The following is a 56,444-nucleotide window of genomic DNA, read 5'->3' as shown; positions in this document are numbered from 1 at the left end:
CACCGCGGGGCTCTGCGCCACGCCCGAGCAGCTTGCCGATGCCGACAAGCCGCTGAAGGAACTGCTGCCCTCCTAGACCGGGGGCAGCGCCGGATCGGCCGGTTCATCGCCGAGCGCGCGTTTGAGCGTCGACTTGATGTTGCGCAGGAGCCGGCGGAGCGCGATGATCACGATCACCGCGGCAATCAGCAACAGGATCGCGATCACGATCGCCAGCGGCGGATAGGCGATCGCCAGCGCAAGCAGGCCGCCCGTCGCGACATCCTCGCCCGTCGAGACCGCGACGTTGCTGAAGGGCTCCGGACTGACGTTGACGACCGCGCGGGTCGTCGCTTTCGCGCCATGGCTGAGCAACGCGCCGCCGCCACCGAGCAGGAAGGCGACGACCTGCCAGGTCGGGTCCGAGCTGTCGACGAGCGCGAGCGCGAGTAGCGCGCCGCCGAGCGGGCGGATGATGCTGTGGATCGTGTCCCAGATCGAATCGATCCACGCGACCTTGTCGGCGAAGAACTCGGCGAGCGTACCGGTCGCGGCGACCCCGAGCACCCACGGATTGGCGAGCACCTGCAGCGCCTTCAGATGTTCGGGAAGCGGCAGCCAGCCGAAATGCATCGCGATGCCGGTCGCCAATATGGTGAGGTAAAGCCGCCATCCCGCAAGCAGGCTGAGGCTGCCGGCGACGCCCAGAATCTCCAATATTCCCATGGCCCTGCTCCCCACATCGGCCCTGTCCAAGGGGGACATGTTGCACCCGCCGCGCCGGGTTCGCAATGGCCTGTTGCCCTCGCCGGATGACAAGGCGGCAAAGCGCGTTTATCGATTCGGCATGACCGACACGATCCAGACCTCCGATCCCGTGCTGCCCGAAGGCGCCATTCCCGCCGCAACGCTTGTCATCATGCGCACGGCGGCGGGGGGCGGGCCCGACGAGATACTGATGGTGAAGCGATCGACGAACATGGCGTTCGCGGCTGGCGCGGTGGTCTTTCCCGGAGGGCGCGTCGACCCCGACGATTATCTCGTCGCGCGCCGTCACGGCTTTGCCGACGAGGCGGAAGGCGCGGCCCGCGTCGCGGCGCTGCGCGAAACGCTGGAGGAAACTGGGCTGGCGGTCGGCTGGCCGGGGTTGGGCGAGGCCGAGCTTGCCGAGGTCCGCCAGGCGCTGCTCGCCGGAACCCTGTTGTCCGACATCCTCGAATCCCGCGGAGAGCGAATCGCACTGGATTCGCTCGTTCCTTTCGCCCGCTGGTGTCCGAATTTCAAAGAGGCGCGAACTTTCGATACCCGCTTTTATGCCGTCATGGCGCCACCGCACGGACATGAGCTGACCGTCGAGGAGGCCGAGCACAGCCATATTTTCTGGTCGTCGGCGCACGATACGCTGGCGATGGCCGATCGCGGCGACGTGTCGGTGATTTTCCCGACCCGGCGCAACCTCGAACGGCTGGCCGGGCAGAGCGATTTTCCCAGTTTTTCCGGGCATGCGAAGCAATTCCCGGTCGAGCTGATCACCCCCTGGATCGAGGACCGTGACGGACAGTCGCACCTCTGCATTCCGGGGCACCTTGGCTACCCCGTTACCAGCGAGCCTTTCGACCGCGTCCGGCGCGGTTAATTTAACACCAATTCGACTGGATTTCTTAGATTTAGCAATTTCATAACAATTGCGGGGCTAGGCAAATCACCGTTGCAATTGATCGCGACACTGCCTACACAGGCTCTGCAGATTCACGTTCGGCGGTGGAAATCGTCGGCGTGATTCGAGAAGACTAGTTTTTCCAGTGGACGGAGAAAATGATGAACCTCTTTAAGAAAGCTGCTGTCTCCCTCGCAGCAGTGTCGATGGTTGCGGCTCCGGTCGTCGCTTCGGCTCAGACCCGTGCGACCTCGGACGTTGCCGGTGAAAGCGAACTCGAAGGCAGCACCAGCTGGATCATCGCGATCGTCGCGCTCGCTGCCATCGTCGGCGGCATCATCCTCGCGACCGACAACAACAGCGACACCCCGACCAGCCCGTAATTCGCGGCTGTTTCGTGAAATAGCGAAGGGCTCCGAACGCAAGTTCGGGGCCCTTTTTGCGTCCGGGCCGCTTTGCTCCCGGATCATCCGGTTGCGTGATGCCCGGCCCGCCGGACAGGGGTGAAGTCAGAGATCGAGGTTACGGACCGCACGCGATCGCGCGAGCGGGATTGCCCGCCGCGCCTGCTGCATCGCGGCGGGGTCGATCGGTGCGAGCACGAGGTCGTAACCCGCATCGCCCGCATCGTTGCGGGCAATCGCTTCGGCCAGCGGAACGCCCCAGGGATCGACCACAATACTGTGCCCGTACGTCGCCCGGCCATCGGCATGCGTTCCCGACTGGGCCGCCGCGACGACATGGCAGCCCGTCTCGATCGCGCGGGCGCGTTGCAGGACGTGCCAATGCGCCTCGCCGGTGGATACGGTGAAAGCGGCGGGGATGGTGACCAGTTCGGCGCCGCGGTCGACAAGCGCCCGGTACAGCTCGGGAAAGCGCAGGTCGTAACAGATGCTGAGGCCGAGCCGGCCGAGCGGCGTGTCGACGACCGCCAGCGTATCGCCGCCGGCGTAGGCGGCGCTTTCGGTCCAGTTTTCGCCCGACGGCAGGGTCACGTCGAACATGTGTATCTTGTCGTAGCGCGCGACGATGGTGCCGTCGGCGGCGATCACATGGCTGCGGTTCACGCGCCGGGCACCGTCATCGGCCAGCAGCGGCATCGACCCCGAATGGAGCCAGATCGCATGCCGCCGTGCAATCTCCTGCAGGGCGGCGGGCCACGGGCTGTCGGCCTCGCGCGCGAGATGCGCGGCCGACCGCTCGCGGTCGCGGTCGAGAAGCAGCGACATTTCGGGAAGGAAGGCCATCGCCGCGCCAAGCGCCGCGGCTTCGCCGAGGGCGCGGTCGATCGCGGCGAGATTGGCGGCGGGATCGATACCGCTCGTCATCTGGACGAGCGCGGCGAGCGGCGGGGGCGTTTCCATGGCATCTGGCTAGGCCGGTCGGTGGACGGGAGCAAGGCGTCCGTCGAAGTTCAGTGGCCAGCAAGGTTCGAAGGCGATAAGGTCGGCCGATGTCCTATTCTCCCGCGCCGGCCTCGCGTCGCTCCGCCCGATTCCTTCTGTCCGCCTGCACCGCCGCCGCAGCCCTGTTGCTGATACCCGCCGCGACGGCGCAGAATGCTCCTGCGACCGCGGCGGCGTCGGCCGAAGCGAAAAGCGACTGGCTGTACGCCGGCAGCGACATCCCGCGCGACACCGCGTGGCAGTTCGGGGTCCTTCCCAACGGTGTGCGCTATGCGGTGCGCAACAACGGCGTGCCGCCGGGGCAGGTGTCGATCCGCGTCCGCATGGACGTCGGTTCGATGTTCGAGACCGACAAGGAGCGCGGCTTTGCGCACCTGCTCGAGCATCTGACCTTTCGCGGTTCGGAGCATATCCCCGACGGCGAGGCGAAGCGCATCTGGCAACGGTTCGGGGTGACCTTCGGCAGCGATTCCAACGCGCAGACGACCCCGACGCAGACGGTGTATCAACTCGACCTGCCGAGCGTGACGCCCGCGAACCTCGACGAGAGCATGAAGCTGCTCGCGGGCATGGTGCGCGAGCCGCTGATTTCCGAAACCGCGGTCACCGCCGAACGCGGCGTCGTGATGTCCGAGCTTCGCGAATCCGACGGCCCGCAAAAGCGGATCGCCGACCAGACGACCGCGCATCTTTTCGCGGGCCAGTTGCTCGGCGACCGGTCGCCGATCGGAACGGTCGAATCGCTCGCTTCGGCGCAGGCCGGAGCGGTGCGTGCCTTTCACGACCGCTGGTACCGACCCGACCGCGCGGTGGTCGTCATCGTCGGCGACGGCGACCCGGCCGAGTTCGCGCGGCTGATCGCGAAATATTACGGCGACTGGAAGGGCGACGGCCCGGCACCGAAGCAGCCCGATTTCGGCAAGCCCGACGTGAAGGCGCCAGTCGCCAAGGCGATCGTCGAAGCGAACCAGCCGCTCGCGCTGACGCTGGCGATGGTCCGCCCGTGGCAGAAGCGGATCGACACGATCGAGAATACGCGGCGCCTGTACCTCGAATATATCGCGCAGGCGCTGGTCAACCGGCGGCTCGAAAATCGCGCCCGCAGCGGCGGCAGCTATCTGGTCGCGACGGTCGAGCAGCAATATGTCAGCCGCAGCGCCGACGTCACCATGGCGCAGATCGTACCGCTGTCGGACTGGCAATCGGCGCTGGCCGATGTGCGCGGGGTCATCGCCGACGCGGTGACGACGCCGCCGTCGCAGGCCGATATCGACCGCGAGGCGAACGAGATCGAGGCGTTCCTGCAGAAGGAACTGGAGAACGCCCGTAACGAGCCCGGCGCGCGGCTTGCCGACGATATGGTGCGCGCGGTCGACATCAACGAGACGGTGACGAGCCCGCAGGGGCAGGTCGACCTGTTCCGCGACATCCGCGCCGGGGCGACGCCGAAGGTGATGCTCGGCATCAGCAAGGCGGTTTTCAACGCGCCGGTCACGCGCGTCGTGCTGACCACCCCGACCCCCGTTGCGGGCGGCGACAATGCGTTGCTGGCGGCGCTGGCCGCGCCGGCGAAGGTGCGCGATGACCGGCTCACGGCGCTGAAGGCCGACTGGAGCCAGCTGCCGGCCTTCGGAACCCCGGGGACGGTGGTGTCAACGACGCGGCTTGCCGGCCTGCGTGCGGAACGGATCGAATTTGCCAACGGCGTCACCGCGCTCGTCTCCGACAACAAGGTCGAGCCGGGCAAGGTGCGCGTCAACGTCCGCTTCGGCACCGGCAACCGCAGCGTGGCCGCCGATGCGCCGAACCTGCTGTGGACCGGCGACTATGCGCTGACCGCGAGCGGGATCGGCCCGTGGGGGCAGAATGAACTCGACCAGCTCACCAACGGGCGGCAGATCCAGATGAATTTCTCGGTCGAGGACGATGCGTTCGAGATCGGCGCGGAAAGCAAGCCCGCAGATCTCGCCGACCAGATGAAGCTGATTGCGGGCAAGCTTGCCTTGCCGCGCTGGGATGCCGCGCCTGTCGAGCGGCTTCGTGTCGGCTATCTGACCGGTTACGAGCTCAACGACGCGACGCCCAATGCGGTGCTCGACCGCAATCTGAAGGGCTGGCTGACCGATAACGACGCGCGCTATGCCCCGCCCGACAAGGCCGAGATTTCGGCGCTGACGCCTGCTGCGTTCCGTGCCTTCTGGGAACCGCGCCTCGCCGCGGGGCCGATCGAGGTGCAATTGTTCGGCGATCTGTCGTCGGTCGATTACCGGAAGATCCTTGCCGAAACGCTGGGCGCGCTCCCCGCGCGCAAGCCGCTGGCGCCGCCGACGGGCCAGACGGTGGCGTTCGCGAAGCACACGGCCAGCCCGGCGATCGCCTATCACAATGGCGACAAGGGGCAGGCGGCGGCGATGACCGCGTGGCCGACCGGCGCCGGGCTTGCCAGCCCGCGCGACGCGCGCGCGATGGAGGTGCTTGCGGCGATCTTCAACGACCGCCTGTTTGACCGTCTGCGCGCCGAGCAGGGGGCAAGCTATGGCCCCGTCGTCGACAGCCACTGGCCGACGGGTTTCGACAACAGCGGCGGATATCTGCTGGTCGGCAGCCTGCTCGCGCCGAAGGATATCGACCGTTTCTATGGCATCGCAAAGGACATCGCCGCCGATCTCGCCGCCAATCCGGTGAGCGCCGACGAGCTCGCGCGCAACGCTGTGCCGATCCGCGAACAGGTCGCACGGGCCTCCACCGGCAACGTCTACTGGATGTTCCTGCTCGAAGGCGCGACCCGCGATTCGCGCGTGACGCAGGCGGCGCTGTCGATCGAGGACGATATCAACGGCGTAACGCCTGCCGACCTGCAGCGGCTCGCGCGGCAATATCTGTTGCCCGCACGGCAATGGTCGCTGGCGATCCTGCCCAAGGGGATGACGCTGGCCGACGCCTCGGCGCTGAACGCGCCGGCGGCGACGGCGGGCGGGCGCTAGGCGGTCCCGCCGGGTTCGGGGCGCCGCGTCCGGCGGATGCGGGGTTCGCGCTCGAGCTCGCCCTTGGTCATGATGTCGTGGCGCATCTTCGCGCGCACATCGTGGATCGAGGCGATCACCGGCCCCATCGCGACGCCGAGGTCGATCAGCACCGCCTCGGCAAGCTGCAGCGAGCTTTCGAGCGTTTCGGGCACCGCATCGTTCGCCCCCGCCTTGTAGAGCGCGGCGGCATGGTCGGCATCGCGCGCGCGGCTGATCACCGGAAGGTCGGGATATTTGACCTTGAGCTGGCGCGTCATGCGCAGCTGCTGCACCGGATCGTCCATGGTCAGCACGATTGCGTTGGCGGTCTCGATCCCCAGCTTGTCGAGCGCGCCCGGCCGTGCGACGTCGGCGAAGCGGACGCTGAACCCGTCGCGGCGCGCCGCGGCGACGGTGTCGATATCGGCGTCGACCGCGACATAAGGGCGGCCATGTTCGCGGAGCAGCTCGGCGACGGTGTGCCCGACGCGGCCGAAGCCGACGATCACGGTGCGGCCCTCGGGCGTGTCATCGGGTTGCGCCTCGCCGGTGCGCATCTCGATCCGCCGCGCGATGTCGTGGCCGACGCGCGCAAGCAGTGGCGTGATCGTCAGGCCGATCGCCGTGACGAGCTGCCAGAATTCGGCGGTATCGCGGCTGATGAGCTGCGCCTGCAGCGCGGTGGTGAGGACGATCAGGGTGGTTTCGGAAGGGCTGGCCATCAGGAGCCCGACCTCGGCCGCGGTGCCGCGGCGGACTGCGCCCGAGAAGCGGAGCAGCGCGGCGGTGACGATCGCCTTGACCAGCACGACGCCGACGACGGCCATGACGAGCGACGGCCATTGTCCGGCGATCGTCTTGAGGTTGAGTCCCATGCCGACGCTGATCAGGAACACTCCAAGCGCGAGCCCCTTGAACGGCGCGGTAATCGCTTCGACCTCTTCATGATACTCGGTCTCGGCGATCATCAGGCCGGCGAGCAGCGCGCCGACGATCGGCGACAGCCCGACCGCGGCGGTGGCGAGCGCGGCGACGATGACGACGAGCAGGCTTGCGGCAAGAAACAGCTCGGGATCCTTGGCGCGCGCCGCCTGCGCGAAGATCTTCGGGAGCAGGAACCAGCCGCCGATTGCCAAGGCGGCGACGACGAGGACGCCCTGCCACAGGGTGGTGAGCAACAGTTCGGCGCTGTCGCCCGATGCGGCGGGGGAGAGCGCGGCGAGGATGAAGATGATCGGGACGAGCGCCAGATCCTCGAACAGCAGCATCGAGAAGGACGCGCGGCCTACCGCCGATTTCGTGCCTGCGATCGGCAGCACGAGTGCGGTCGAGGAAAGGGCGAGGGCGATGCCGAGGCCATAGGCGGCGGCGGTCGAATGCTCGCCGAACAGGAACAGGGCGGTGCCGAGGATCGCGCCCGCCGACAGCAGTTCGGCGGCGCCGATCCCGAACACAAGCTTGCGAAGCTGCCACAGGCGCCGGAACGACAGCTCGAGCCCGATCGAGAACAGCAGCAGGATGATGCCGAACTCGCCGAAGAGTGCGATATCCTCGGTCGAGGCGATCGTCACATGCTTCAGCCAGGGATAGTCGGCGGCAAGCGCACCGAGCCCCGACGGTCCGACGAGCAGCCCGACGAGGATGAAGCCGATGACGGGCGAGATCCGGAAGCGTGCGAAAGCCGGGATGACGACGCCCGCGGCGCCGAGAACCACCAGCGCGTTGCCGATGGCCGAGGTTTCGGTTTCAGATACCATAGGGGCCGACCTTATGCAGGCCGGCCCCGATTGGCTAGACGTCTATCTCAAGCTTTTTGCTTGTTTATGCGCCCATCTTGGCTTCGAGATTCTCGACGATCGCTTCGAAGAAGCCCTCGGTCGTCAGCCAGTTCTGGTCGGGACCGATCAGCAGTGCGAGATCCTTGGTCATCTTGCCGCTCTCGACCGTCGCGACACAGACCTTTTCGAGGTCGTCGGCGAACTTGATGAGCGCAGCATTGTCGTCGAGCTTGCCGCGGTGCTTGAGGCCACCGGTCCACGCAAAGATCGACGCGATCGGGTTGGTCGAGGTCGCCTTGCCCTGCTGGTGCATGCGGTAGTGGCGGGTGACGGTGCCGTGCGCGGCTTCCGATTCGACCGTTTTGCCGTCGGGGGTCATCAGCACGCTGGTCATCAGACCGAGCGAGCCGAAGCCCTGCGCGACGGTGTCCGACTGGACGTCGCCGTCGTAATTCTTGCAGGCCCAGACGAACTTGCCGCTCCACTTGAGCGCCGAGGCGACCATGTCGTCGATCAGGCGGTGCTCGTAGACGATACCGAGGGCATCAAACTTCGCCTTGAATTCGGCCTGGAACACTTCCTCGAACAGGTCCTTGAAGCGGCCGTCATAGGCCTTGAGGATCGTGTTCTTGGTCGAGAGGTACACCGGCCATTCGCGGGCGAGGCCATAGTTCAGGCTGGCACGCGCGAAATCGCGGATCGAATCGTCGAGATTGTACATGCCCATCGCGACGCCCGACGACGGGAACTGGAAGACTTCCTCGTCGATCAGCGTGCCGTCCTCGCCCTCGAACACCAGGCGCAGCTTGCCCGGGCCGGGGACGCGGAAATCGGTCGCCTTGTACTGGTCGCCGAACGCGTGACGGCCGACGACGATCGGGTCGGTCCAGCCGGGGACGAGGCGGGGGACGTTGCGCATCACGATCGGTTCGCGGAAGACGACGCCGCCGAGGATGTTCCGGATCGTGCCGTTCGGCGACTTCCACATCTTCTTGAGGCCGAATTCCTCGACGCGCGCTTCGTCGGGGGTGATCGTCGCGCACTTCACGCCGACGCCATGCTTCTTGATCGCGTTGGCGGCCTCGACGGTGATCTTGTCGTCGGTGCGGTCGCGTTCCTCGATCCCGAGGTCGTAGTAATGAAGGTCGACATCCAGATAGGGAAGGATCAGCCGTTCGCGGATCCACTGCCAGATGATCCGGGTCATTTCGTCGCCGTCGAGTTCGACGACCGGGTTGGCTACCTTGATCTTGCCCATGCTGTACGCCTTTTTCCTTGGGGAGTCGGAGTTGCAGCGGGCCTTAAGCAAAGCGGGGCGATTGATCAATGGCTGCGTCGCTACCGGCGTGGCACCGATGTCAGCGCTTATGCATTGTCTATATGAAAGCTGCCCCCTAGAAGAATTGCCATGTCCACAATCATATCCTCGAACCGCCCGGGCGGCGGCATCAAATGGCGCTGGCCCTCGGTGCACCCCGAAGGCCGCAAGTTCCTGCTGATCGCCGGCGTCATCACCCTTTGCCTCTGGATTCTTCCCATCTGGGCCATATTCGGCTGGCTGATGCTTGGCATCACGATCTGGGTCGCGGCCTTTTTCCGCGATCCGGTACGCGTTACCCCGACGGCCAGCGACGTCATCGTCGCGCCTGCCGACGGACTGGTGACGCAGATTGCGGAGGTGCCCCCGCCGCCCGAGATTGCCGGGCCCGACGGATTGAACGATGCGACCATGCTGCGCGTTTCGATCTTCATGAGCGTGTTCGACGTCCACATCAACCGCACGCCGGTCGCCGGTACGTTGCGCAAGCTGGTCTATCTGCCCGGCAAGTTCCTGAACGCCGATCTCGACAAGGCGAGCGAAGAGAATGAGCGCCAGCATTTCGTCGTCGAACGCGCCGATGGCGTGCGCATCGGCTTTACCCAGATCGCGGGGCTCGTGGCCCGGCGCATCCTGCCCTTCGTCAGCATGGGGACCGAACTCTCGACCGGCCAGCGCGTCGGTCTGATCCGGTTCGGCAGCCGGGTCGACGTCTATCTGCCCGCTGGTACGACGCCGCAAATCCTGCTGGGTCAGCGCGCGCTTGCAGGCGAGACGGTGATCGCACGGATCGGCAAGGCCGAGATCCTCGACGGCGTGGGCCAGTAATGGCCGACGAAGCGCAGACGGACCGGGGCGCGGGGCAGCGCCGCGTCGGGGGTATCCCGTTGCGCGCGTTCGCGCCCAACGCCATCACGCTTCTTGCGCTCTGTTCGGGGCTGACGGGGGTCCGCTTCGCGATCGGCGAGGAATGGGCCGCGGCGATAACGATGATCATCGTTGCCGGCGTGCTCGACGGAATGGACGGGCGCATCGCGCGCCTGCTTCGCGCGCAGAGCAAGTTCGGCGCCGAACTCGATTCGCTGTCGGACGTCATCGCGTTCGGCGTGGCGCCGGCGATGATCCTGTTCCTGTGGTCGCTTCAATATGCGCCCAAGTTCGGCTGGACCGCCGCGCTCGCGCTCGCGGTCTGCTGTGCGCTGCGGCTCGCGCGGTTCAATTCGAGGCTGGATGCAGAGGTTCAGCCGCACAAGTCCGCAGGCTTCATGACCGGCATTCCCGCGCCGGCGGGGGCAGGCCTGTCGTTCGTCCCGGCTTATCTGTGGCTGGTGACCGGCAACGACCTGTTCCGTGAATGGTATGTCGTGATGCCTTGGGCTCTTGCGATCGCCATGCTGATGATCTCGGCAATTCCGACCTACAGCTGGTCGTCGTTCCGGCTGCGTCGTTCGTGGCGGCTGTTCGCCCTTGCGGGTGTGGGGTTGTTCGGCGCGGCCTTGGTGACCGCGCCCTGGCACACGCTGCTCGCGGTGTGCATCATCTATGTGGCGCTGCTTCCCTTCGGCCTGCTGAGCTATGCGAAGGTCAGGCGGCGTGGCTGAGCTGCGGACGGGCAGTGATCGCGCGCGAGATGTGGCGGCGGGGTGCCGACGGGCGCAGCTTGATCACATTTGCCGGGCCGGGTTGCGGCGCGGCATCGGCAGGGAAGGCGCCTTCGCCGGCAAGTGCCGACAGGATGGCATCGCCATTGGATTTGAGCATCGCGAGAATCACCGTCAGGCCGAGCCCGGCGGCGAGTGCGAAGAGGAGAGCGGCAGCGACCTGAACCATCTTGTGTCCTTTCGGCATCGTTTCCCGCGAAACCGCCGATTGTTACGGTCCCGTTAAGCCTTTTGTTCCATGTTCCTGTTTTGTTCTCAACAGAAATGCGACGAGTTGAGTCACTTTATCGCCGAGGCGAGTTTTCGGCGTTGCGGTGAAGGGCGGCCTGAATCGTTGTCGGGTCTTGCTTTTCGCGGGAAGGCCAGCTAACGGGCCGCCCATTCCACATGGAAGGCGCACATCACCGGTGCCGGGATGATCCCCAGCGGATCGCTCGGTTCTTGCCTTTCAGAGGACTAACCGGAAGGAGAAAGACTATGGCGGCACCTGTCGTCACGATGCAGAATCTTATCGAAGCTGGCGCCCACTTCGGCCACCAGACCCACCGTTGGAACCCGCGCATGAAGCCGTACATCTTCGGCGCGCGCAACGGCATCCACATCCTCGACCTGTCGCAGACCGTGCCGCTTTTCGCGCGCGCGCTCGACTTCATCGCCTCGACCTCGGCCGCCGGCGGCAAGGTGCTGTTCGTCGGCACCAAGCGCCAGGCGCAGGGCCCGATCGCCGATGCGGCCCGCGCGTCGGGTCAGCACTTCGTCAACCACCGCTGGCTGGGCGGCATGCTCACCAACTGGAAGACGATCTCGAACTCGATCAAGCGCCTCAAGGCGCTCGAGGAACAGCTTTCGGGCGACACCTCGGGCCTGACCAAGAAGGAAGTGCTCAACAAGACCCGCGAACGCGACAAGCTCGAGCTCAGCCTCGGCGGCATCCGCGACATGGGCGGCATTCCCGACGTGATGTTCGTGATCGACGCGAACAAGGAAGAGCTGGCGATCAAGGAAGCCAACGTCCTTGGCATCCCCGTCGTCGCGGTCCTCGATTCGAACGTCTCGCCCGACGGCATCGCGTTCCCGGTTCCGGCGAACGATGACGCCGCGCGCGCCATCCGTCTCTATTGCGACGCGGTTGCCCAGGCGGCGACCCGTGGCGGCCAGCAGGCCCGCGCCGATCGCGGCGAAGACCTGGGTGCGGCCGTCGAGCCGACCGCCGAGCCGGTCCTCGTCGAAGAGACCGTGACCGAAGACGAACAGGTTCCCGCCGAAGCGGCTGCCGAAACCGAACGTCAGAGCGACGCATAAGCGTTCGCTCGCATGACGGGACGGCGCGGGGCATGCCTGCGCCGTCCCGGTCATCACTTTGACTTATCCCGCCGCCATGCGCGCGGCGGACCGCAGGCCGAAAGAGCCTGCGCCTTTTGGAAAGGAACACCTCATGGCTGAGATTACGGCCGCTCTCGTCAAGGAACTGCGCGACCGCACCGGCGCCGGCATGATGGACTGCAAGAAGGCGCTTGCCGAAAACGGCGGCGACATCGAAGCGTCGATCGACTGGCTGCGCACCAAGGGTCTCGCCGCCGCCGCCAAGAAGGCCGGCCGCGTCGCCGCCGAAGGTCTTGTCGGCTTCGCCACCGACGGCACCAAGGGTGCGCTCGTCGAAGTGAACAGCGAAACCGACTTCGTCGGCAAGAACGAGCAGTTCCAGGAATTCGTCCGCGAAGTCACGAAGGTTGCGCTCGCCGAGGGCATCATCGACATCGACGCGCTGAACGCTGCGACCTATCCGACCGGCGGCACCGTCGCGGAAAAGCTGACCAGCAACATCGCGACGATCGGCGAGAACCAGTCGCTGCGCCGTTCGGCGATCCTGACCGTCAATTCGGGCATCGTCACCGGCTATGTCCACAACGCTGCGGCGCCGGGCATGGGCAAGATCGGTGTGCTGATCGCGCTTGAATCGACCGCCGGTGCCGACGTTCTCGAACCGCTCGGCAAGCAGCTGGCGATGCACGTCGCCGCCGCGAACCCGCTGGCGCTGAACGGCGAAGACCTCGACGCCGACCTCGTCGCGCGCGAACGCGCGATCGCCGAGGAAAAGGCCGCGCAGTCGGGCAAGCCGGCCGATATCGTCGCCAAGATGGTCGACGGTGCGATCGCCAAGTACCGCAAGGAAAACGCGTTGCTGTCGCAGCTGTTCGTGATGGACGGCAAGACTCCGGTCGCCGAAGTCGTCGCCGCAGCCGGCAAGGACGTCGGCGCCGCGATCACGCTCAAGGGCTTCGTCCGCTTCCAGCTCGGTGAAGGCATCGAGAAGGAAGAAAGCGACTTCGCGGCGGAAGTCGCGGCGGCCGCCGGCGTCTGATAAGAAGAACCGGATTGCTGCGTTTCGGCGCGGCAGTCCGCTTGGCAATGGCGCGCGCCTTCACTAGGGTGCGCGCCATTCGCGTATATAGAGTTTGCAAGAGGTTCCCCCCGACATGGCTTTGCCCGGCATGAAACGCATCCTGCTCAAATTGTCGGGCGAGGCGCTGATGGGATCGACCCCCTTCGGAATCGACCCCGAAACCGTCGCGAGCATGGCCGCCGAGGTCAAGGAAGCCAAAGGCCGCGGCCTCGAAATCTGCCTTGTCATCGGCGGCGGCAATATCTTTCGCGGCATGGCGGGCGCCGCCAAGGGCATGGACCGCGCGCAGGCCGATTATATGGGCATGCTCGCGACCGTGATGAACGCGCTCGCGATGCAGAATGCGCTCGAGCAGCTCGGCGTCGAAACGCGCGTCCAGTCGGCAATCGAGATGGACAAGGTGTGCGAGCCGGTGATCCGCCGCCGCGCCGAACGGCACCTTGAAAAGGGCCGCGTCGTGATCTTTGCCGCGGGTGTCGGCGCGCCCTATTTCACGACCGACAGCGGCGCCGCGCTGCGCGCCGCCGAGATGAAGTGCGACGCGCTGCTGAAGGGTACCAGCGTCGACGGCGTCTATAACGCCGATCCCAAGAAGGATGCGTCGGCGGTCCGGTACGACACGCTGAGCTATGACCGCGTGCTTGCCGACAATCTGAAGGTGATGGACGCAAGCGCGGTCGCGCTCTGCCGCGACAATCATATCCCGATCGTCGTGTTCAACATCCGCGAAGCCGGAAATCTGGCGCGGGTGCTGGGCGGCGAGGGCGTTTCGACGATCGTCGGCGACGCCTGAGAAGACACAAGAGAGGAAAGACAGATGGCGAAATATGACAAGGCCGACCTCGAACGCCGCATGCATGGCGCGGTCGAGTCGCTGAAAAGCGACCTTGCAGGTCTGCGCACCGGCCGAGCGCACACCGCGCTGCTCGATCCGGTGACGGTCGAGGTCTATGGCAGCCATATGCCGCTGAATCAGGTCGCATCGGTCAGCGCCCCCGAACCGCGGATGCTGTCGGTGCAGGTGTGGGACAAGTCGAACGTCGGTCCGGTCGACAAGGCGATCCGCTCGGCGGGGCTCGGCCTCAACCCGATCGTCGACGGCCAGACGCTGCGCCTGCCGATCCCCGAAATGACGCAGGAGCGCCGCAAGGAGCTTTCGAAGCTCGCGGGCCAGTACGCCGAAAAGGCCCGCGTCGCCGTCCGCAACGTCCGCCGCGACGGCATGGACAATCTGAAGCAGGACGAGAACAAGAAGGAAATCAGCGAGGACGATCGCAAGCGGTCGGAAACCGAGGTCCAGAAGCTGACCGACAGCACGATCGCCGAAATCGATGCCGCGGCGACCGCCAAGGAAAAGGAAATCCTGGGCTAGTGGACCGGATGGTCGCCAGGATATCGAACGGGTAATGACAACGCCAGCCGCCCCCCACGGTGCGCGCCATGTTGCCATCATCATGGATGGCAACGGCCGCTGGGCCAAGAAACGTTTCCTGCCGCGCGTCGCCGGTCACAAGGCCGGCGTCGAGGCGGTGCGCACGATCGTCCGCGCCGCGGGCGACCTCGGCATCGAGGCGATGACGCTGTACGCCTTCAGCTCCGAAAACTGGAAGCGCCCCGAAGACGAGGTCAACGACCTGATGGGGCTGATGAAGCGCTTCATCCTCAGCGACCTTGACGAATTCGCCGCGAACGATGTGCGGCTGAAGGTGATCGGCAACTGGCGCGCGCTCGCGCCCGACGTCGTCGCGCTGATCGAAAATGCGCTCGAGCGCACCGCGGGCAACAAGCGCACGACACTGGCGGTCGCGCTGAACTATGGTGCGCAGGACGAGCTGGTGCGTGCGGCAAGGGCCGCCGCCGCCGCGGGCGAGATCACCGCCGAGGCGATCGAGGCGAATCTCGACACCGCCGACATGCCGCCGCTCGACCTGCTGATCCGCACGTCGGGCGAGGAACGGCTGTCCAATTTCCTGCTCTGGCAGTCGGCCTATGCCGAGCTTTATTTCACCGAAAAGCTCTGGCCCGATTTCGCGCCCGCCGATCTGGCTGCGGCGCTCGACCATTTTGCCCGGCGCGAGCGCCGTTACGGGGGACTCTAGACTATGGCGGCGGGAAAGTCGGACCTTTGGACACGCGTCGGCTCGGCGATCGTCCTGTTTGCGATCGCGGGTACCGCGCTGTGGTTCGGCGGCATTGCCTTCGGACTGCTGTTGCTGGTCGGCGGGGCGCTCGTCATCGTCGAATGGCTGGCGCTCGTGCGCGCGATGGGGCTGGGCGGCGGCGCCAGGATGGCGCTGACGGTCCTCGGCCCGCTGGCGATCCTCGGCGCGATGGCCGGGCTGTGGTTCATCCGCGATCATCTGGGCATGACCGCGGCGCTCTGGGTTTTCGGGATGGTCTGGGCGACCGATATCGGCGCCTATTTCGCCGGCCGCGCCTTTGGCGGTGCGCGCCTCGCGCCGAAGATCAGCCCGTCGAAGACATGGTCGGGCCTGTTCGGCGGCATGATCGCGGCGCTCGTCGTCGGCTCGACGGTCGCGGATCGCGGCGGGATCATCGGCCTGCCGCTGTGGATCGGCCTGATCATGGGGCTGATCGCGCAGCTCGGCGATCTGGGCGAGAGCTGGATGAAGCGCCGCGCGGGCGTCAAGGATTCGGGCAAGCTGATCCCGGGCCATGGCGGGCTGTTCGACCGCGTCGACGGGCTGCTGCCGGTCGCGCTGATCCTTGGCGCGCTTGCCTTCGCCGGGCACATCGCCGTGCGCGCGGCCGGCTGACATGACGCGCCGCCTCTCGCTGTTCGGCGCCACGGGATCGGTCGGTCAATCGACCCTCGATCTCGTCCGCCGCGACGGCGAAGCGTGGCAGGTCGAGGTGCTGACGGCCAATTGCGACGTTGCCGAACTGGCGAAGCTCGCCCGGGAATTCCGGCCGGCGGTCGCGGTGGTCGCCGACGAGAGCTGTCACGACGCGCTGAAGGATGCGCTTGCAGGCACCGGCATCGAAACCGCGGCGGGCGCGGCGGCGCTCGTCGAGGCGGCGCAGCGACCGACCGATCTGGTACTCGCTGCGATCGTCGGCATCGCCGGGCTCGCGCCGACGATGGCGGCGCTGGAAGCGGGCTATAATGTCGCGCTCGCCAACAAGGAGGCGCTCGTCTCCTCGGGCGAGCTGATGACCGCCGCGGCACGCAAGTCGGGCGCGACGATCCTTCCGATTGACAGCGAGCATAATGCGATCTTCCAGTGCCTTGCGGGCGGGAAAATCGACCAGGTCCGCCGGATCATCCTGACCGCGAGCGGCGGTCCGTTCCGCACGTGGAGCGCGGAAGATATGGCGCGCGTGACGCCGGCACAGGCCGTCGCGCATCCCAACTGGTCGATGGGTGCCAAGATCAGCGTCGACAGCGCGACGATGATGAACAAGGGCCTCGAACTGATCGAGGCGCATCATCTGTTTCCCGTCGGGCTCGAGCGGATCGAGATCCTTGTCCACCCGCAGTCGGTGATCCACAGCCTCGTCGAATATGTCGATTGCTCGACGCTGGCGCAGCTCGGCTCGCCCGACATGCGCATTCCGATCAGCAGTGCGCTCGCCTGGCCGCAGCGCATGGTGACGCCATGCGCCCCGCTCGACCTCGCGCGCATCGCGCGGCTCGACTTCGAGGCGCCCGACGAGGCGCGCTTTCCCGCGACCGCGCTCTGCCGCGCGGCAATCGCCGACGGCGGCGCCCGCCCGGCGCAGCTCAACGCCGCAAACGAAGTCGCCGTCGCGGCTTTCCTCGCCGGACGCATCTCCTTTCCGGCAATCGTCGATACCGTACGCCGCGTGATCGATACGATGTCGCCGGAGGCTCCGGCTTCGCTTCAGGACATATTCAGCGTGGATGCCGCATCGCGCGCGGCTGCCCAGACATTTGTGGATCGATACGAACATGCATGACGTGCCGCTCTGGCTCTATTTCGTGGGTTTCCTGCTGGTCCTCGGCCCGCTCGTCTTTGTGCACGAATATGGCCATTATATCGTCGGCCGCTGGTGCGGGGTGAAGGCCGATACCTTCTCGATCGGTTTCGGGCGCAAGATTCTCGGCTGGACCGACAAGCGCGGCACCGAATGGAAAATCGGCTGGCTGCCGCTTGGCGGCTATGTCCAGTTTGCGGGCGACCGCGATGCCGTCAGCCAGCCCGACGCGGACTGGCAGGCGCTGCCCTCCGAAGAGCGGGCACACACCTTTCCAGCGCAGCCGGTATGGAAGCGCGCGCTGATCGTCGTCGCCGGACCGGTGACCAACTTCCTTTTCGCCATCCTGATCCTTGCCGGCTTCGCGGGCTTCGTCGGCACGCCGACCAGCCCCCCGATCGTCGGGACGGTGCAGGCGGGGTCGGCCGCCGCCGCAGCCGGGATCCGCACCGGGGACCGGATCGTTTCGATCGACGACCGGCAGATGGAAGTGTTCATGGATATTCCCATGACCGTGGCCCATCGTCCGGGTGAGGAGATGACGGTCCGGATCGAGCGTGACGGCGCCGAGCAGGATTTCCGGGTCACGCCGCGGCTGGTCAGGGAGAAGGACCAGTTCGGCAAGGAGTATGAGCGCGGCCTGATCGGCGTGTCGGCCGGGCGCGTCGTTTTCGAGAAGGTTCCGCTGACCGAGGCGCCATTTGTGGCGATGCGCCAGACGGGGCAGCTGATCCGCCAGACGGGCGAGGTTCTGGGTCAGCTTCTGACCGGCAACCGGTCGATCAAGGATCTGAGCGGCCCGCTCAAGATCGCGCAGGTTTCGGGCGAGGCGGCCAGCATGGGGCCGGAGGCGCTGATCTTCCTTGCGGCGATGGTTTCCATCAATCTGGGGTTCATCAATCTGTTGCCATTGCCCATGCTCGATGGCGGCCACCTGCTCTTCTATGCCTATGAGGCGGTCCGGCGGCGTCCGGCGCCGCTTCAGGCGCAGGAATGGGCCTTCAGATTCGGTTTTGCGGCGGTCGTAACGTTGATGCTGGTCGTGACTTTCAATGATTTGGGCTCATTCGGCCTTTGGGACCGGATCGCGCGCTTGATTGGATAGGCGGACTGGTGCAGGAGTGCGCGCCAACCCGCGGGGAAGCGGGTTTGTCGCTTTTGAGTTATTTTTGCGGGATGAACAGCGTGGCTTCACAGAAATTCAAGGGCCGGACCCAGCTTTCGGCGTTCCTCATGGCGGGAACGATGCTGGCCTGGCCCGCGGCGGCGGTTCAGGCCCAGACGGCCACGCCCCCGACCGTTCCCGCGCCCGCTGCACCCGCCGTGCCCGCCCCTGCGAGCGAGGCTGCGCCGCAGGCGACCACGATCCGGTCGATCACCGTGGTCGGCAACCAGCGCCTCGAGGCGCAGACGATCCTGTCCTATCTGCGCCTGCGCATCGGGCAGAGCTATGATCGTTCGGTGCTCGATCAGGCGCTGAAGGATCTCGCCGCGACCGAGTTGTTCAAGGACTATCAGATCAGCGACGACAACGGCGCGCTGACGATCCAGGTCGTCGAGAATCCGGTCATCAACCGCGTCATCCTCGAAGGCAACAAGCGCCTGAAGGAAGACAAGATCCGGCCCGAGATCAAGCTCGCGCCGCGCCAGATCTTCACCCGCTCGAAAGTCCGCGCCGACGTCGCGCGCATCATCGAGCTGTACAAGCGCCAGGGCCGCTTCGCCGCGACGGTCGAGCCGAAGATGGTGTCGCTCGACCAGAACCGCGTCGACGTGGTGTTCGAGATCAACGAAGGGCCGAAGTCGAAGGTCCGCCAGATCAACATCATCGGCAACGAGAAGTTCAGCGACGGCGACCTCAAGGACGAGATGGCCACGAAGGAATCGGGCCTGCTGACGATCCTGTCGTCGAACACCAGCTATGACCCCGACCGTCTGGCCTATGACCAGCAGAAGCTGCGCCTTTTCTACCTGCAGAACGGCTATGCCGATTTCCGCGTGATTTCGGCGGTCGCCGAGCTGACCAGCAACAAGCAGGACTTCATCATCACCTACGTGGTCGAGGAAGGCGAGCGCTACAAGTTCGGCGACGTCGACGTGAAGAGCGAACTGCGCGACTTCAAGCCGGAGATGCTGCAGAAGCTGCTCCCGATGAAGAAGGACGACTGGTACGACGCCAAGCTGGTCGAGGATACCGTCGAAAGCCTGAGCGAGACCGCCGGCCTGTTCGGCTATGCCTTTGCCGACATCAATCCGGAATTCCGCCGCGATCCCGAAACGCGGACGATGGGGATCACCTTCAACGTCGGCGAAAGCCCGCGTACCTATGTCGAGCGCATCGACGTCAACGGCAACACGCTGACCCACGACAAGGTTGTGCGCCGCGAGTTCCGCCTGAACGAAGGCGACGCGTTCAACAGCTTCGGCGTCAAGCGCACCGAGAACCGCATCAACAGCCTTGGCTATTTCCAGGAAAACCTGGAAATCGAGCGCAAGGAAGGCTCGACCCCCGATCGCATCATCCTCGAGACCAACGTCGAGGAAAAGCCGACCGGCGAATTGTCGCTTTCGGCGGGTTTCTCGTCGATCGAGAATTTCCTGCTCCAGGCTTCGGTGCGCCAGCGCAACTTCCGCGGTCTTGGCCAGCAGCTTCAGGCATCGGTCAACTATTCGAGCTATTCGAAGTCGGTCGAACTCGGTTTCACCGAGCCCTATCTGTTCGACCGCAACATCTCGATCGGCGGCAGCGTCTATCGCCGCGACCTCAATTCGTTCAACTTCATCAACAACGATCGTCGCACGACCTTCCAGCAGACGACGACGGGCTTCCAGCTCAACCTCGGCGTTCCGCTGACCGAGTTCATGTCGCTGTTCGGCCGCTACAGCCTCAACTATGACGATGTGTCGCTCGACAAGTCGCTCTATTATTTCGGCGATGCGTGCGATCCGCTGATCGCCGGCCGCTATCTGTGCGACGCGATCGGCAAGCGGACGACGTCGCTGGTCGGCTATACCTTCGCCTACGACGATCGCGACAACCGCCTGCGTCCGACGCGCGGTCAGTCCTTCTCGTTCAGCCAGGATTTCGCCGGGCTCGGCGGCAGCGTCAAATATGTCCGGACGCGCGCGAACGCCTCGAAGCACTTCAACCTGGGTAGCCGCTTCATCCTGAACATCTCGGGCGAAGGCGGCTATATCTATCCGTTCGGCAGCCGCCCGACCCCGACCAGCGACAAGGTCCGCCTGACCGACCGCTTCTTCCTCGGCGAACCGCAGATGCGCGGCTTCGACATCCGCGGCATCGGTCCGCGCGTCATCCGCTATTCGGACGTCGACCTGACCGATCCGGCGAACCCGATCCTGAACACCGATCTCAGCAATCGCAACGGCCGCGTCGACGATGCGCTCGGCGGCCGCGCCTATTATCAGGGCCGCGTCGAGGTCGATATTCCGCTCGGCACCGGTGCGAAGGAACTGGGGCTGCGTCCGTCGGTCTTCCTCGACGTGGGTTCGGTGTTCGGCGTTCGCCGCCCGACGCTCACCACGCTTTCGGACTTCCGCGATCCGTCGGACAATCTGACCAAATATCTCTGCCGCAACGCGACGACGGGTACCAGCCAGTTCGCGACGCTGACCCCGAACACCACCGCCCAGTACACGACCTGCCCCGAAGGCTTCACCCCGCTCGCGCCGTTCGAGGAACGCTATTACGGCGACAGCTGGAAACCGCGCGTTTCGATCGGTGCCGGCGTGAACTGGAATTCGCCCTTTGGTCCCTTCCGGATCGACTTCGCTTACGCCCTTCGCAAAGAAGAGGGCGATGATACCAAACGCTTCTCATTCAACGTAGGAACCCAATTCTGATGAAGAAAATTCTCACCGCATCGGCGCTCGCCATTGCCGCGCTGTCGGTTTCGCCCATGATCGCCGCGCCGGCCGCCGCCCAGTCGGCGAAGGGTGTCGCCGTCGCCGACCTCGAAGACGCGCTGGCCCAGTCGAACGCCTACAAGACCGCGCTGACCCAGATCGGCCAGACCTACAAGGCGCAGATCGACCAGGTCGAAACCCGCAGCCAGACGCTCGAAGCCGAACTGAACGTGCTGCGCGCGAAGGCGAACGAGGAAGCGAAGAAGACCCCGAAGAACCAGACGGCGATCGACGCTGCGGTCAAGGCGTTCCAGGACAAGCAGGGCGCCGCGCAGCGCGAACTGCAGGGCCTGTCGCAGCCTTATGAACTGGCGCGCACCTATGTCATCGACCAGATCAGCGTTCGTCTCGACGAAGCCGTGAAGGCTGCGATGACCAAGCGCAAGGTCGACCTGCTGCTGAGCTATAACCCGCAGATCGTCCTCGCCGCCGAAAAGCAGGTCGATATCACCGACGCGGTTGCCGCCGAGCTCAACACGCTGATCCCGAACGCGCAGATCGTTCCGCCGGCCGGCTATCAGCCGGGCCAGCTGATGCAGCAGAAGAACCAGGCAGCTGCGGCTGCGTCGCGTGCCGCCCAGCCGGCTGCTCCGGCCGCTGCTGCCCCCGCCGGCAGCGCGCCGACGACCCGCTAGCCGATGGCGGACGGGGAAAACGCTAGCGAAGCTCTGGGTCCGATGGATATCCGCCGGATCCTGAGCCTGCTGCCGCATCGTTATCCGATGCTGCTGGTCGACCGGGTGGAATCGATGGTGAAGGACACCTCGATCCACGCGGTCAAGGCGGTGACGATGAACGAGCCCTTCTTTCAGGGCCATTTCCCCGGCCGGCCGATCATGCCCGGCGTCCTCATCGTCGAGGCGCTGGCGCAGGCGGGCGGCATACTTGCGGTCGAATCGCTCGGCCTCGGCGGTTCGGGCAAACTCGTCTATTTCATGGGCATCGACGGCGTGAAGTTCCGCAAGCCCGTGGAACCCGGGCATCTGCTCGACCTGCACGTCACCATCCTTCAGGCGAAGCGGAATATCTGCAAGTTCGAAGGCAAGGCGATGCTGGGCGGCCAGCTGGCGACCGAATGCCAGTTTACCGCGATGATCGCCGATCCGCCGAGCGACTAAGCAACGCTTGCAAAATCCGGCTTTCGCCGTTAGGGGCAGCCGCTTCGCGGGCCCCGTGACGGGGAAAGCATCGACTCAGCTGCCGGTCGGTAACCGGCGGCACAGGAGCCAAGAGACATGAAAAAAGACACGCACCCCGACTATCACATGATCACGGTCAAGATGACCGATGGCACCGAATATCAGACGCGCTCGACCTGGGGCAAAGAGGGCGACGTGATGACGCTCGAAATCGACCCGACGGCGCACCCGGCATGGACCGGCGGCACCGGCCGTATGCTCGACGCGGGCGGTCAGGTTGCGAAGTTCAACAAGCGCTTCGGTGGCCTCACCCTCAAGCGCTAAGCCCAAATCCCGCGAAGGCGGGAAACGGCGGCTTCAGCCTAAAACCTTTGCAAGCGCGCTTTGCCACCCGGCAAGGCGCGTTTTGCGTTTGTCGACATCGAGCGCCGGCGTGAAACGCGTCGCGGTGCCGCGCATCGCTGCGGCGGCGCTGGCGAGATCGGGATAGAGTCCGGCGCCGGTCGCGGCGAGCATCGCGGCGCCGAGCGCAGTGCTTTCGACAAAATCGGGGCGCTCAACGCTGATATCGAGCATGTCGGCCAGATCCTGCGCCATCCAGTCGTTCGCGGCCATGCCGCCGTCGATGCGGACTTCGGCCCAGTCGACGCCGTCGGCGGCGAACGCGGATTTGAGGTCATAGGCCTGATAGGCCTGCGCCTCGAGCGCTGCACGGGCGACATGCGCCTTCGTGCTGGCAAAGCTCAGGCCCGACAGCGCCGCCAGCGCGTCGGGCCGCCAGTGCGGCGCGCCGAGGCCGGCGAGGGCAGGGACCAGATAGACGCCGCCGGTGTCGGCGACCGAGCGGGCAAGCCCTTCGCTCTCGCTCGCGCTGGCGAGCAGGCCGAGCCCGTCGCGCAACCATTTGATCAGACTGCCCGCAACGAACACCGATCCTTCGAGCGCATAGGATCGCACATCGCCTTCCTGCACAAGGACCGTCGCGAGCAGGCGATTGTTCGACACCGGACGCGCCGTGCCGCTCGCCGAGAGGATGAAGGCGCCGGTGCCGAAGGTCGCCTTGGTCTGCCCGGGCGACAGGCACGCTTGGCCGATCGTCGCCGCCTGCTGGTCGCCCGCCATGCCCGAAATCGGGATCGCGCCGCCGAACAGCGCCGGGTCGGTCGTGCCGACAGTCGCCGTACAGCCTGTGATTTCGGGGAGCAGGCCCATCGGCACGCCGAGCAGATCGCAAAGCTCGCTGTCCCAGCCGCCGTTGCCGTTGATGTCCATCAGCAGTGTGCGCGACGCGTTGCTCGCGTCGGTGACATGGACGCCGCCGGTCAGGCGATAGACCAGATAGGATTCGACCGTCCCGACAGCGAGCCGGTCGCCGGCTTCCCTGAGCTGCGGCCAGTGTTTCAGCGCCCAGCCGATCTTGGTGCCCGAGAAATAGGGGTCGAGCAGCAGGCCGGTCTTCGCCTGTACCATTGCCTCATGACCCGCCTCTTTCAGCGCGGTGCAGTCGGCGGCCGAGCGCCGGTCTTGCCAGACGATCGCGGGAGCAAGCGGTTCGCCGGTTGTGCGGTCCCAAAAGACAACCGTCTCGCGCTGGTTGGTGATCCCGATCGCCGCGACGGCGCCTGCACCGCCGGCCTGTGCGATCATCTCGCGCGTGCAGGCGAGCGTGGCGTCCCAGATTTCGGCGGCATCATGTTCGACGAGGCCGGGACCCGGATAATGTTGCTGGAACTCGCGCTGCGCGCTGCCGAGCGGGGTTCCGTCGGCGGTGAAGAGCATCGTGCGGGTCGAGGTCGTGCCCTCGTCGATGACGATGATTTTCTCGGCCAATGTGCTTCCCCATCCTTGTCTTATTCGTCGCCTCCGCCTTCGCGAGGGGCGACGCGCATTTTGTGCCCGCCTTGATGAAGAAAGAACCGCTCTTCGACAAGCTCGGGACGAACGGAATAGGTAAGCGCGCAATGATCTTGCAATTCCGCGCAATACATGCCATATATTGTGCAGCGCAGCATGGCGGACCGATCCGCCGCAACCACCGGCAGCGTGATTTCCCGCCCATTTTCAGGCGCGGGCGAGCCGGACCAGCGCTTTGTCCCCAGAGGCACCCTTTCACGCGGGTCGTTTCGAACCCGCGGCCGTGCGCCGTCCGTTCGATGCGAACGGATGCGCCTGCGCGTCGCCCTATGTGAGTATTTTATGACGACTTTCAACGACTTTGGCCTGCACGCCGACATCAATCGCGCGCTTGCCGCCAAGGATTATACGGTCCCGACCCCGATCCAGATGCAGGCGATCCCGCCGCTGATGAAGGGCCGCGACCTGTGCGGTATCGCGCAGACCGGCACCGGCAAGACCGCCGGTTTCTCGCTGCCGTCGATCCACCACCTTCTGACCTACCCGCATCAGGCGACCCCGCGCGGTTGCCGGATGCTCGTGCTCGCGCCGACGCGCGAACTGGCCGCGCAGATCGCTCAGAGCTGCCGCGATTATGGTCGCTTTACCAAGCTGTCGGTGACGACGGTCTTCGGCGGCGTGCCGATCAACAAACAGATCCGCGACCTTTCGCGCGGGGTCGATATCCTTGTCGCAACCCCGGGCCGTCTGCTCGACCTGGTCGACCAGCGCGCACTGCGCCTCGACGACGTCGAAATCTTCGTTCTCGACGAAGCCGACCAGATGATGGACATGGGCTTCATCCACTCGCTGCGCCGCATCGCCAAGCTGCTGCCGTCGCGCCGCCAGAACCTGTTCTTCTCGGCGACGATGCCGAAGGAAATCGCGCACCTCGCCGAGCAGTTCCTCGAAGATCCCGTCACCGTGTCGGTCGCCCCGCAGGCGACGACCGCCGAAAAGATCCGCCAGTTCGCGACCTTTGTCGAACAGAAGGAAAAGCAGGCACTGCTGACCGCGGTCGTGAACCGCGAGAATATCGACCGTGCGCTGATCTTCACCCGCACCAAGCATGGCGCCGACCGCGTCGTGCGCCATCTGGCCGGTGCGAAGATCAAGGCTATGGCGATCCATGGCAACAAGAGCCAGTCGCAGCGCACCCACGCGCTGCAGGCGTTCCGCTCGGGCGAGATCAAGCTGCTCGTCGCGACCGACATCGCCGCGCGCGGCATCGACGTGTCGGGCGTCAGCCATGTCATCAATTTCGAGATTCCGAACGTTCCCGAACAATATGTCCATCGCATCGGCCGCACCGCGCGCGCCGGCGCCGAGGGCGTTGCGATCAGCTTCATCGCTCCCGACGAGCGCCCCAATATGCGCGACATCGAGCGCGTGACGCGCACCAAGTCGGAGCCGATGCCGTTGCCCGATAACTTCAACGAACTGGTGCGCAACCTCCCGAAGCCGGTGCAGCCGCCGCGCGACACCGGCAGCCAGGGCCGCAACCCGCAGCGCCAGCGCGATGAAGCGCTCGCCGGTCGCGGCGAGAACAACCGTGGCGGCCAGCAGCCGCGCGGTGATCGCGGCCCGCGCCGCGACAATGCCGGCGCCGCTGACGGCCAGCCGCAGCGCAAGCGTCGTTTCCGCCCGCATCGCGGCAAGGTCGGCGCGCACAAGGGCGCGGTGAAGCGCGTGGGTTAAAATCCAGCGCTTCCCTCTTTTCCGTTTGTGCTGAACTTGTCGAAGCACCGTCCTTTCCTTAGCATCGGCTAAAAGAGAGAACGGCCCTTCGACAGGCTCAGGGCAGACGGGGGAAGAGATGGCCGAAGAAATCGCGGCAGCGGCACCCATCGACAGCGGGCAGAGCGAACGCAAGGTCATCCTTGCATCATCGCTCGGCACGATTTTCGAATGGTATGATTTCTATCTCTACGGCCTGCTCGCGACGATCATCTCGGCGCAATTCTTTTCGGGCGTCAACGAAACCACCGGCTTCATATTCGCGCTTGCGGCCTTTGCTGCAGGGTTTGCGGTAAGGCCGTTCGGCGCGCTCGTCTTCGGGCGCATCGGCGATCTCGTCGGGCGCAAGAACACCTTTCTCGTCACCATGGGCCTGATGGGCCTGTCGACCTTCCTTGTCGGCGTGCTGCCAAGCTATGCCTCGATCGGGACGGCGGCGCCCGTGATGCTCGTTGCGCTCCGCCTGCTGCAGGGCCTCGCGCTTGGCGGCGAATATGGCGGCGCCGCGACCTATGTCGCCGAGCACGCGCCCGAGGGAAAGCGCGGCCTTTTCACCAGCTTCATCCAGACCACCGCGACGCTCGGCCTGTTCGCGGCCTTGCTCGTCGTCATCTCGACGCGTTCGGCGCTCGGTGAGGAGGCGTTCGCCGCCTGGGGCTGGCGCCTGCCGTTCCTGATCTCGATTGTCCTGCTCGGCGTTTCGCTCTGGATCCGCATGCAGCTTGAAGAGAGTCCGGTCTTCAAACAGATGAAGGAGGAGGGCACGACCTCGAAAGCCCCGCTCACCGAAGCCTTCGGCCGCTGGGCCAATTTGAAGTGGGTGATCGTCGCGTTGTTCGGTGCGGTCGCGGGGCAGGCGGTCGTCTGGTATTCGGGGCAATTCTATGCGCTCTTCTTCCTCGAAAAGACGCTGAAGGTCGACGGCGCGACCGCGAACATCCTGATCGCCATTGCGCTCGCGCTCGGCACGCCCTTCTTCATCCTCTTCGGCTGGCTGAGCGACCGGATCGGGCGCAAGCCGATCATCCTTGCGGGCTGCGCACTTGCGGCGCTGACCTACTTTCCGGCTTTCCAGCTGCTGACCAGCGCCGCCAACCCGGCGATGGCAAAGGCACAGGAGACGGCGGCGGTAACGGTCACCGCCGATCCCGGATCGTGCGCCTTCCAATTCGACCCGGTCGGCAAGAACAAGTTCGAAAGCACCGGCTGCGACATCGCCAAATCGGCGCTCGCGAAGGCGGGGGTCAGCTACACCAGCGTCACCCGGCCGCGCCGCACGGGCGAAGCCACCGAGATATGGGTGGGCCGCCGTGCGCTGATCGCGCCCGAACCCTGGCAGCTCGCCGAGGAGGATCGCGCCGGTTCAGCCGAGGCGTTCCGTAAGGAACTAGCCGCCGCGACTGCCGCCGCCGGCTATCCGGCGAAGGCCGACCCCGAGGCGATGAACAAGCCGCTCGTCGTCGCCGTCCTCTTCTATCTCGTGCTGCTGGTGACCATGGTCTACGGTCCGATCGCGGCGCTGCTGGTCGAGCTGTTTCCCAGTCGCATCCGCTACACCGCCATGTCGCTACCCTATCATATCGGCAATGGCTGGTTCGGCGGTTTTCTGCCGACGACCGCCTTTGCGATGGTCGCCGCGACGGGCAATATCTATTACGGCCTGTGGTATCCGGTCGTCGTCGCGGTGATCACTGTGATTGTCGGGTTGCTGTTCCTGCCCGAAACATTCCGGCGTCCCATACACCAATAGGATAGATTGACGGGCCGAGCCGGGGGGCTAGGTTCGGGCCGCTCGAAGGGGGCCTGCATGCAGACGATCGACGAAGACGATTTCGAACCGACGCCGCCGCGGCGGCCGATGTTCCGGCGCAAGCGGGTGCTCATTCCGCTCGGCATCATCGTCGCGATCGTCGTCGCGTTCCTGTTACTCCGCACACCCGATACCGACCGCGACGCGATGATCGCGAAATATGGCGGGCCGAACGTGACCTTCGCAGCCGGTCCGGCCGGGCAGCGCGTCCATTACCGCGACCAGGGCAATCGTGCGGGACCGACCATCGTCCTGGTGCACGGCGCAAATGCCAGCCTGCACACGTGGGAACCGCTGGTGAAGCGGCTCGGCGGCACCTATCGCATCGTCACGCTCGACCTGCCGGGTCACGGGTTGACCGGCAGCACGCCCGACACCGACTATAGCGCCGAGGGAATGATCGACGCGATCGACGTCGTCGCCGCGAAGCTCGGCCTCGAACGCTTCACGCTCGGCGGCAATTCGATGGGCGGCTGGGTCGCGTGGCGTTATGCGCTCGCGCGTCCCGAACGCATCGACGCGCTGTTGCTGATCGACGCTGCGGGCATGCCGCTTCGCAAGGGCGAGAAGGCGCCCGAATCGAACGTTGGTTTCCGTATCCTGAAATATCCGTTCGGCCGCTGGCTTGCGACGCAGATCACCCCGCGCATGCTGGTCGAGGAATCGTTGCGCGGTTCGGTCGAAAAGCAGGAGATCGTCGATGACGCGATGATCGATCGCTATTGGGAACTGCTGCGCTTCCCCGGCAATCGCGAGGCGACCGTGCTGCGCGCGCGCATGAACCGCGAGCCCGCGATGGCGGAGCGGGTCGGCGACATCACCGCCCCGACGCTGATCCTGTTCGGCGACCGCGACCGGCTGATCAACCCGACTGCGGCACAGACCTTCCACGAACGCATCGCGGGGTCGGAGGTCGTGCTGGAGAAGGGCATCGGGCACTTGCCGATGGAGGAGGCGCCCGACCAGACCGCCGCGGCGATCGCCGGTTTCCTCAAGCGGCGGCTTGCGCCGCCTGCGGGGAATCCAGAAACGCACTGATCCGCGCCGCGGTATCGGCGGCATGGGTGAAGGGGAAGAGGTGCGATCCCGGCACCACTTCGAGCAGCGCGCCGTCGACCAGATCGGCGATCGCCTGTCCGTGACATGCGGGGACCACGCCGTCGCGCTCGCCCATCAGGATCAGCACGGGGATTTTGAGCTGGGGTAGCATCGCGGCGCTCGTCCAGCCCGCCATCGCCATCGTCTGATAGGCGAGGCCGAGCGGGGTTGCGGTCGGGAGCTTGAGCCCGCTTGCGAGCATGTCGTCGTCGAGCAGCGCGGCCCAGCCAATCCCCGGCGCGGTAACGGTCGGGGTCGTCGCCATCAGCACCAGCCGGCGGACGCGCCCCGGAAACTGGACCGCGACCTGCTGCGCCATCGCGCCACCCCAGCTGAAACCCGCAAGGTCGACCTGCTTCTGACCAAAGCGGTCGGCGATCTCCATCACCACCGCCGCCATCGTTGGCGCACCATAGGGCAGCAGCGCGTCGGGCGATCCGCCGACGCCGGGCATGTCGAGCGTCCAGACCTCGCGGTCGTGGATCTGCGCGAGGAGCGGCGCCGCCGCGCCGATGTCGGCGCCGATGCCGTTGAGGAACAGGAGCGGCACCCCGGGAGCTCCGGCGCGCCAGCGCGCGACGCGCAGCGTCAGGCCATAGACTTGTTCGGTGCCGAGGGTGGGGTTCCCGCTGATCCTGCTCATGCCCCGTGCCTTGGCACAGCTTGGTGACGGGCGGAAGTCCGCTGCGTTAACCGGCCTGCTTCGCCGCCTCGGCCGCAGCCTGCTCGTAGCGCAGGCAATCGAAGATCTTGGCGCCCGCCAGGAAAACCGAACCGCTGCACGCGACGAGCAACAGCTTGCCGCCGATGCCGGGATAATGGTCGAGATAGGCCATGCCGCGCGCCATCGCGCCGACGCCCAGGGCGTAAATGATCAGACACGCCTCGAAGCGGGTCTTGATGACGAACAGGCGTCCGATCTTTTTCAGCATCACCATAATCCAAGCAAGCGCCGTGCCAGTGGCGCAAATCGGGGATTCGGCGCCAAGGGCTTATGGTAAACTGTAAATTAACCCGACAGAAGGGGGAAGCCTCAGAGAAGTTCGGAAAGGTCGAGCGCCTCCAGCAGCGCCGCGCGGGCACGCTGGACGTCACGGACGAGGGCAGGGGATGCGAGGTCGCCGGACGCGATCGCTTCGGGCCAGTGCGCCGCGACGACCTCTGCAATCCGGTCGAGTTTCGCCGGATCGGCCATGAAACGCGGATCGACCGCGGCAGGTTCCGCGACGACGCGCAGGCGCAGGCATGCGGGGCCGCCGCCGTTCGCCATCGACTGGCGCACGTCGACCGGCAGCAGCCGTCGGATCGGGCCGTTGCCCGCGACATGCTCCTCCAGCCAGTTCCACACCGACGGTATCGCTCGCGCCTCGGTCGGCAGCACCAGCCCCATACCGCCGCCGTCGGGCAGGCTGACGAGCTGGGCGTTGAACAGATAGGATTTGATCGCCTCGGGCAGGCTGACCGCGCTTGCGGGCACCTCGACGATCTCGACCTCGGGAAAGGCGGCGCGAATCTGCGCGTGCGCCTCTTCGCGGTTCTCGAACGCGGTCTCGTGGGTGAAGAGCACGCGCTCGTTTGCGACCGCGACGACGTCGTTGTGGAAGGCGCCTCCCTGGATCGCTGTATCCGACTGGCGGATGAAGAGCGTGCGCGCCGGATCGAGCCGGTGCTTGCGGGCGATCGCCTTCGACGCATCGAGATGCTGACGCGCCGGGAAGCGGCCGCCACCGACGCCATAGACGAAGATTTCGACCCCGGCCGAGCCGTGCCCGTCGCAGAGGCGCATATGGTTGGCGGCACCCTCGTCGCCGAAAGGCGCCGGGACGGGGCCGTGCACCGCGAAGGCGGGATCGGCGAAGGCGAGGCGAAGCTGCGCGAGCGTGCCGGGCCACTCGTGACTGCGATGCGGCATCGTGACGAGGTTCGCGACGGTCAGGTGGCATTTGCCGTCTGCACTGTCCGGGGCGGGCGAGACGGTGGCGGCGTTCGCGGCCCACATCGACGATGCCGACCACGCCTGCGCGCGCAGATGCGGCTCGGCCGCGTCGAGCGAGGTTCCGAGCGTTTCGAGCCACGGCGCGTCGGGCCGGTCGAGCGGCATGAAAAAGCCCTGCGGCAACCCGAGCGCGATATTGTGGCGCATCTTGTCGATGCCCTGCAGCGCCGCGGCGCGCGGCTGCGACACGTCGCCGGCATTGCTCGCCGAGGCGATGTTGCCGCGGCTGAGCCCGGCATAATTGTGACTGGGGCCGATGATGCCGTCGAAGTTGATTTCGGTGAGCATATCAGCGCCCGATCCAGCTGATCGCGTCGCCGGCGCCGATACCCAATATGCGCGCCGCTTCGGCATCGATCGTGCCGCCCGTGCCGACCTTGCCGAAACAGCAGCGGAAGTCGGCAAGATTGCCCGTCGCGATCAGCGCATCGTCGCCGCTTTCGGCAATTCCTGTCACCTCGATGTGCTTCGCGTCGCGAATGCTGGCAACCTGATCGGTGCGCGCGGTCATCGTCGGGCCACCATCGAAGATGTCGACGTAGTTCTCGAACGCGAAGCCCTCATTCTCCAGCATCCGCATCGCGGCGCGGCCGGTGGGGTGGGGCACGCCGATGACGCTGCGCGCATGGTCGCTCAGCATCGCGATATAGACCGGGTGCTTGGGCATCAGGTCGGCGATGAACTGGTTTCCGTGGACCGCGTTGAACTGGTCGGCTTCCTGGAAATTCATCCCGAAGAATTTGCCCGCGACGCCGTCCCAGAAAGGCGAGCCGCCGGCCTCGTCGATCACCCCGCGCAGCTCGGCGAGGATGCGGTCGCCGAAGCGCGCGCGGTGGCGCGCGATGAACAGATAGCGCGAGCGTGCGAGCAGCAGCCCCAGCCCGCCAGCGCGCGCGGCGGGGTGCAGGAACAGTCCGCCGACTTCGGATGCGCCGTTGAGGTCGTTGCTTAGCATCAGCACCTGTGCGTGGAAGGTGCGCCCCAATTGCTCGCTATGCTTGCTGTCGGTGCCGATGCGGTACGAGTAGAAGGGCCAGCGCTGGCCGACCTGCCCGAAGATCTGGCAGGTGCCGCGCACCTCGCCGCTGTCGAGGTCCTCGAGCACCATCAGATAGAGCTCGTCGGCGGGATATTCCTTCTCCGAGTTGAACCCCGCCTCGGCGCGCTCCAGCTTGGCGCGCAGCGCCTTCTTGTCGGGGGGCAGGTTGGTGAAGCCGCCGCCCGTCAGCTTCGCCATTTCATAGATGCTCTGCAGGTCGCCCGGCTTGGCCGCCCGGATCACATAATTCACACAGTCCCCCGTTCCGCTATTCTCATCATGGTCAGCGCCGACAGCTGCGCGCGTTCGGCGAGGCTGTCGACGATCAGAAATTCGTCCGACGAATGGATGGCGCCGCCGCGCGGGCCCATCGTGTCGACAACCGGCACGCCGCACGCGGCGATATTGTTGCCGTCGCACACGCCGCCTGTCGCTTTCCAGCTGATCGGCGGCAGGCCGAGCGCCGCGCCGCAATCGCGCACCAGCTCGAACAATCGCGTCGCGGCGGGATCGAGCGGCTTGGGCGGCCGGTTGAAATTGCCGTGCAGATGGCAGTGCACGTCATGCTCGCGCGAGACCGCGGCGATCGCGTCGCGCAATGCCGCCTCGGCTGCCGCCATCGCCTCGGGCGTCGAGGGGCGCATGTTGACGCGCAGGATCGCAGAATCGGGCACGACATTGTTCGGCCCGCCGCCGTCGATCTTCGCCGGATTGACCTTGAGGCCGGGCGACTTCAGCGCATTCAGCCGCAGCGCGAGGTCGGCCGCGGCGATCAGCGCGTTGCGCCCGTCCTCGGGATTGCGTCCGGCATGTGCCGACAGGCCGTGGACGATCACCGAGAAATTCCCGCTGCCGGGCCGGGCGCCCGCAAGCCCGCCGTCGGGTAGGGCGGGTTCATAGGTGAGCGCCGCGGTTTTGCCTTTCGCCAGTTCGGCGATCAGGGCTGCGGAGGCGTGGCTGCCCGTTTCCTCGTCGCTGTTGATCATCACGTCATAGCCGACGCGGCTGGCAAGCGGTGAGGCTTCGAGCGCCGTCAGCGCCGCAAGGATCACCGAAATCCCGGCCTTCATGTCGGCGGTGCCGGGGCCGTTGAGCACCCCGGGTTCGAGCCATTGCAGCGTCTGGAACGGATGGTCGGCGGCGAACACCGTGTCCATATGACCGGTCAGCAGCAGTTGCACCGGCGCATCGGGTCGCACGCGGAGGTGCAGGTGGTCGCCGCGCTGCGTGGTCTTGATGTTGCCCGCGGCGTCGACGCTTTCGACCGGCTGCGGCGCGACGAGCCGTACCTCGCCGGGCAGCGCCGCAAAGGCGTCGGCGAGCTGGCCGGCGACGGTCTTCAGCCCCGCGAGATTTCCCGTACCGCTGTTGATCGCCGCCCATCGCTCGACCTGTGCGAGCATCGGCGCATCGGCCGCGCGTTCGAGCGTGGAGGTTTCGGCTGACGAGAGCGAAGTCATGCGGGTGGCTATAGACGTGCACGATGGGGTTTGGCGACCCCCGACGTCCGGCGTCAGAGGGCCTTCGATGCAGGTTTCAGCATCGGCGTATAACCCTCAAGCTGGAGCGCCTTGCGCGGCGAAAGCCCAGCGCTCGCCTGTTCCAGCGCCTGTCCGGCGCGCGCTGCCTTCCCCTGCGCGAACAGCGTGCGTGCAAGCTCGATCCGCGCGCGGCGCTGCACGTCGAGATTGCCGAACGGATCGAAGAAGGAGTCGATCCGGCTGCGGTCCTTCACCCCGTCCCATGTGAAGGGTTTCTCAGCGGCAGGATCGGCGGCGATGGCCGCATATTGCGACGCCGCCTCGGCGAGCGAAATGCGGTTCGTCAGCAGCGCGAGGCGCGTCCGGAACAGCCGCGCTTCGGGCGACGGAGTGCTGCCCGCGAAATCGGCGAGTACGCGTTCGACCCAGTCCCGGTTCATGACCCCGGTGGCGGCCTGCATCCCGAGCAGATTGAAGGACAGGATCGCGCCGCGATGCGCCGCCGTCGTCGATGCGCGGACCGCATCATCGCCGGGCCGCCCAAGGCTTGCTGGCGAGACGAGTTCGATCACCGGATCGTTCTGCAGCACGGCCTCGATATCGGGCTTGTGGAAATAGCCGACGACGACAACGACCGTTTCGCCCGGCCGTTTGTGCGCGATCGCGCGTATGCGCTGCGCCTGCATATAGGTGCGATAGAGATAGAGGCGGCGCGGCAGGTCGCGGTCGGCGCGCAGCGCGGGCTCGCCCGCCCATTTGCGCAAGGGGGCGAGAACGGCTGGATCCTCGGCCGCGAAGAAATCCCAGTCGAGGATCTTGCGGTCCGGAAAGGTCAGAAAGCCCTGAAACCCGCTCGCCTTCCGGATTTCGAGCGGCGCGTCGAGATCGAGCCCGAAGCCGAGGAGCTGGTCGTCGGCCGGCGGCATCCAGTCGATCGGGCAGATTTCAGTGGGTCGCTTCGCGACCCAGGGCAGGATGATACCCTGCACCTCATAGGTGAATTCATAATAGTCCTGCCGCGATGCCTGTTCGGGCGGACGCTCGATGCAGAGCGCGTCGGGCTTCACCATGTCGAGCCATGCGGCGAGCATCCCCGGCTGGTCCTTTTCGGCGACGAGCTGCGCGCCGTGATCGACGCCGAGGATCGCGACGCGCGTCTTCGGCTCCTGGGCGACCGCAAGACGGGGGAGGGCGACCGCGAGCAGCAGCGCGGCAAGGGCAAATATCGATCGCGGCATGGGGTTCGGCACCGTGCGAAATGGGGGACAGGTCCGTTCCATAACCGGCACCCGGGGGCTTTGCGACCCTTGTCGTTGCCGATCAGGGCGTGCGTGCGAACCAGATCAGATGATGCGCGCCCTTGCCGTTGCTGCGCGCGCGGACCTGCACTTCCTCGACCGCGAACCCGGCCTCCTTCAGCCGCCGCGTGAAGCGGACGTCGGGATGCGCCGACCATATCGCGAGGATGCCGCCGGGCCGCAGCGCGCGCCGCGCGCGGTCGAGCCCCGCCGCCGAATAGATGCGGTCGTTGCTTTCGCGCGTCAGACCGTCGGGGCCGTTGTCGACGTCGAGCAGAATCGCGTCGAACGCTTGCACGGCGCCGCCGATCACGCCCGACACATCGGTGATGCGCAGCTCGACGCGTGGGTCGTCGAGCGCGCCGGCGGTCAGCTCGGCCATCGGTCCGCGTGCCCAGTCGACGATCTCGGGCACCAGCTCGGCAACGGTGACGTGCGCGTCGGGGCCGAGGCGCGCGAGTGCGGCGCGCAGCGTGAAGCCCATGCCATAGCCGCCGATCAGCAGGTGCGGTGCGGCGCCGCGCCGCAGCCGGTCGCAGCTCATCTCCGCGAGCGCGACCTCCGAGCCGCTCAGCCGGCTGCTCATCAGCTCGTTGCCGCCGAGCGCGATCGTGAAATCGGCGCCGCGCCGGAACAGGCGCAGCTCTTCGCCGCCGGGGACCGGTGCGGTGGCCAGAAGTTCGCGGGGTGTCATGGCGCGGACTATAGCGAGCGAAAGCGCGCTTGGCACCCGCTCAGATCAGTCCGTCGACCCGCCAGATCGCGAGCAGTCCTCCGCCGACGATGACGTCGATCACCACGCACCACGGCACATACCATTGCGGGATCGCGACCAGCCCCAGCTTCGACCGGTTGTGGTGCGCAAAGTCCCACAGTGCGTGTCCGAAATAGGCGAGCGGCAGCGCGACCGGCCAGAGCAGCAGGCCGATCAGGCCGGCAACGACGAAACCGCCGGCGACGTTGAATTCGACGAACTGGTCGCGCGGCGATCCGTTGACGACCGCGAAACCGAAATAGACGCCGGCGATCAGCCCGATCAGGACTGCGGCAAAGCCGAGCGAGGCCGCCGCGGGCAGAAAGAAATGCGGCGCAAGCGATCCGATCCCCACCGCAATCCCCGTCAGGACCGGCTTCCTCGCAAAAACCGACGGCGAATGATGTTGCGTCTGGTCGACCATGGCATGTTCCCCTCCGGACAAGCTGGCGCGTACAGTCTGCCACGACTTGCCCCGAAAGCGAAGAGTTCGCCCCATTGCCAACCCCGTGCATTCGCGCCATAGGGCGGCGGCCCTTTCCTCCCCGGGTCCACTGGCGCGCTCGCGCCGACCAAAGGGTGCAAGAATGACTGATTTCCTCGACCGCCACGGCCTGTCTGTCGATTCGCGTCTGGCCGCCTTCATCGAAGACAAGGCGCTGCCCGGAACCGGCATCGACGCGCAGAAATTCTGGGCCGATTTCGCCGCGCTGCTCGGCACGTTCGCGCCCGAGAATGCGGCGCTGCTTGCAAAGCGCGAGGATCTGCAGGCAAAGATCGACGCTTGGCATCAGGCGCGGGAAGGGCAGTCGCATGACGCCGACGCCTATCAGGCGTTTCTGCGCGAAATCGGCTATCTCGTCCCCGAACCCGCACCCTTCAGGGTCGGCACCGCCGACGTCGACCCCGAGATCGCGACGATGGCCGGGCCGCAACTTGTGGTGCCCGCGCTCAATGCGCGCTTTGCCCTGAATGCCGCCAATGCCCGGTGGGGCAGCCTCTACGATGCCTTCTACGGCACGGACGCGCTCGACGCGCCGCCCGCGAAGCCCGGCGGCTATGACGCCGAGCGCGGCGCCGCGGTGATCGTGCGCGCGAAGGCGTTTCTCGATGACGTCGTGCCGCTTGCGTCGGGAAGCTGGGCCGACTGGCAGGGCGGACAGCTGACGCTCGCCGATCCGTCGCAATGGGCGGGCAGCAAGCCCGGCGGCATTTTGCTCAAGCATAACGGCCTGCACATCGAACTGGTGATCGACCCCGGCAGCGCGATCGGCAGGACCGACCCCGCGGGCATCGCCGACGTTCTGCTCGAAGCCGCGCTGACGACGATCATCGACCTCGAGGATTCGGTTGCTGCCGTCGACGGCGAGGACAAGACGCTCGGCTACACCAATTGGCTGGGCCTGATGCGCGGCGACCTGACCGAAAGCTTCGCCAAGGGCGGCGCGACGGTCACGCGCGCGATGGAGCCCGACCGCGAATGGACCGCACCCGACGGCACGGCGTTCACGCTGCCCGGCCGCAGTGTGATGTTCGTCCGCAATGTCGGCCATCTGATGACGGCGCCGATGATCACGCTCCCGAACGGCGCCGAAGCGCCCGAGGGCCTCTGCGACGCGGTGATCACCAGCCTCTGCTCGCTCCACGATCTGCAGAATCTCGGCAGCCGCAAGAACAGCCGCGCGGGCAGCATCTATATCGTGAAGCCCAAGCAGCACGGCCCGGAGGAATGCGGCTTCACCGACCGGCTGTTCAATGCCGTCGAAGACATGCTCGGCCTCGCGCGCCACACGATCAAGGTCGGGGTGATGGACGAGGAACGGCGCACCAGCGCAAACCTCGCCGCGTGCATCGAGGCGGTGCGCGACCGCATCGTCTTCATCAACACCGGCTTCCTCGATCGCACCGGCGACGAAATCCACACCTCGATGCGTGCAGGCCCGATGATCCCGAAGGGCGAGATGAAGGCTAGCGACTGGATCGCGAGCTACGAGGACCGCAACGTCCGCATCGGCCTCGCCTGCGGGCTCAGCGGCCGGGCGCAGATCGGCAAGGGCATGTGGGCGATGCCCGACCTGATGAAGGCGATGCTCGAAGCGAAGGTGGGCCATCCGAAGTCGGGCGCGAACACCGCGTGGGTGCCGTCGCCGACCGCCGCGACCTTGCATGCGCTCCACTATCACCAGGTCGATGTCTTCGCGCGGCAGAAGGAGATTGCAGGCGAGTCGGTGCCGTCGCTGGATCGCCTGCTGAACATCCCGGTCGCGACGGGGCGCAACTGGAGCGAGGCCGAGATTACGCGCGAACTCGACAATAATTGTCAGGGCATCCTCGGCTATGTCGTGCGCTGGATCGATCAGGGGGTCGGCTGCTCGAAGGTGCCCGACATCGACGACGTCGGTCTGATGGAAGACCGCGCGACGCTGCGCATCTCGTCGCAGGCGCTCGCCAACTGGCTGCTCCACGGCGTGTGCAGCGAGGCGCAGGTCGATGCCGCGCTGGCGCGCATGGCGGCGAAGGTCGATGCCCAGAATGCCGCCGATCCGCTCTATGAAAAGCTGACGCCCGACGGCATCGCGTACCGCGCGGCGCGCGCGCTGATCTTCGAGGGCGCGACCCAGCCGTCGGGCTATACCGAACCGCTGCTGCACAAATATCGTCAGGAGAAAAAGGCGGCGGGCTGAACTGGCGCCCGGCGGAATTGCGGCTTATGATATCCCCCGGGTCGAACAGGGGGATTCATCATGTTTCACAAAGCCATAGTCTCGATTGCCGCGCTCGCGCTCCTGTCCGTGCCTGCCGGCGCGCAGGAAAGCACGCCGTCGTCGGGCGTCTTCAAGACCGGACAGCAGATATACGATCTTTGCGTGTCGAAGGATGCCGCCGATCTGGACATGTGCGACTATTTCCTGATGGGCGCGCACGACATGATCAAGCTCTATGGCGACACGGGGATCGACGAGAACAAGATATGCCTTCCCGTCGGGATCAAGGCGATCGAACTTCGTACCTCCATTCTCGCCTATTGGCGCGGCAAGATGGGCGGCCTCAAATATTCGGCGGTCAGTTCGATCCGCAACGCGCTCTTCGACAAATATCCCTGCTGACTGGCGCGTCCGGTGTTCGCGCGCCTTGCCGTCCCGCTGATGCTGTTTGCCGGCGGCGGGATACTGACGGCTGTCGGCGCGCAGGCGCAGGTGAGCACGTCGCTCGAACTCGGGGGGAGCCGGCTTGCGGTTTCGCCGCAGGAAATGAAGGCGCTGTCGGCACTGGGCGGGCTGGTGCGGGGCGGGCAGAGGGCGGCGCAGGACAAGGCGCTGGCCGAGGCACGCCGCGTCGCGAACAGCCGCGACGCACGCTATGCGCTGGCGCTCTATGAGCTCGAGATCGGCAACCGGCGCGGCGACGACGCGATGCGCGCGGAGGCGTTGGACGTCCTGATCGCCAGCCAGACGACGCGGCCCGAAAAGCTTCCGGGCCATCTGGCGGCGCGCGGACAGATCGCGTTTCGGGCGGGCGATTTCGACACGGCGGACAGGGTCTGGTCGCGGTTGCTCGAACTGACGCCGTCGGATCCCGATGCGCTTGCCAATCTGGCGCAGGTCCGGCTGGCGCGTAAGGATGCGCCCGGCGCGATGGACCTGCTCACGCGCGCGATCGCGGCGCGCGAGGCGCTCGGGCAGCCCGTATCGGCGATATGGTACCGGCAGCGGTTGAGCATCGCGCAGCAGGGCAATCTCGTGGAACCCGGTGTCGCCGCGGCGCGCGCGCTGGTCGGCGCCTATCCGACGCCGGAAAACTGGCGGGCAGCATTGTCGATCTATCGCCAGCTGGTCGCGCCGGACGCGGCGTTCGAGATCGATATCTCGCGCCTGATGCGACACGTCGGTGTCCTCGTTCAGGGTGCTGAGTATCAACGTATGGCCCAATTGCTGACGCAGGCGGGCGAAGCTTCGGAGGCGAAGTCGGTCCTCGACGAAGGGACAAGCCGGGGACTGCTCGACCCCCGGACATCGCCAACCCGCGAAATCATCGCGGAGGTCGACCGGGCGATCGTCAAGCGACGCAATGGTAGCAGGGCGGCGCCTCCCGACCCGAAGGGCACACAGGTGCGATCGGGCATCGCGCGGCTCGTGGCGGGACAGCGTACCGAGGCGGAGGTGCTTTTTCGCGCCGCGGCGGCGGATCCGGCGAACGGCCGCTACGCCGATCTCGCCTTTTTCTGGTTGGCGTCGCTGGCGCAGGGGCAGCCCGCAACCGTCAGGTGACGACTGGCGGGTGCCTTGTCGCCGTTTCGATACAATATCGGCTTGCCTTCCCGCGCTATAGCCCGCCAATTGCAAGGCGAGGCAGGGGGCAGGCGATGACGGCACCATTCAATTTCGGGCAGCTCAAATTTCTGAAGGCGCTGACCGAGGCGCTGTTTCACGGCGCGCCGATGGCGATCACGCCCGATCAGGTGGTCGCCAACGTCAGCGAGCTGTTCGCGAAGGTCGGCGGGACCAAGCTCGACGAAATCCGTCTGTCGCTGACCGCGACCGAGATCGTGCTCGGGCCGATGTTCGCCGAGGTCGATGTTGACACCCGCGCCGAGCGGATCGAGCGGCGGCTGCAGAACAGCCAGATCGACCTGTTTCAGGACATGGCCCGGCTGCGCGGTATCATCTACGGCTGCTATTACGGCCATTGGCAGCCCGGGCTCGAGCCCGGCGATCAGGACGCCAATGCCGCGAACCCCGTCCATGCGCAGATCGGTTTCACCTTGCCCAAACACCGCACGCGCGGCGCGGGCGAGATGCCGCTGACGCGGATCGACGGGCGCGAGATCGATCCGGCGCATATCCTCAATGCAACGACGCTTGAGGACGAATATGACGTCATCGTCGTCGGATCGGGCGCGGGCGGCGCGGTGGCGGCCTATCACATGGCACACGATCACGGGTACAAGGTGCTGATCGTCGAGGCGGGACCTTTCTACCCTTCGCCCAGGATCAACCATCACGAACTCGATATGGTCGCGAACCTGTTCAAGCATGGCGCGCTCCAGACCTCGACGAACCGAGATTTCGTCGTCTTTCAGGGGCGCTGTGTGGGCGGCTCGTCGACGATCAACAACGGCATCTGCCTGCGCGTCAACGAGGCGGGGCGGACGCATCCCGACGCGGTCGACGTCCTCGCCAAATGGGCCAGCATCGGCGCGCCCGTCGACAAGACCGATTTCCACAAAAGCTACGACGCGATCAAGGCGCGGCTCGGCATCGACAAGATCGAACCGCGCAGCGGCCGGCACAACGGCCCGCACCTGATCAACGGCTGGAACGCCTATGCGCCGACTTCGGGCAATCCGAAGGACGGCCGCGCGATCGCCGACTGGTTCGCAAAGAATTTCGGGCCGCCGAACACGCCCAATGCCTGCGCCTATTGCGGATATTGCAACGCGGGCTGTGCCTATGGCCGGCGGATGGGGATGGCGCAGACCTATCTGCCCGACGCCTGCCGCGAAGGCGCGCGCATCCTGCCGGGGACGAAGGCCGACAGGATCGTCTGGCAGACCGCGATCGACGGCCGGCGCGAGGCCGAGGCGGTGAAGCTGGTCCTGCCCGACGGATCGAAAACGCTCGTCCGCGCGCGCGTCGGCGTCGTCGTCGCGGGTGGGACGATCGCCTCGTCGAAGTTGCTCAGCCGCAGCGATATCGATGGCACCGGCTATCAGGTGTCGCTCAACATCGCCTCGCCGGTGGTCGCGCTGATGCCGCCGGGCGTCGGCGGCGACGCGTGGGACGAGGATCAGATGGCGAGCTATGTCGACTGTGGCGATTTCCTGCTCGAAAGCCATTTTCAGCCGCCGATGGCGATGGCCTCGCTGATGCCGGGCTGGTTCGGTGACCATTCGCAGCGGATGCGGAATTTCGGCCGCGTCCATTCGGCGGGTATCCTCTTTCCCGCCGACCGGCGCGGGCGGGTGAAGGACGGCAAGCTCGAGTTCAAAATCGATGCGCAGGAGGATCTGCCGTTGCTTCGCCGCGCGATGGCGACGTTGACCAAGGTGCATTTCGCTGCCGGCGCGCTCGAATGCTATCCCGCGCTGACCAAAGGGCAGACGATCACGCCCGGAATGGATATCGACGCCTTCTTCGAGGATGCGATCGAAGAGGCCGACGATGTGACGCTGTCGAGCAGCCATCCGCACGGCGGCAATGCGATCAACGAAGACCCGCAATATGGCGTCGTCGATCCCGACTGCCGCGTCCACGGGACGACCAATGTGCTGGTGACCGATGCCAGCGTCTTCCCGACCTGCATCCGCGTCAATGCGCAATGGACCACGATGGCGATGGCGCATTATGCGACCGCGCGGAGCGATCCCTTTCGCTGAGCGTCAATCGCGCCTACATGGCGCCGCGATGTTCCAGGTTGCCGCCCTCTATCGTTTCGCGCCGTTCGACGATCCCGCCGCGCAGCGCCAGCCGCTGCTCGACCTTTGCGCCGCGCACGGTGTGAAGGGCACGCTGCTGCTCGCACGTGAAGGCGTCAACGGCACGATCGCGGGCACCGAAGACGGCATCGCCGCGGTCATCGCGCATATCCGCGCGCTCCCCGGTTGTGCGGAACTCGACGTCAAATATTCGGCTGCCGCCGCGATGCCCTTCCAGCGCCTCAAGGTACGGCTCAAGAAGGAAATCGTGACGATGAAGGTGCCGGGGCTCGACCCTGCTCGCGACGCGGCGCCCTATATCGACCCCGCCGACTGGAATGCGCTCGTCGACGATCCGGACACCGTCGTCATCGACACGCGCAACGATTTCGAGGTCGGCTATGGCAGCTTCGACGGCGCGCTCAACCCGCATACCAAAAGCTTCGGCGATTTCCCCGGCTGGTGGCGCGACCATGCCGCCGAGTTTGCGGGCAAGCGCATCGCGATGTTCTGCACCGGCGGCATCCGCTGCGAGAAGTCGACCGCCTTCCTGCGCAGCGAAGGCGTCGAGGATGTTGTCCATTTGAAGGGCGGCATCCTCGCCTATCTGGAACAGGTACCCGAAGCCGACACCCGCTGGCACGGCAGCTGCTTCGTCTTCGACGAGCGCGTCAGTGTCGGCCACGGCCTCGTCGAGGTCGGCGAGAAGGACTGATCAGCCGACGGTCAGCGTATAGGTGACGCGATAGTCGCTCGCGTCGCCGCTCAGCGTTTTCGTGAAGGTCCCCGGCTCGCTGCCGATGTCGACCGTCCCGATATTGTCGCTTCCCCCGATGTCGTCGAATTCGCGAAGCTGGAAACTCACCGGCTGCTCGAACGCGAAATTGCGGTCGACGACCCAGCTTTCGCCGCGCTTGATCGAGAAGATTTCGCGCGACCCTTCGGGGAAGCGCTCGCCGGTGTTGAAGCGCAGGAACAGCTGGTCGGGCAGCCCGAGCCCCAGCCGCCCGGTCAGCTTCACGCACTCAACGCGGATGTTCGACAGCGTATATTTCTTCGCCAGGGGAATGATGGCGGCCACCGCAGCGGGCGTGGGCGCCGCCTTCGGATTCTTCGTCAACCGCGCGGCGTTCTCGTTTGCCTGCGTCGCATATTTCCCCTTCGGAAATTCGGCGAGATAGGCGTTATACGCGCTGGCGCTGTTTTCGGCGACTGCGCCCTTCCACATCAGGTCTTCCAGCGCGGCGCGATTGCCCGTCGGCGCCTGTCCCAGACGCGGAACGAGATAGACCGGGGTGCCGGTGATGCTCGCGCTGACGAAGGGGCGTTGCCGGCCGTCCGTTGCCGCAAGCACATCGTCGCGGATCGCGCCGCCGAGCAATTGCACCGGCAGATCGGGCTGCGGCAACCGCTTGGCGAGCGAGGCCGCGAAGGGCGAGTTGGCGCCGGTTCCGTCGGCGGCGAGCTGCCCCGGTGCGGCCGCGAAGATCACGAGTACGTCGTCGGCCTCGACCCCTGCAAGGCCGGTCTGCACCGCGCGCGTTCCCGATTTCCACGAGCGGCCGAACGGATTGTTGCGGCACGAATCGAGGATCACCATCCGGATCTGCGCGCCCGACACCGATTCCATCACGCGGTCGAGGTTGATCGCTTCATAGGGCAGGTCGAGGTCGGACTTCAGCCCTGCATCGGTCGGGATCAGCCAGTTCTTGCCCTGCGCCTCGATCCCGTGCCCCGCATAGTAAACCATCGCGATCTCGGCGCCGTCGGCCTTGGCCCTGAAATCGCGCATCGCCTTCTGGAAGTCGTTGACCGACAGGTTGGCGGCGATGGTGACATCGTCGAACCCCGCGCTCCGCGCCGAGGCGGCGACCAGCTTGATGTCGTTCGCGGGGTTCACGAGCCGGCTGGTGTTCGCATAGTCGCTGTTGCCGATGATGAGCGCGACCTTGCGCGCTTCGGCGGCGCTCGGCGCGATCAGGAAGGCGGCGGAGAGTATGAAAAGCCAGATCCGGATCATCCCGCTATCCCCTCGTCACGAAGCGGCGTGCGCCGCGCCATATTCGATCCAGCCGAACGGCCGCGGCGTCTTGGGCATATAGGCGGCGCCCTGCCGTTCGACCGCAAAGCCCGCCTTTTCATACGCTTCGCCGATCGGACGGGTGAGGTGGCAATTGCCGCCGATGCGCTTCCAAACCGGCTCGATCCGTCGCTGCCATTTCGCGACCCCTGTATCGGGCGCGCCGCCATGTTCGAGGAATAGCGCGGTCCCGCCGGGTTTCAGCACGCGCCGGATTTCGGACAGCACCGCCGCCTGATCGGCGACCGAGCACAGGGTGAAGGTGGTGACGACCGTGTCGAAGCGTTCGCTCTCGAACGGCATCGCCTCGCCGACGCCGCCCTGGATGTCCGCCGCCATCCCGCGGGCCTGCGCCGCAGCGCGGCTCATCGCTAGCAGCTCGGGCGAGGGGTCGAGCCCGGTGAAACTTCTGATCCGCGCGGGATCGTAGAATTCCATGTTTATGCCGCCGCCGCAGCCAAGCTCCAGCACGTCGCCCGATGCATGCGGCACGACCTTGCTGCGCGCCTTCATGATCTGCCCCTGCGAGCAGGCGCATTTGATCAGCCGCGGCACCCCATGACGTTCCCACCAGCTCGCCATTTTTCCGACTCCCCTTGGCGCGGAAGGTGACCCTTGCTAGCGCGGTTGGCAACACCCATCTGTGCCGTCCCGCACAGGATTCGAAAGACGATCATGCCCGCCACGCACCACACCAAAATGCTCATCCTCGGCTCCGGTCCCGCCGGCCTGTCGGCCGCCATCTATGCCGCGCGCGCGGGGATGAAGCCGATCGTTGTGCAGGGGCTCCAGCCCGGCGGCCAGCTGACGATCACCACCGACGTCGAAAATTATCCGGGTTTCGCCGAGGTGGTGCAGGGCCCGTGGCTGATGGAACAGATGACCGCGCAGGCGACGCATGTCGGCACCAGCATGATCTGGGACACGATCGTCGACGTCGACGTCTCGCAGCGCCCGTTCAAGCTGACCGGCGACGGCGGCGACATCTATCTGGCCGAAACGCTCGTGATCGCGACCGGCGCGCAGGCGAAGTGGCTCGGCGTAGAGGGCGAGCAGGAGCTCGGCGGCAAGGGCGTATCGGCCTGCGCGACCTGCGACGGCTTCTTCTATCGCGGCAAGAAGGTCGTGGTCATCGGCGGCGGCAACACCGCGGTCGAGGAAGCGCTGTACCTCACCAACCACAGCGACGATGTCACCCTGATCCACCGCCGCGATCACCTGCGTGCGGAGAAAATCCTGCAGGACCGCCTGCACGCGAACCCCAAGATCAAGGTGCTGTGGAACAAGCGCGTCGAGCGTTTTGTCGCGGGCGACGGTGCCGCCGGTCTCGTCGGAGTCGACCTGATCGACACGGTCACCGGCGCGGCGAGCCACGAGCCGACCGACGGCGGCTTCGTCGCGATCGGGCACAGCCCCTCGACCGAGCTGTTCAAGGGCAAGCTACCGCTCGACGCCGACGGCTATCTGCAGGTGACGCCCGGCACGTCGCTGACCTCGATCCCCGGCGTGTTCGCCGCGGGCGACGTCACCGACAAGGTCTATCGTCAGGCGGTGACCGCCGCCGGCATGGGCTGCATGGCCGCGCTCGACGCCGAACGCTTCCTCGCCGAGGCCGAATATCACGCGATGGTGGATGCCTGAGAGACGAAGCGGCCGCTAACGACCGTTTGCGGACGTTAGCCGATGCAGTATGCCTATGGCATGATCGGAGTAGATTCCATTTTTCTTGAATGGGGATTAGTCCTCGCCATGTTTGCGGTGGCCGTGACAATTTCTGTTAGACAGTCAAAACGTGATGGTGTGCCAGAAATCGCCCCGGCAAGTTCGCGACAAAAAGTCGTCGGTGTTTCGCTTATTGTTGCGATGTGTGGATCATGGGCCATCTATTACGCTGGCTGGCAGTTGTTCGGCGGCTATGAAAAGCAGGTCGCTCTATTCGCTCAATTCATGATGATTCTTTACGCGGCCAGGCTGCTGACGCTCTTGCGCACAGCGTGACGTCCGCTTTTCACCACTAAGCTGCCGTCAGGTCAGCCCTTCCAATATCCGCTCAAACAGCCAATCTGCGTCACCGCCTGCAAAGCTGTGCGACGGGCTGGCCAGTTTCGCGATCCGGACGGTCGATGGATTCGCCTCGAGATAGGCGAGCGACGGTGCGAGCGCGTCCATGAAGGCCTGCGCGGTGCGGTCGCCGGTCGCGAGCAGGATCGTTGCCGGGCAAGGTAGTTCGGCGATCATGCCGTCGAGCTGGTCGGCCAAGCTGTCGGGTGCGGGCGGTTGCGGAGCCTGTTTGAGCGCCGACAGACCGCGAAACAATTTCCCGATGTCGATCTCGCCCTTCAGCAGGCGCAGCAGGCTTTTCGGGTCCTTCAGCCGCGCCAGATAGCGTGCGCGGATCGCCGAGGCCGGGGGCAAGGCGGGTTCGTCCGCCTCCTCGTCTCCGTCCTCATAGGTCCACGGATTGGCGAGGATCAGTGCGTCGAGCGCGAGCGGCTGGTGCAGAAGCAGCGCGCTCGCGGCATCGCAATTGCCGAAGGCGACGATCTGCGTGACTTGCGGCGCGGCATCGCGGAACGCTGAAACTGCCGCCGCAATGTCGGCACCGCTGCTCGTATAGCCGCCATTCGTGCCTTCGCTGTCGCCGATCCCGCGCCGGTCGAAACGGAACACCGGATGCCCCGCCGCTGCAACGCGCTGCGCCAGCATGGCCATTCCGCGGTGGGCGCCGCTCCGCACTTCATTGCCGCCCGAGACGATCAGCAGCCCGGTCGTGCCGGGCGCCTCGTCGAGGGTCGCGGCGAGCGCCGCGCCTTCACAGGCAAAGCTCAGCTGATGCCGCATGTCGTGCTCCATGCAGCAATGTCGGCGGCGATTTCCGACGCCATGGCGGCGTCTTCGCCGGGTTCTGCGCGCAGCCACAGCGGCGTTCCCGCGATGCCGTCGGCGCCAAGGCCGATGCTGCGCAGCGGCTCGACCGGTTGCGCTTCGGCGCTGCCGAGCTGCGCGACCATCGCGGGCGACAGCGCATTGCCTGCGAGCAGCAGCGGCGCGGTCTTCGCTGCCTCCTGCAGACTGTCGAGCGACGATTCGATCCCCGCCTCGCGGTCGGCGGCGACCCGCGCGCGCATCATCGTGCGGAGCAGCGAGGCGCCGCCGACGGGTGCGAGGCGCCACCAGGCAGCAGCCTTGGCGCGATGATCGATCAGCGCGCCGCCGCGGAAGGAGGCGACGACGACCGGGCCATCGAGGCTTGCCGCGACATCGGCCAGCGCATCCTGCCATTGCGCCAGATCGACCGCGTCCGGCGCGACGAGGCTTTCATTCTGTCCCGGCAGGTCGGGCAGCACCGCAGCAAATCCGTCGGCCGCCAGCGCGCGCATCGCCAGCACGAGGGTGCGGCGAAGGCGGTTCGCCTCGTCGAACAGCGGCGGGAGGATCAGGACGGTGGCGCGCGGTGCGCCCGCGGGTTCGATGCGCAGCAGATGCTCGGTCATGGTCGCATCGACGGGACTCAGCCCTTCACCTTGCGCTGCGAGAAGGCGAGCAGGTTGCCGTAGGTTTCGAAGATTTCGCCGTCGATCTCGTCATCGTCGATGATGATGCCCAGGCGATCTTCCATCTCGGTCAGCACCGTCGCGACCGCCATCGAATCGAACTCGGGCAGCTCGCCGAACAGGCCGCTGTCGCCGGTCAGCGCAGCCGCGCGTTCCTCGCCAAGGCCGAGCACGTCGGCGAGCAGGGCGCGAAGGGTGGCGTCGACATTATGGGCTTCGGTCATGAGTCTTTCCTGAGCAACGAGCGGGCAAAGGCCTTCAACGCCGGACCCCATGCCGCGAGCCGCGACGGATTGAAAGCCTCGATGCGCCAGAGCGGTTCGTGGCGGTTCATCCAGTCGCGCTTGTAGGCGTCGTTGCCGGTGCCGAAATCGATGCGCTTTACGCGATCGACTTCGATGACATGGCGGAACAATGCCGCCGAGAGCAAGGTGCCGGGCGAAGCCTTCAGGCTGTCCTCGACATGCGCCAGCTTGTGGATGAAGGCGGTGCCGTCCTCGACGGTCCAGAACTGTGCAGCGACCGGGACGCCGTCGATGCGCGCGATCCCCATGCGAAAGGTGCCGCGAAAACTCTCGGCCTCGGCGAAGGCGCGCAGCAGGGCCGGGTCGCCTTCCTCGGGCTTCCAGCTTGCGGCATATATCTGTTCATAGGCTGCCCAGCTTCCGGGGTCGAAGGCGTTCAGCAGCTGGATGTCGACGATGCCCTTCTTCGCCTTGCGCTGCACCGTGCTGCGCAGCGCGCCGGGCCGGCTCGCCCACCAGCCGTCATGGTCCATACCGGAAAGATCGAGCCAGTGGCGGTCGCCCGCCGGAGCCGCTTTCACCCACCATCCGGCTGAGCGGAGGGCGCCGGCGATGGCCTGCTGCTCCTCGTCGCGGATCGGGTAGAGCGAGAGATGTGTCGCCTGCGACCGCAAATTCAAAAGCAGGTCGTTCAGCGCCGCGCCGTGGTCCGGGCCGGCATAGAGCGGGCGGATCGCAAAGCTGTACCAGTTGGTCAGGCCCGCAAGATGGCCGGGTCTTTCGATCCGGAGCGGCAGCAGCGCGGTTGTCCTGCCCGCCTTGCCGCGTGCGTCGACTCGGCCCTCGCCGGCGAAGCCGTGCGCTGCCAGCAGGTCGAACCATCCGGCGCGGTCGAAGGGCGAGGCGAAGCCTGCGGCCTTCGCCGCATCATCATTAGCGTGATCTTCACCGTTCCCTTGCATGGTCGTGCGCTCTATCACCAAGCTCCTAACAGCCGATGACCACTTTAGAAAATCCGCCGTCGCGTCCGATCGACCATCTCGTCCAGTTTGGCGCCGCAGATGCGGCTGCCTTGCTGATCGGCGACAGGGTGACGACCTTTGCCGGGCTGGATGCCGGCGTCGGGCGACTGGCTTCGTGGCTGCTCGCCGAGGTCGGTGGTCCGGGCGAGCGCGTCGCGAGCTGGAGCGCGAAGACGCGCGCGGCGTGCCTGATGCCGCTGGCGGCGGCGCGCGCGGGGCTGATCCATGTGCCGGTCAACCCGCTGCTCAAAGCGCCGCAGGTTGCGCATATCCTGACCGACAGCGGGGCGAAGCTGCTCGTCACCAACGCCGCGCGCGCAGACGCACTCGGTGGCGGATTGCCCGAAGACTGTGCGCTTCAGGATCTGAAGATCGTCGAGGAAGTGATTGATTCGGGGGGGCAGGGTCTGCCGCCCTCGATCGCCGAGCCCGACGATCTCGCCGCGATCCTCTACACCAGCGGGTCGACGGGGCGTCCGAAAGGCGTGATGCTTAGCCATGCGAACCTGTGGCTCGGCGCGGAGAGCGTGGCATCCTATCTGAAGCTGGCACCCGCGGATCGGGTACTCGCGGTGCTGCCGCTCAGTTTCGACTACGGCCAGAACCAGCTCTTCTCGACCTGGTATGCGGGGGGCGCGGTCGCGCCGCTCGACTATCTGACCCCGCGCGACGTCGTGAAGGCGGTCGCGCGGCACGGCATCACGACGTTCGCGGGCGTTCCGCCGCTATGGGTGCAACTCGTCGAAAGCGAATGGCCCGCAGACACGGCGGCGCTGCTGCGACGCCTGACCAACAGCGGCGGCGCGCTGACGCCCTCGCTGATCGACGCGATGCGCGCGACCTTCCCGCGGGCCGACATCTATCCGATGTACGGGCTGACCGAGGCCTTTCGCTCGACCTATCTCGATCCCGCGCTCGTCGCCGGGCATCCGACCTCGATGGGCCGTGCGATCCCGCACGCCGAAATCCTTGTCTGCCGCCCCGATGGCAGCGTGACCGACGACGATGAACCGGGCGAACTCGTCCACGCCGGTCCGTTGGTCGCCAAGGGTTATTGGCAGGATAGCGAACGCACCGCGCAGCGTTTCAGGCCAGCGCCGGCGGCGTCGCGCTATGGTGGCACAGCCGTCTGGTCGGGCGATACCGTGCGCCGCGATGCCGAAGGCCTCCTGTATTTCGTCGGCCGCGACGATGCGATGATCAAGACCGCGGGCAACCGCGTCAGCCCGACCGAGGTCGAGGATGTCGCGGTCGCCTCGGGGCTGATCTATGAGGCGGTCGCCTTCGGCGTCCCCGATCCGCGGCTCGGCGCGGCGATCATCCTGATCGTGCGGGGAAAGGGTGATGCGGACCCCGACGCGCTCGGCGCGTACCTCAAGCAGAATCTTCCCAATTTCATGCAGCCGCAGGCGATCGAATGGCGCGATGAGCTGCCGCGCAACCCGAACGGCAAGCTCGACCGCGTCGCGATCGCCGCCGGCTGGAAGGTGGCGGCATGAAGCCGCACGGTCCCATTCCGCCCGGCTTTGCCGCCGATGCGGACGGCATGCTGCTGATCGGGGGGCGGCGCGCCGACGAACTGACCGATATGGCCGGAGACACGCCGCTGTTTGTCTATGACGGCGCGATGCTTACCGCGCGCGTCGCCGTATGGCGCGAGGCGATGCCGGCCGAGGTGCAACTTCATTATGCCATGAAAGCAAACCCCTATGCGCCGTTGCTTGCGCATATGGCGGCGCTGGTCGACGGGCTCGACGTTGCGTCGGGCGGCGAGCTTGCGATCGCGCTGGGCAGCGGCATGGCCGCGGCGCACATCAGTTTTGCCGGGCCCGGCAAGCGCGACCGCGAACTCGAGGCGGCGATAGGTGCCGGGGCGACGCTCAACCTCGAATCTGGGGGTGAGGCCGAACGCGCGCTCGCGATCGGCGCGCGGCTTGGCATCGCGCCGCGCCTAGCCGTGCGCGTCAATCCCGACTTCGACCTCAAAGGATCGGGGATGAAGATGGGCGGGGGTGCCAAGCCCTTCGGGGTCGATGCCGCCGAAGTACCCGCGCTCGTCCGCCGCCTGCTCGACGCCGGTGCCGATTGGCAGGGCTTCCATATTTTCGCAGGATCGCAGGCGCTTGATGCCGCGGCCATCGCCGACACGCAGGCGCAGACGGTGGCGCTCGCGGCGCGGCTGGCGAACGAGATCGGCGCCACGCCGCCGCTCGTCAATCTGGGCGGCGGGATGGGTGTGCCCTATTTTCCCGGCGACACGGCGGTCGACGTTGCGGCGGTCGGCGCCGCGCTCGGCGAGACGCTCGCGGCGCGCGATCCGGTCCTCGGTTCCAGCAGCTTCGCGATGGAACTCGGCCGCTGGCTCGTCGCCGAGGCCGGCGTCTATCTGACCCGCGTCGTCGACCGCAAGACCAGCCATGGCGAGACCTTCCTGGTGACCGACGGCGGGCTTCATCACCAGCTCGCCGCGAGCGGCAATTTCGGTACCGTGATCCGCCGCAACTACCCGATCGCGGTCGCGAACCGCTTTCGCGCCGAGCCGGTTGAAACCGTGTCGGTCGTCGGCTGCCTTTGCACGCCGCTCGACCGGCTGGGCGACCAGGTCGCGCTCCCGCGCGGCGATGTCGGTGATCTTGTTGCGATTTTCCAGGCGGGGGCCTATGGAGCCACCGCGAGTCCGTCAGCCTTCCTCGGGCAGGGACCGGCCGGAGAGATGCTCGTCTGAGTCTTGACGATCAGGGTTAAATTCTGTGCCGGTTCGGCACAAGTTGCGACAAGCGTGGCGCGAACTTATCCCAATACTAACGGTATGTTCACCCTTTTCGAGCAATGGCTGACACTGACGCAATGGCTGTCCTGCGGGGTTTCCGGAACCCGGCGGGCGTCCGGCCGCTCGAAAGGTGATTTGATGATGACGTCCTCCCCCTCGCTTCGTGCCGCAAAGGCCGCCCTTGTTTCGGGCATTGCCGCGACCGCGCTGACGGGTTGCGTCGGCAGCGGCGGGGCCCCCGCTCCGCGCCTGCCGAGCGCGACGTTCGTGCAGAATCAGGAAGGGCCGGGCGAGGAATATATCATCGGCCCGCTCGACGAGCTCCAGATCTTCGTGTGGCGCAATCCCGAGCTTGGCGGCAAGGTGCAGGTGCGCCCCGATGGCCGCATCACCACCCCGCTGATCACCGACATGCCCGCGGTCGGCAAGACGCCGACGATGCTGCAGCAGGACATCAAGCTCCAGCTCAGCCAGTATATCACCGATCCGATCGTCAGCGTCATCGTCACCAGCTTCAACAGCACCTTCTCGCAGCAGGTGCGGATCGTCGGCGCGACCGAAAAGCCGGCGTCGATCCCGTTCCGCGCCAACATGACTGTGCTCGACGCGATGATCGCGGTCGGCGGGCTCGGCGAATATGCGGCCGGCAACAAGGCGCGGCTTGTCCGCTTCGACAAGGGCACCGGCAAGCAGCAGGAATTCGGCCTGCGCCTCAACGACCTGATCAAGCGCGGCGACATCAAGGCGAACGTCCGGCTGCAGCCGGGCGATGTGATCATCATTCCCGAAAGCATGTTCTGACGCGGGCTTCCGCCGATGCACCCGACCCCTTGCCAAGGACTGACCTGAAACGATGAACGGCCTTTACGACGAATTCCGGGTGGCACTGCACAGTGTCTGGACGCGCCGTTGGCTTGTGCTCGCGGTCGCTTGGGCGATCTGTATCGCGGGCTGGCTGGCGGTCGCCTCGATCCCGAACCGCTATGACAGCCGCGCGCGCCTGCTCGTCGACGTCAACCAGATCCTGCCCGACGATGCGGGCGGCGGCGGCGGCGGACAGCAGCTCGACCAGATTCGCGAGACGCTGACCAGCGCGCGCAATCTTGAAAAGGTGGCGGCGACGACGGGCCTGATCGGCCCCGACGCCGGCGAGCGCGAGAAGGCCGGCGCGGTCGCGATGCTGCAGAAGAATATCAAGGTCGTCCCGCAGCAGCAGAATATTTTCGAGATCACCGCCTCGGTTGCCGTCGGCAGCCTGTCCGACGCCGACAATGCGAAGCTCGCGTCGGGCGTACTCGACAGCCTGATCACCGTATTTCGCGACGACCAGCTGCGCGGCGGCCGCATGGACGCGCGCGAAGGCCTGAAGTTTCTCGATGCCCAGATTGCCGATCGCGAAAAGGCTTTGCGCGAGATCGAGGCGCGCCGCGCGCAGTTCGAGGCGCAGAATATCGGCCTGATCCCCGGCGGATCGGGTTCGCCGGCGCAGCGCGTCGATGCAGCGCGCGCCGAGCTCAGCCAGATCGATTCGCAGCTCATTTCGGCGCAGGCGCAGCTTTCGGCGGCCAACGGCCAGCTCGCCTCGACCCCCGCGACGATCGCGGGTGGCGGCGGCGGTGTCGGCGGCGGGGTCGCCCGCCAGCAACTCGCCGGCGCGCAGAGCGAACTCGCCTCGATGCACGCACGCGGGCTGACCGATGCACATCCCGACGTCATAGCGCTCAAGAGCCAGATCGCCTCGCTGAAGGCGATCGCCGATCGCGAAGGCAGCGGTGGCGGTGGCGGTGGCGGGGTGCAGAACCCGGCCTATGCGTCGCTCGCCGCGATGCGCGCCGAGCGCCAGGCGACCGTCAGCGCGCTGGGCGCCCGGAAATCGCAGCTCCTCGGCGACATCGCGAAGATCACGTCGCAGCAGATCCAGAACCCCGGCATCGCGGCCGAATATGACCGGATCAACGGCGAATATACCGCGCTGAAGGCGCAGTATGACAAGTTGCTCGGCCAGCGCGAGCAGGTTCGCCTGCGCGGCGAGGTGCAGACCGAAACCGACGCGATCAAGGTCGAACTGCTCGATCCGCCGTCGAAGCCGACCAGCCCCGCGGCGCCGAACCGTCCGCTGTTCCTGACGCTCGTGCTGGTCGCCGGTCTCGGCGGTGGCGTTGCCGCAGCCTTCGGCCTCAGCCAGGTGCGCACCTCCTACGCGACGGCGGGCAAGCTCGAACGCGCGAGCGGTCTGCCGGTGATCGGATCGATCACCGAAGTGGTGACGCCCGAACGGCACGTCGAACGGCGCAAGCGGCTCGTCTGGCTAGCCGGCGGGGGAGCGGCGCTTGTCGGCCTCTATGCGCTGCTGCTGATCGCCGAATTCGTCCAACGCGGCATGGTCGCGTGAACGGGGAAGATGACATGAACGACCAACGCCCCGTAAAGCGCCCGCCGTCGCTGCTCGAACGCGCCGCCGACATGTTCGGTCTCGATCCTGCCAAGGACGCGGCGACGATCGACGTCTCGAAACTGCCGCCCGAACCCGAAAGGAAGCGGCGGAAGGCGAAGGATGTTTCCGCCGCGGAAGCGCCGCGCGCGCCGCAGGCCGAAGTCCTGCCGCCCGAACCGCCGGTGGTCGAGGCCGCGCCCGCGGTCGAAGCCGCCCCCGCGCCGAAGCCGTCGCCGCGCAAGGATATCGCCAAGGCCGCCCCCGCCGTCGTCCCGAGCCGTCAGGGCACGATCGACCGCGCGCGTCTCGCCGCGACCGGGATGATCGTCCCCGGTGCGCCGGTGACCGGCATTTCGGAAGAATATCGCATCGTGAAGCGCGAGATCATCCGCAACTTTGCGGGTACCGCGAACCGCCCGGTCGTGCCGCGCGGTCATCGTGTGCTGATCGCGTCGGCCAATCCGGGCGAGGGCAAGACCTTCTCGGCGGTCAATCTGGCGCTCAGCCTCGCGGTCGAGGCCGATCACGACGTGCTGCTGATCGACGCCGACATCGCGAAGCCGAGCGTGCTCGATACGCTGGGCCTCGAAAACGGCCCCGGCCTGATGGACGCGCTCGCCGATCCGCACCTGCCGCTCGGCGACTGCCTGATCCAGACCGACATTCCGGGGCTGAAGGTCATGCCCGCCGGTACGCAGCATATGCACGATACCGAGCTGCTCGCCTCGGCGCGCACCGAAACGCTGCTCGGCCAGCTCGAAGCGGGCGCGCCCGGCCGTATCCTGATTCTCGATTCGCCGCCGGTGCTCGCGGCATCGCCTGCCGCAGTGCTCGCCGGGCATGTCGGCCAGCTGATCATGGTCGTGCGGGCGGACCAGACGATGGAAAGCTCGCTGCGCGACGCGATCGGCCTGATGGGCGCGTGTCCGCATATCCAGTTGCTCCTCAACGGGGTGAAATTCTCGCCGGGCGGCCGCCGCTTCGGCACCTATTATGGACAAGGAGGCGCGTCATGATGCGCACCAACGTCAGCCTGCGCCGTGGGGCGGCGCTTGCTGCCCTGCTGCTCGCCGGGACCGCGACGAGCGCACATGCGCAATTCTCGGGCGACCCGGGCGCGAGCGACACGTCGGCATCGGGTGCGTCCGCATCGGGCGCCTCGACCGAAAAGAAGGGCAAGCCCGAAAAGCGGCGCACCGAACGCCGCGTCGACGTCAATCCCTATCTCGAAGTCGGGCAGGTCCTGACCGCCGACCTCAAGAATGGCGGCGACGTCCTGACCTATACGTCCGCCGCAGTCGGCGTCGACGTATCGGTGGCGACGCGCCGAGCGGAACTGGCCGCGGGCGTGCGCTACGAACATCAGTTCGGCTGGGGCAAGCAGAACGACCAGGACGTGATCAGCGGCATCGCGCGCGGCCGGCTCGAACTCGGGCAGGGCCTCAACCTCGAGGGCGGGGCCATTGCGACGCGCACGCGCGCCGACGGCGGCGGCAGCGACAGCAGCCTGTTCATCGGCAACCGCAACAATGTCGCGAACACCTATTCGGTCTATGCCGGCCCGACGTTCGCGCGGCGCATCGGCGGGCTGGACGTCGGGGCGGGGTATCGCTTCGGCTACACCAAGGTCGATGTCGACGCGCCGACGCTGCTGCCTTCGGGCTCGGTCGCGCAGAATGTGTTCGACAGCTCGACCAACCATGTCGCATGGGCCAGCGTCGGCCAGCGGCCGGGCGACCTGCCGTTCGGCTGGCAGGTTTCGGGCGGTTACGAGCGCGAGGATGCGAGCCAGCTCGACCAGCGGTACGAGGGCAAGTTCGCGCGCGCCGATATTACCGTTCCGATCGGTCCGACCGTCGCGCTGCTCGGCGGCGTCGGCTATGAGGATATCGAGATCGGCCAGCGCGATCCGGTGCTCGACACGAACGGTGTGCCGGTGCGCGACGCGAGCGGCCGCTTCGTGACCGACAAGTCGACCCCGCGCAAGCTCGCCTTCGATACCGACGGGCTGATCTGGGATGCGGGTGTGATGTGGCAGCCGAGCCGCCGAACCTCGCTGACAGCCAAGGTCGGCCGCCGTTATGGCGACACCATCTATACCGGCAGCTTCGTCTATCGCGCCGACCATGCGACGACTTTCCAGGTCGGCGTCTATGACGGGCTTTCCAGCTTCGGTCGCGGACTGTCGACGGGCCTGTCGGCGCTGCCGACGCAGTTCGACCCGACGCGCAATCCGCTGAGCGGCGAAGTCAACAGCTGCGTCTTCGGCGAACAGGGCGGCGGGTGCCTCAACAACCAGCTGGGGACCGCAACCGCGGCGCAGTTCCGCAACAGCGGTGTCCAGGCGGTGATGAGCTCGCGCGCCTATGGCTGGAACTATGGCGTCGGCCTCGGCTATGATCGCCGCCGCCTGCTCATCCCGCGCAACTCGCCGATCGCGTCGCTCGACGGGATCACCGACGAGAATTATTATCTCTTCCTGACCGCAGGGCGTCCGATCGATCGCGATTCCGATATCACGCTGTCGGGCTATCTCAATTATTTCGACAATGGATCGCCGGGGGGCAGCGATGTCCAGTCGGCG

General features: G+C 66.3%; 54 protein-coding genes (2 of these 54 running past the window's edge). 34 read left to right on the top strand and 20 right to left on the bottom strand.

The window, feature by feature from the left end; genetic code table 11:
* Positions 1–76: the final stretch of an FAD-dependent oxidoreductase gene (locus tag L7H23_RS06395; protein WP_237838516.1), read on the top strand. 1,148 nt of this gene lie to the left of the window's left edge; only the last 76 of its 1,224 coding nucleotides appear in the window; its start codon lies off the left edge, out of view; its stop codon occupies positions 74–76.
* On the opposite strand, the gene L7H23_RS06390 is transcribed toward L7H23_RS06395, so the two are convergent.
* Entirely contained in the window at positions 73–705 is a 633-nt protein-coding gene (locus L7H23_RS06390) for a DUF4126 domain-containing protein (RefSeq protein WP_237838515.1), read from the bottom strand. The genes L7H23_RS06395 and L7H23_RS06390 overlap by 4 nt on opposite strands.
* Positions 706–826: 121 nt before the next feature.
* On the opposite strand from L7H23_RS06390, the gene L7H23_RS06385 reads away from it, so the two are divergent.
* Both L7H23_RS06385 and L7H23_RS06380 read left to right on the top strand, forming a co-directional pair.
* On the top strand, positions 827–1,615 hold the full coding sequence (locus L7H23_RS06385; protein WP_237838514.1) for an NUDIX domain-containing protein: 789 nt from the start codon (positions 827–829) through the stop codon (positions 1,613–1,615).
* Between the two features lie 179 nt (positions 1,616–1,794).
* Entirely contained in the window at positions 1,795–2,019 is a 225-nt protein-coding gene (locus L7H23_RS06380) for a hypothetical protein (RefSeq protein ID WP_237838513.1), read from the top strand.
* A 126-nt stretch (positions 2,020–2,145) separates the two neighbouring features.
* Here the strand turns inward: L7H23_RS06380 and L7H23_RS06375 are convergent, their stop codons facing one another.
* Positions 2,146–3,000 carry a carbon-nitrogen hydrolase family protein gene (locus tag L7H23_RS06375; RefSeq protein ID WP_237838512.1) on the bottom strand — a complete coding sequence of 285 codons (855 nt, stop codon included), beginning with the start codon at positions 2,998–3,000 and terminating at the stop codon, positions 2,146–2,148.
* 89 nt (positions 3,001–3,089) lie between these two features.
* On the opposite strand from L7H23_RS06375, the gene L7H23_RS06370 reads away from it, so the two are divergent.
* Entirely contained in the window at positions 3,090–6,026 is a 2,937-nt protein-coding gene (locus L7H23_RS06370; protein WP_237838511.1) for a M16 family metallopeptidase, read from the top strand.
* Here the strand turns inward: L7H23_RS06370 and L7H23_RS06365 are convergent.
* A complete protein-coding gene (locus L7H23_RS06365) occupies positions 6,023–7,804 on the bottom strand; it encodes a cation:proton antiporter (RefSeq protein ID WP_237838510.1) in 1,782 nt (593 codons plus the stop codon). The genes L7H23_RS06370 and L7H23_RS06365 overlap by 4 nt on opposite strands.
* Positions 7,805–7,868: 64 nt before the next feature.
* Positions 7,869–9,083: an NADP-dependent isocitrate dehydrogenase gene (locus tag L7H23_RS06360; protein WP_237838509.1), complete on the bottom strand. Its 1,215-nt coding sequence runs from the start codon at positions 9,081–9,083 to the stop codon at positions 7,869–7,871.
* A 150-nt stretch (positions 9,084–9,233) separates the two neighbouring features.
* Here L7H23_RS06360 and L7H23_RS06355 point away from each other — a divergent pair, with 150 nt between their 5' ends.
* Positions 9,234–9,971, top strand: coding sequence for a phosphatidylserine decarboxylase (locus tag L7H23_RS06355; RefSeq protein ID WP_237838508.1), 738 nt, complete (start codon positions 9,234–9,236; stop codon positions 9,969–9,971).
* Positions 9,971–10,744: a phosphatidylcholine/phosphatidylserine synthase gene (locus L7H23_RS06350; RefSeq protein WP_237838507.1), complete on the top strand. Its 774-nt coding sequence runs from the start codon at positions 9,971–9,973 to the stop codon at positions 10,742–10,744. The genes L7H23_RS06355 and L7H23_RS06350 overlap by 1 nt, the downstream gene beginning before the upstream one ends.
* On the opposite strand, the gene L7H23_RS06345 is transcribed toward L7H23_RS06350, so the two are convergent.
* Positions 10,728–10,973 (bottom strand): hypothetical protein, encoded by a 246-nt coding sequence (locus tag L7H23_RS06345; RefSeq protein WP_237838506.1) that lies wholly within the window; start codon positions 10,971–10,973, stop codon positions 10,728–10,730. The two genes, L7H23_RS06350 and L7H23_RS06345, sit on opposite strands and share 17 nt — an antisense overlap.
* A gap of 308 nt (positions 10,974–11,281) precedes the next feature.
* Between L7H23_RS06345 and rpsB the strand changes: the two genes are divergently transcribed.
* The 12 genes from rpsB (at position 11,282) to rpmE (ending at position 22,558) form a co-directional block, all read left to right on the top strand.
* Complete coding sequence (gene rpsB, locus L7H23_RS06340; RefSeq protein WP_237838505.1) at positions 11,282–12,106, top strand: 30S ribosomal protein S2; 825 nt, start codon at positions 11,282–11,284, stop codon at positions 12,104–12,106.
* 133 nt (positions 12,107–12,239) lie between these two features.
* Positions 12,240–13,166 (top strand): translation elongation factor Ts, encoded by a 927-nt coding sequence (gene tsf / locus L7H23_RS06335; protein ID WP_237838504.1) that lies wholly within the window; start codon positions 12,240–12,242, stop codon positions 13,164–13,166.
* Positions 13,167–13,281: 115 nt separating this feature from the next.
* Complete coding sequence (pyrH, locus tag L7H23_RS06330) at positions 13,282–14,001, top strand: UMP kinase (protein ID WP_237838503.1); 720 nt, start codon at positions 13,282–13,284, stop codon at positions 13,999–14,001.
* A gap of 24 nt (positions 14,002–14,025) precedes the next feature.
* Positions 14,026–14,580 (top strand): ribosome recycling factor, encoded by a 555-nt coding sequence (gene frr / locus L7H23_RS06325; protein ID WP_237838502.1) that lies wholly within the window; start codon positions 14,026–14,028, stop codon positions 14,578–14,580.
* Positions 14,581–14,614: 34 nt separating this feature from the next.
* A complete protein-coding gene (uppS, locus tag L7H23_RS06320) occupies positions 14,615–15,307 on the top strand; it encodes a polyprenyl diphosphate synthase (protein WP_237838501.1) in 693 nt (230 codons plus the stop codon).
* Between the two features lie 3 nt (positions 15,308–15,310).
* Positions 15,311–15,985 carry a phosphatidate cytidylyltransferase gene (locus L7H23_RS06315; protein ID WP_237838500.1) on the top strand — a complete coding sequence of 225 codons (675 nt, stop codon included), beginning with the start codon at positions 15,311–15,313 and terminating at the stop codon, positions 15,983–15,985.
* A gap of 1 nt (position 15,986) precedes the next feature.
* The gene (locus L7H23_RS06310; RefSeq protein ID WP_237838499.1) at positions 15,987–17,150 is read left to right on the top strand and encodes a 1-deoxy-D-xylulose-5-phosphate reductoisomerase; all 1,164 of its coding nucleotides are present in this window, start codon (positions 15,987–15,989) and stop codon (positions 17,148–17,150) included.
* Entirely contained in the window at positions 17,143–18,273 is a 1,131-nt protein-coding gene (rseP, locus tag L7H23_RS06305; RefSeq protein WP_237838498.1) for an RIP metalloprotease RseP, read from the top strand. The genes L7H23_RS06310 and rseP overlap by 8 nt, the downstream gene beginning before the upstream one ends.
* A gap of 71 nt (positions 18,274–18,344) precedes the next feature.
* The gene (bamA, locus tag L7H23_RS06300) at positions 18,345–21,032 is read left to right on the top strand and encodes an outer membrane protein assembly factor BamA (protein ID WP_237838497.1); all 2,688 of its coding nucleotides are present in this window, start codon (positions 18,345–18,347) and stop codon (positions 21,030–21,032) included.
* Positions 21,032–21,730 carry an OmpH family outer membrane protein gene (locus tag L7H23_RS06295; RefSeq protein ID WP_237838496.1) on the top strand — a complete coding sequence of 233 codons (699 nt, stop codon included), beginning with the start codon at positions 21,032–21,034 and terminating at the stop codon, positions 21,728–21,730. Before bamA ends, L7H23_RS06295 begins: the two co-directional genes overlap by 1 nt.
* 3 nt (positions 21,731–21,733) lie before the next feature.
* Complete coding sequence (gene fabZ, locus L7H23_RS06290) at positions 21,734–22,213, top strand: 3-hydroxyacyl-ACP dehydratase FabZ (RefSeq protein WP_237838495.1); 480 nt, start codon at positions 21,734–21,736, stop codon at positions 22,211–22,213.
* Positions 22,214–22,330: 117 nt separating this feature from the next.
* Entirely contained in the window at positions 22,331–22,558 is a 228-nt protein-coding gene (rpmE, locus tag L7H23_RS06285; protein ID WP_058814783.1) for a 50S ribosomal protein L31, read from the top strand.
* 33 nt (positions 22,559–22,591) lie between these two features.
* Here the strand turns inward: rpmE and L7H23_RS06280 are convergent, their stop codons facing one another.
* Positions 22,592–24,064, bottom strand: coding sequence for a glycerol kinase (locus L7H23_RS06280; protein ID WP_237838494.1), 1,473 nt, complete (start codon positions 24,062–24,064; stop codon positions 22,592–22,594).
* 366 nt (positions 24,065–24,430) lie between these two features.
* On the opposite strand from L7H23_RS06280, the gene L7H23_RS06275 reads away from it, so the two are divergent.
* The 3 genes from L7H23_RS06275 (at position 24,431) to L7H23_RS06265 (ending at position 28,712) form a co-directional block, all read left to right on the top strand.
* Complete coding sequence (locus L7H23_RS06275; RefSeq protein ID WP_237838493.1) at positions 24,431–25,825, top strand: DEAD/DEAH box helicase; 1,395 nt, start codon at positions 24,431–24,433, stop codon at positions 25,823–25,825.
* A gap of 118 nt (positions 25,826–25,943) precedes the next feature.
* Positions 25,944–27,614 (top strand): MFS transporter, encoded by a 1,671-nt coding sequence (locus L7H23_RS06270; RefSeq protein ID WP_237838492.1) that lies wholly within the window; start codon positions 25,944–25,946, stop codon positions 27,612–27,614.
* Between the two features lie 57 nt (positions 27,615–27,671).
* On the top strand, positions 27,672–28,712 hold the full coding sequence (locus L7H23_RS06265) for an alpha/beta hydrolase (protein ID WP_237838491.1): 1,041 nt from the start codon (positions 27,672–27,674) through the stop codon (positions 28,710–28,712).
* On the opposite strand, the gene L7H23_RS06260 is transcribed toward L7H23_RS06265, so the two are convergent.
* The 8 genes from L7H23_RS06260 to L7H23_RS06225 form a co-directional block, all read right to left on the bottom strand.
* Entirely contained in the window at positions 28,666–29,415 is a 750-nt protein-coding gene (locus L7H23_RS06260; protein WP_237838490.1) for an alpha/beta fold hydrolase, read from the bottom strand. The two genes, L7H23_RS06265 and L7H23_RS06260, sit on opposite strands and share 47 nt — an antisense overlap.
* A 46-nt stretch (positions 29,416–29,461) precedes the next feature.
* Positions 29,462–29,704, bottom strand: a complete 243-nt coding sequence (locus L7H23_RS06255; RefSeq protein ID WP_237838489.1) for a hypothetical protein — start codon at positions 29,702–29,704, stop codon at positions 29,462–29,464.
* A 101-nt stretch (positions 29,705–29,805) separates the two neighbouring features.
* Positions 29,806–31,056 (bottom strand): N-succinylarginine dihydrolase, encoded by a 1,251-nt coding sequence (locus L7H23_RS06250; protein ID WP_237838488.1) that lies wholly within the window; start codon positions 31,054–31,056, stop codon positions 29,806–29,808.
* A 1-nt stretch (position 31,057) separates the two neighbouring features.
* Positions 31,058–32,059 carry an arginine N-succinyltransferase gene (locus L7H23_RS06245; protein ID WP_237838487.1) on the bottom strand — a complete coding sequence of 334 codons (1,002 nt, stop codon included), beginning with the start codon at positions 32,057–32,059 and terminating at the stop codon, positions 31,058–31,060.
* On the bottom strand, positions 32,056–33,267 hold the full coding sequence (locus L7H23_RS06240) for a hydrolase (RefSeq protein ID WP_237838486.1): 1,212 nt from the start codon (positions 33,265–33,267) through the stop codon (positions 32,056–32,058). The genes L7H23_RS06245 and L7H23_RS06240 overlap by 4 nt, the downstream gene beginning before the upstream one ends.
* A 53-nt stretch (positions 33,268–33,320) precedes the next feature.
* On the bottom strand, positions 33,321–34,526 hold the full coding sequence (locus L7H23_RS06235; protein ID WP_237838485.1) for a hypothetical protein: 1,206 nt from the start codon (positions 34,524–34,526) through the stop codon (positions 33,321–33,323).
* Between the two features lie 82 nt (positions 34,527–34,608).
* The gene (locus L7H23_RS06230) at positions 34,609–35,280 is read right to left on the bottom strand and encodes a spermidine synthase (RefSeq protein WP_237838484.1); all 672 of its coding nucleotides are present in this window, start codon (positions 35,278–35,280) and stop codon (positions 34,609–34,611) included.
* A gap of 40 nt (positions 35,281–35,320) precedes the next feature.
* Positions 35,321–35,764 carry a hypothetical protein gene (locus L7H23_RS06225; protein ID WP_237838483.1) on the bottom strand — a complete coding sequence of 148 codons (444 nt, stop codon included), beginning with the start codon at positions 35,762–35,764 and terminating at the stop codon, positions 35,321–35,323.
* A 163-nt stretch (positions 35,765–35,927) separates the two neighbouring features.
* On the opposite strand from L7H23_RS06225, the gene L7H23_RS06220 reads away from it, so the two are divergent.
* The 5 genes from L7H23_RS06220 (at position 35,928) to L7H23_RS06200 (ending at position 42,470) form a co-directional block, all read left to right on the top strand.
* On the top strand, positions 35,928–38,024 hold the full coding sequence (locus L7H23_RS06220; RefSeq protein WP_237838482.1) for a malate synthase G: 2,097 nt from the start codon (positions 35,928–35,930) through the stop codon (positions 38,022–38,024).
* A gap of 60 nt (positions 38,025–38,084) precedes the next feature.
* Positions 38,085–38,447, top strand: coding sequence for a Rap1a/Tai family immunity protein (locus L7H23_RS06215; protein WP_237838481.1), 363 nt, complete (start codon positions 38,085–38,087; stop codon positions 38,445–38,447).
* A gap of 12 nt (positions 38,448–38,459) precedes the next feature.
* Complete coding sequence (locus tag L7H23_RS06210; RefSeq protein WP_237838480.1) at positions 38,460–39,608, top strand: tetratricopeptide repeat protein; 1,149 nt, start codon at positions 38,460–38,462, stop codon at positions 39,606–39,608.
* A gap of 95 nt (positions 39,609–39,703) precedes the next feature.
* Positions 39,704–41,716 carry a GMC family oxidoreductase N-terminal domain-containing protein gene (locus tag L7H23_RS06205; RefSeq protein WP_237838479.1) on the top strand — a complete coding sequence of 671 codons (2,013 nt, stop codon included), beginning with the start codon at positions 39,704–39,706 and terminating at the stop codon, positions 41,714–41,716.
* 28 nt (positions 41,717–41,744) lie between these two features.
* Entirely contained in the window at positions 41,745–42,470 is a 726-nt protein-coding gene (locus tag L7H23_RS06200) for a rhodanese-related sulfurtransferase (RefSeq protein ID WP_345790422.1), read from the top strand.
* On the opposite strand, the gene L7H23_RS06195 is transcribed toward L7H23_RS06200, so the two are convergent.
* Together L7H23_RS06195 and L7H23_RS06190 are read right to left on the bottom strand one after the other, a co-directional pair.
* Positions 42,471–43,775: a caspase family protein gene (locus L7H23_RS06195; RefSeq protein ID WP_237838478.1), complete on the bottom strand. Its 1,305-nt coding sequence runs from the start codon at positions 43,773–43,775 to the stop codon at positions 42,471–42,473.
* Between the two features lie 15 nt (positions 43,776–43,790).
* A complete protein-coding gene (locus L7H23_RS06190) occupies positions 43,791–44,417 on the bottom strand; it encodes a class I SAM-dependent methyltransferase (RefSeq protein WP_237838477.1) in 627 nt (208 codons plus the stop codon).
* A gap of 93 nt (positions 44,418–44,510) precedes the next feature.
* Here L7H23_RS06190 and trxB point away from each other — a divergent pair, with 93 nt between their 5' ends.
* Together trxB and L7H23_RS06180 are read left to right on the top strand one after the other, a co-directional pair.
* Positions 44,511–45,476, top strand: coding sequence for a thioredoxin-disulfide reductase (gene trxB, locus L7H23_RS06185; protein WP_237838476.1), 966 nt, complete (start codon positions 44,511–44,513; stop codon positions 45,474–45,476).
* A 42-nt stretch (positions 45,477–45,518) separates the two neighbouring features.
* On the top strand, positions 45,519–45,833 hold the full coding sequence (locus L7H23_RS06180; protein WP_237838475.1) for a hypothetical protein: 315 nt from the start codon (positions 45,519–45,521) through the stop codon (positions 45,831–45,833).
* 27 nt (positions 45,834–45,860) lie between these two features.
* Here the strand turns inward: L7H23_RS06180 and L7H23_RS06175 are convergent, their stop codons facing one another.
* Genes L7H23_RS06175 through L7H23_RS06160 form a run of 4 tightly spaced genes read right to left on the bottom strand, consistent with a single transcriptional unit; the run spans position 45,861 to position 48,596 of the window.
* Complete coding sequence (locus L7H23_RS06175; RefSeq protein ID WP_237838474.1) at positions 45,861–46,676, bottom strand: hydrolase 1, exosortase A system-associated; 816 nt, start codon at positions 46,674–46,676, stop codon at positions 45,861–45,863.
* On the bottom strand, positions 46,661–47,329 hold the full coding sequence (locus L7H23_RS06170; protein WP_237838473.1) for a hypothetical protein: 669 nt from the start codon (positions 47,327–47,329) through the stop codon (positions 46,661–46,663). Before L7H23_RS06170 ends, L7H23_RS06175 begins: the two co-directional genes overlap by 16 nt.
* Positions 47,330–47,346: 17 nt before the next feature.
* Entirely contained in the window at positions 47,347–47,613 is a 267-nt protein-coding gene (locus L7H23_RS06165; RefSeq protein ID WP_237838472.1) for a phosphopantetheine-binding protein, read from the bottom strand.
* Positions 47,610–48,596 carry a GNAT family N-acetyltransferase gene (locus L7H23_RS06160; RefSeq protein ID WP_237838471.1) on the bottom strand — a complete coding sequence of 329 codons (987 nt, stop codon included), beginning with the start codon at positions 48,594–48,596 and terminating at the stop codon, positions 47,610–47,612. Before L7H23_RS06160 ends, L7H23_RS06165 begins: the two co-directional genes overlap by 4 nt.
* Before the next feature lie 35 nt (positions 48,597–48,631).
* Between L7H23_RS06160 and L7H23_RS06155 the strand changes: the two genes are divergently transcribed.
* The 6 genes from L7H23_RS06155 to L7H23_RS06130 all read left to right on the top strand — a co-directional run.
* On the top strand, positions 48,632–50,155 hold the full coding sequence (locus L7H23_RS06155; RefSeq protein WP_237838470.1) for an acyl-CoA ligase (AMP-forming), exosortase A system-associated: 1,524 nt from the start codon (positions 48,632–48,634) through the stop codon (positions 50,153–50,155).
* Positions 50,152–51,381 (top strand): pyridoxal-dependent decarboxylase, exosortase A system-associated, encoded by a 1,230-nt coding sequence (locus L7H23_RS06150; protein ID WP_237838469.1) that lies wholly within the window; start codon positions 50,152–50,154, stop codon positions 51,379–51,381. The genes L7H23_RS06155 and L7H23_RS06150 overlap by 4 nt, the downstream gene beginning before the upstream one ends.
* A gap of 186 nt (positions 51,382–51,567) precedes the next feature.
* Positions 51,568–52,227, top strand: a complete 660-nt coding sequence (locus L7H23_RS06145) for an XrtA/PEP-CTERM system exopolysaccharide export protein (protein WP_237839136.1) — start codon at positions 51,568–51,570, stop codon at positions 52,225–52,227.
* Between the two features lie 52 nt (positions 52,228–52,279).
* Complete coding sequence (locus L7H23_RS06140) at positions 52,280–53,818, top strand: XrtA system polysaccharide chain length determinant (protein WP_237838468.1); 1,539 nt, start codon at positions 52,280–52,282, stop codon at positions 53,816–53,818.
* 14 nt (positions 53,819–53,832) lie between these two features.
* Positions 53,833–54,876 (top strand): P-loop NTPase, encoded by a 1,044-nt coding sequence (locus L7H23_RS06135; protein WP_237838467.1) that lies wholly within the window; start codon positions 53,833–53,835, stop codon positions 54,874–54,876.
* Positions 54,873–56,444, top strand: the 5' portion of a protein-coding gene (locus L7H23_RS06130; RefSeq protein ID WP_237838466.1) for a hypothetical protein. It continues 141 nt past the right edge of the window; 1,572 of the gene's 1,713 nt are visible here — the first part of the coding sequence; it begins with the start codon at positions 54,873–54,875; its stop codon lies beyond the right edge, outside the window. The genes L7H23_RS06135 and L7H23_RS06130 overlap by 4 nt, the downstream gene beginning before the upstream one ends.

This window comes from Sphingopyxis sp. BSN-002 (assembly GCF_022024275.1).
Taxonomy (GTDB): domain Bacteria; phylum Pseudomonadota; class Alphaproteobacteria; order Sphingomonadales; family Sphingomonadaceae; genus Sphingopyxis.
This window is presented reverse-complemented; position numbering and strand designations above follow the sequence as displayed.

Bases quoted from the DNA above. Each gene is read 5' to 3' on its own strand.
- L7H23_RS06310 (WP_237838499.1), top strand. From the start codon at position 15,987: ATGACGCGCCGCCTCTCGCTGTTCGGCGCCACGGGATCGGTCGGTCAA.
- L7H23_RS06170 (WP_237838473.1), bottom strand. From the start codon at position 47,329: ATGACCGAGCATCTGCTGCGCATCGAACCCGCGGGCGCACCGCGCGCC.
- L7H23_RS06275 (WP_237838493.1), top strand. From the start codon at position 24,431: ATGACGACTTTCAACGACTTTGGCCTGCACGCCGACATCAATCGCGCG.
- L7H23_RS06150 (WP_237838469.1), top strand. From the start codon at position 50,152: ATGAAGCCGCACGGTCCCATTCCGCCCGGCTTTGCCGCCGATGCGGAC.
- L7H23_RS06230 (WP_237838484.1), bottom strand. From the start codon at position 35,280: ATGACACCCCGCGAACTTCTGGCCACCGCACCGGTCCCCGGCGGCGAA.
- L7H23_RS06365 (WP_237838510.1), bottom strand. From the start codon at position 7,804: ATGGTATCTGAAACCGAAACCTCGGCCATCGGCAACGCGCTGGTGGTT.
- L7H23_RS06175 (WP_237838474.1), bottom strand. From the start codon at position 46,676: ATGCGGCATCAGCTGAGCTTTGCCTGTGAAGGCGCGGCGCTCGCCGCG.
- L7H23_RS06205 (WP_237838479.1), top strand. From the start codon at position 39,704: ATGACGGCACCATTCAATTTCGGGCAGCTCAAATTTCTGAAGGCGCTG.
- L7H23_RS06370 (WP_237838511.1), top strand. From the start codon at position 3,090: ATGTCCTATTCTCCCGCGCCGGCCTCGCGTCGCTCCGCCCGATTCCTT.
- L7H23_RS06270 (WP_237838492.1), top strand. From the start codon at position 25,944: ATGGCCGAAGAAATCGCGGCAGCGGCACCCATCGACAGCGGGCAGAGC.
- rpsB (WP_237838505.1), top strand. From the start codon at position 11,282: ATGGCGGCACCTGTCGTCACGATGCAGAATCTTATCGAAGCTGGCGCC.
- L7H23_RS06350 (WP_237838507.1), top strand. From the start codon at position 9,971: ATGGCCGACGAAGCGCAGACGGACCGGGGCGCGGGGCAGCGCCGCGTC.
- L7H23_RS06190 (WP_237838477.1), bottom strand. From the start codon at position 44,417: ATGGCGAGCTGGTGGGAACGTCATGGGGTGCCGCGGCTGATCAAATGC.
- fabZ (WP_237838495.1), top strand. From the start codon at position 21,734: ATGGCGGACGGGGAAAACGCTAGCGAAGCTCTGGGTCCGATGGATATC.
- L7H23_RS06265 (WP_237838491.1), top strand. From the start codon at position 27,672: ATGCAGACGATCGACGAAGACGATTTCGAACCGACGCCGCCGCGGCGG.
- L7H23_RS06295 (WP_237838496.1), top strand. From the start codon at position 21,032: ATGAAGAAAATTCTCACCGCATCGGCGCTCGCCATTGCCGCGCTGTCG.
- L7H23_RS06255 (WP_237838489.1), bottom strand. From the start codon at position 29,704: ATGCTGAAAAAGATCGGACGCCTGTTCGTCATCAAGACCCGCTTCGAG.
- frr (WP_237838502.1), top strand. From the start codon at position 14,026: ATGGCGAAATATGACAAGGCCGACCTCGAACGCCGCATGCATGGCGCG.
- L7H23_RS06355 (WP_237838508.1), top strand. From the start codon at position 9,234: ATGTCCACAATCATATCCTCGAACCGCCCGGGCGGCGGCATCAAATGG.
- L7H23_RS06195 (WP_237838478.1), bottom strand. From the start codon at position 43,775: ATGATCCGGATCTGGCTTTTCATACTCTCCGCCGCCTTCCTGATCGCG.
- L7H23_RS06220 (WP_237838482.1), top strand. From the start codon at position 35,928: ATGACTGATTTCCTCGACCGCCACGGCCTGTCTGTCGATTCGCGTCTG.
- bamA (WP_237838497.1), top strand. From the start codon at position 18,345: ATGAACAGCGTGGCTTCACAGAAATTCAAGGGCCGGACCCAGCTTTCG.
- L7H23_RS06145 (WP_237839136.1), top strand. From the start codon at position 51,568: ATGACGTCCTCCCCCTCGCTTCGTGCCGCAAAGGCCGCCCTTGTTTCG.
- L7H23_RS06250 (WP_237838488.1), bottom strand. From the start codon at position 31,056: ATGCTCACCGAAATCAACTTCGACGGCATCATCGGCCCCAGTCACAAT.
- rpmE (WP_058814783.1), top strand. From the start codon at position 22,331: ATGAAAAAAGACACGCACCCCGACTATCACATGATCACGGTCAAGATG.
- rseP (WP_237838498.1), top strand. From the start codon at position 17,143: ATGCATGACGTGCCGCTCTGGCTCTATTTCGTGGGTTTCCTGCTGGTC.
- L7H23_RS06380 (WP_237838513.1), top strand. From the start codon at position 1,795: ATGATGAACCTCTTTAAGAAAGCTGCTGTCTCCCTCGCAGCAGTGTCG.
- L7H23_RS06135 (WP_237838467.1), top strand. From the start codon at position 53,833: ATGAACGACCAACGCCCCGTAAAGCGCCCGCCGTCGCTGCTCGAACGC.
- tsf (WP_237838504.1), top strand. From the start codon at position 12,240: ATGGCTGAGATTACGGCCGCTCTCGTCAAGGAACTGCGCGACCGCACC.
- trxB (WP_237838476.1), top strand. From the start codon at position 44,511: ATGCCCGCCACGCACCACACCAAAATGCTCATCCTCGGCTCCGGTCCC.
- L7H23_RS06160 (WP_237838471.1), bottom strand. From the start codon at position 48,596: ATGCAAGGGAACGGTGAAGATCACGCTAATGATGATGCGGCGAAGGCC.
- L7H23_RS06140 (WP_237838468.1), top strand. From the start codon at position 52,280: ATGAACGGCCTTTACGACGAATTCCGGGTGGCACTGCACAGTGTCTGG.
- L7H23_RS06385 (WP_237838514.1), top strand. From the start codon at position 827: ATGACCGACACGATCCAGACCTCCGATCCCGTGCTGCCCGAAGGCGCC.
- uppS (WP_237838501.1), top strand. From the start codon at position 14,615: ATGACAACGCCAGCCGCCCCCCACGGTGCGCGCCATGTTGCCATCATC.
- L7H23_RS06260 (WP_237838490.1), bottom strand. From the start codon at position 29,415: ATGAGCAGGATCAGCGGGAACCCCACCCTCGGCACCGAACAAGTCTAT.
- L7H23_RS06375 (WP_237838512.1), bottom strand. From the start codon at position 3,000: ATGGAAACGCCCCCGCCGCTCGCCGCGCTCGTCCAGATGACGAGCGGT.
- L7H23_RS06315 (WP_237838500.1), top strand. From the start codon at position 15,311: ATGGCGGCGGGAAAGTCGGACCTTTGGACACGCGTCGGCTCGGCGATC.
- L7H23_RS06390 (WP_237838515.1), bottom strand. From the start codon at position 705: ATGGGAATATTGGAGATTCTGGGCGTCGCCGGCAGCCTCAGCCTGCTT.
- L7H23_RS06235 (WP_237838485.1), bottom strand. From the start codon at position 34,526: ATGCCGCGATCGATATTTGCCCTTGCCGCGCTGCTGCTCGCGGTCGCC.
- pyrH (WP_237838503.1), top strand. From the start codon at position 13,282: ATGGCTTTGCCCGGCATGAAACGCATCCTGCTCAAATTGTCGGGCGAG.
- L7H23_RS06360 (WP_237838509.1), bottom strand. From the start codon at position 9,083: ATGGGCAAGATCAAGGTAGCCAACCCGGTCGTCGAACTCGACGGCGAC.
- L7H23_RS06180 (WP_237838475.1), top strand. From the start codon at position 45,519: ATGCAGTATGCCTATGGCATGATCGGAGTAGATTCCATTTTTCTTGAA.
- L7H23_RS06200 (WP_345790422.1), top strand. From the start codon at position 41,745: ATGTTCCAGGTTGCCGCCCTCTATCGTTTCGCGCCGTTCGACGATCCC.
- L7H23_RS06240 (WP_237838486.1), bottom strand. From the start codon at position 33,267: ATGACTTCGCTCTCGTCAGCCGAAACCTCCACGCTCGAACGCGCGGCC.
- L7H23_RS06345 (WP_237838506.1), bottom strand. From the start codon at position 10,973: ATGGTTCAGGTCGCTGCCGCTCTCCTCTTCGCACTCGCCGCCGGGCTC.
- L7H23_RS06155 (WP_237838470.1), top strand. From the start codon at position 48,632: ATGACCACTTTAGAAAATCCGCCGTCGCGTCCGATCGACCATCTCGTC.
- L7H23_RS06225 (WP_237838483.1), bottom strand. From the start codon at position 35,764: ATGGTCGACCAGACGCAACATCATTCGCCGTCGGTTTTTGCGAGGAAG.
- L7H23_RS06165 (WP_237838472.1), bottom strand. From the start codon at position 47,613: ATGACCGAAGCCCATAATGTCGACGCCACCCTTCGCGCCCTGCTCGCC.
- L7H23_RS06215 (WP_237838481.1), top strand. From the start codon at position 38,085: ATGTTTCACAAAGCCATAGTCTCGATTGCCGCGCTCGCGCTCCTGTCC.